48 protein-coding genes and 1 other RNA gene (1 of these 49 running past the window's edge) are annotated in these 57,671 nt (G+C 55.2%); 24 read left to right on the top strand and 25 right to left on the bottom strand.

The genetic code is table 11. From position 1 onward, the window contains the following. Positions 1–4 carry the final stretch of an Lrp/AsnC family transcriptional regulator gene (locus E9531_RS03215; RefSeq protein ID WP_136572314.1) on the top strand. Its footprint begins 479 nt before the window's first position, so only the last 4 of its 483 coding nucleotides appear in the window; the start codon falls outside the window, past its left edge; its stop codon occupies positions 2–4. 84 nt (positions 5–88) lie between these two features. Here the strand turns inward: E9531_RS03215 and argH are convergent, their stop codons facing one another. Beyond that, positions 89–1,570, bottom strand: coding sequence for an argininosuccinate lyase (argH, locus tag E9531_RS03210; protein ID WP_136572313.1), 1,482 nt, complete (start codon positions 1,568–1,570; stop codon positions 89–91). A 76-nt stretch (positions 1,571–1,646) separates the two neighbouring features. On the opposite strand from argH, the gene E9531_RS03205 reads away from it, so the two are divergent. The 3 genes from E9531_RS03205 (at position 1,647) to E9531_RS03195 (ending at position 5,087) form a co-directional block, all read left to right on the top strand. Next, positions 1,647–2,771, top strand: a complete 1,125-nt coding sequence (locus tag E9531_RS03205) for a sensor histidine kinase (RefSeq protein ID WP_136572312.1) — start codon at positions 1,647–1,649, stop codon at positions 2,769–2,771. A gap of 96 nt (positions 2,772–2,867) precedes the next feature. Further along, positions 2,868–3,701, top strand: a complete 834-nt coding sequence (locus tag E9531_RS03200; RefSeq protein WP_136572311.1) for a LytR/AlgR family response regulator transcription factor — start codon at positions 2,868–2,870, stop codon at positions 3,699–3,701. A 204-nt stretch (positions 3,702–3,905) separates the two neighbouring features. Next, positions 3,906–5,087, top strand: a complete 1,182-nt coding sequence (locus E9531_RS03195; RefSeq protein WP_136572310.1) for an acetyl-CoA C-acyltransferase — start codon at positions 3,906–3,908, stop codon at positions 5,085–5,087. 100 nt (positions 5,088–5,187) lie between these two features. Here E9531_RS03195 and E9531_RS03190 read toward each other — a convergent pair whose 3' ends face one another. The 4 genes from E9531_RS03190 to E9531_RS03175 form a co-directional block, all read right to left on the bottom strand. Beyond that, positions 5,188–5,766 (bottom strand): YceI family protein, encoded by a 579-nt coding sequence (locus E9531_RS03190; protein WP_136572309.1) that lies wholly within the window; start codon positions 5,764–5,766, stop codon positions 5,188–5,190. Between the two features lie 112 nt (positions 5,767–5,878). Beyond that, positions 5,879–6,448: a YceI family protein gene (locus E9531_RS03185; protein ID WP_136572308.1), complete on the bottom strand. Its 570-nt coding sequence runs from the start codon at positions 6,446–6,448 to the stop codon at positions 5,879–5,881. Between the two features lie 104 nt (positions 6,449–6,552). Then, positions 6,553–7,101, bottom strand: coding sequence for a cytochrome b (locus E9531_RS03180; RefSeq protein ID WP_136572307.1), 549 nt, complete (start codon positions 7,099–7,101; stop codon positions 6,553–6,555). Between the two features lie 295 nt (positions 7,102–7,396). Beyond that, the gene (locus tag E9531_RS03175; RefSeq protein ID WP_136572306.1) at positions 7,397–8,530 is read right to left on the bottom strand and encodes a PQQ-dependent sugar dehydrogenase; all 1,134 of its coding nucleotides are present in this window, start codon (positions 8,528–8,530) and stop codon (positions 7,397–7,399) included. A 351-nt stretch (positions 8,531–8,881) separates the two neighbouring features. Here E9531_RS03175 and yajC point away from each other — a divergent pair, with 351 nt between their 5' ends. The 4 genes from yajC (at position 8,882) to E9531_RS03155 (ending at position 14,981) form a co-directional block, all read left to right on the top strand. Next, positions 8,882–9,220: a preprotein translocase subunit YajC gene (gene yajC, locus E9531_RS03170; RefSeq protein ID WP_136572305.1), complete on the top strand. Its 339-nt coding sequence runs from the start codon at positions 8,882–8,884 to the stop codon at positions 9,218–9,220. A gap of 146 nt (positions 9,221–9,366) precedes the next feature. Next, complete coding sequence (gene secD / locus E9531_RS03165; RefSeq protein ID WP_136572304.1) at positions 9,367–11,292, top strand: protein translocase subunit SecD; 1,926 nt, start codon at positions 9,367–9,369, stop codon at positions 11,290–11,292. Between the two features lie 11 nt (positions 11,293–11,303). Further along, positions 11,304–12,254: a protein translocase subunit SecF gene (secF, locus tag E9531_RS03160; protein ID WP_136572303.1), complete on the top strand. Its 951-nt coding sequence runs from the start codon at positions 11,304–11,306 to the stop codon at positions 12,252–12,254. A gap of 33 nt (positions 12,255–12,287) precedes the next feature. After that, positions 12,288–14,981 carry a DUF1631 family protein gene (locus tag E9531_RS03155; RefSeq protein ID WP_136572302.1) on the top strand — a complete coding sequence of 898 codons (2,694 nt, stop codon included), beginning with the start codon at positions 12,288–12,290 and terminating at the stop codon, positions 14,979–14,981. 155 nt (positions 14,982–15,136) lie between these two features. On the opposite strand, the gene E9531_RS03150 is transcribed toward E9531_RS03155, so the two are convergent. Together E9531_RS03150 and E9531_RS03145 are read right to left on the bottom strand one after the other, a co-directional pair. Then, the gene (locus E9531_RS03150; RefSeq protein ID WP_211343356.1) at positions 15,137–16,894 is read right to left on the bottom strand and encodes a vWA domain-containing protein; all 1,758 of its coding nucleotides are present in this window, start codon (positions 16,892–16,894) and stop codon (positions 15,137–15,139) included. A 224-nt stretch (positions 16,895–17,118) separates the two neighbouring features. Continuing rightward, entirely contained in the window at positions 17,119–18,081 is a 963-nt protein-coding gene (locus E9531_RS03145) for a LysR family transcriptional regulator (protein ID WP_136572301.1), read from the bottom strand. A 306-nt stretch (positions 18,082–18,387) separates the two neighbouring features. On the opposite strand from E9531_RS03145, the gene E9531_RS03140 reads away from it, so the two are divergent. Further along, on the top strand, positions 18,388–20,589 hold the full coding sequence (locus E9531_RS03140) for a malate synthase G (protein WP_136572300.1): 2,202 nt from the start codon (positions 18,388–18,390) through the stop codon (positions 20,587–20,589). A gap of 178 nt (positions 20,590–20,767) precedes the next feature. Here E9531_RS03140 and rnpB read toward each other — a convergent pair. From rnpB to bioA, 4 genes are all read right to left on the bottom strand, one after another. Then, an RNA gene (rnpB, locus tag E9531_RS03135) (RNase P RNA component class A) lies at positions 20,768–21,107 on the bottom strand. A gap of 59 nt (positions 21,108–21,166) precedes the next feature. Continuing rightward, positions 21,167–22,405, bottom strand: coding sequence for an 8-amino-7-oxononanoate synthase (bioF, locus tag E9531_RS03130; protein ID WP_136572299.1), 1,239 nt, complete (start codon positions 22,403–22,405; stop codon positions 21,167–21,169). Beyond that, positions 22,402–23,076, bottom strand: a complete 675-nt coding sequence (bioD, locus tag E9531_RS03125) for a dethiobiotin synthase (protein WP_136572298.1) — start codon at positions 23,074–23,076, stop codon at positions 22,402–22,404. The genes bioF and bioD overlap by 4 nt, the downstream gene beginning before the upstream one ends. A gap of 18 nt (positions 23,077–23,094) precedes the next feature. Beyond that, the gene (gene bioA / locus E9531_RS03120) at positions 23,095–24,477 is read right to left on the bottom strand and encodes an adenosylmethionine--8-amino-7-oxononanoate transaminase (protein WP_425293552.1); all 1,383 of its coding nucleotides are present in this window, start codon (positions 24,475–24,477) and stop codon (positions 23,095–23,097) included. Between the two features lie 534 nt (positions 24,478–25,011). Between bioA and E9531_RS03115 the strand changes: the two genes are divergently transcribed. The 5 genes from E9531_RS03115 to ykgO all read left to right on the top strand — a co-directional run bounded on the left by E9531_RS03115 (position 25,012) and on the right by ykgO (position 30,636). Further along, positions 25,012–25,530: a Dps family protein gene (locus tag E9531_RS03115; protein ID WP_136572297.1), complete on the top strand. Its 519-nt coding sequence runs from the start codon at positions 25,012–25,014 to the stop codon at positions 25,528–25,530. Positions 25,531–25,564: 34 nt separating this feature from the next. Next, positions 25,565–26,485, top strand: coding sequence for a cysteine synthase A (gene cysK, locus E9531_RS03110; RefSeq protein ID WP_136572296.1), 921 nt, complete (start codon positions 25,565–25,567; stop codon positions 26,483–26,485). A gap of 194 nt (positions 26,486–26,679) precedes the next feature. After that, positions 26,680–28,008, top strand: coding sequence for a hypothetical protein (locus tag E9531_RS03105; protein ID WP_136572295.1), 1,329 nt, complete (start codon positions 26,680–26,682; stop codon positions 28,006–28,008). 139 nt (positions 28,009–28,147) lie between these two features. Then, entirely contained in the window at positions 28,148–30,352 is a 2,205-nt protein-coding gene (locus tag E9531_RS03100) for a TonB-dependent receptor domain-containing protein (protein ID WP_244609958.1), read from the top strand. 140 nt (positions 30,353–30,492) lie between these two features. Continuing rightward, entirely contained in the window at positions 30,493–30,636 is a 144-nt protein-coding gene (gene ykgO, locus E9531_RS03095; protein ID WP_136572294.1) for a type B 50S ribosomal protein L36, read from the top strand. 78 nt (positions 30,637–30,714) lie between these two features. On the opposite strand, the gene E9531_RS03090 is transcribed toward ykgO, so the two are convergent. Then, positions 30,715–31,452 (bottom strand): MarC family protein, encoded by a 738-nt coding sequence (locus E9531_RS03090; protein WP_136572293.1) that lies wholly within the window; start codon positions 31,450–31,452, stop codon positions 30,715–30,717. A 79-nt stretch (positions 31,453–31,531) separates the two neighbouring features. Beyond that, positions 31,532–32,467, bottom strand: a complete 936-nt coding sequence (gene argC / locus E9531_RS03085) for an N-acetyl-gamma-glutamyl-phosphate reductase (RefSeq protein ID WP_136572292.1) — start codon at positions 32,465–32,467, stop codon at positions 31,532–31,534. A gap of 338 nt (positions 32,468–32,805) precedes the next feature. On the opposite strand from argC, the gene sucC reads away from it, so the two are divergent. The 3 genes from sucC (at position 32,806) to uvrA (ending at position 38,224) form a co-directional block, all read left to right on the top strand. After that, positions 32,806–33,969: an ADP-forming succinate--CoA ligase subunit beta gene (gene sucC / locus E9531_RS03080; protein ID WP_136572291.1), complete on the top strand. Its 1,164-nt coding sequence runs from the start codon at positions 32,806–32,808 to the stop codon at positions 33,967–33,969. Positions 33,970–33,978: 9 nt separating this feature from the next. Next, a complete protein-coding gene (sucD, locus tag E9531_RS03075; protein WP_136572290.1) occupies positions 33,979–34,872 on the top strand; it encodes a succinate--CoA ligase subunit alpha in 894 nt (297 codons plus the stop codon). A gap of 274 nt (positions 34,873–35,146) precedes the next feature. Further along, positions 35,147–38,224: an excinuclease ABC subunit UvrA gene (gene uvrA, locus E9531_RS03070; protein WP_136572289.1), complete on the top strand. Its 3,078-nt coding sequence runs from the start codon at positions 35,147–35,149 to the stop codon at positions 38,222–38,224. Between the two features lie 79 nt (positions 38,225–38,303). On the opposite strand, the gene glpD is transcribed toward uvrA, so the two are convergent. From glpD to phnD, 5 genes are all read right to left on the bottom strand, one after another. Further along, positions 38,304–39,863 (bottom strand): glycerol-3-phosphate dehydrogenase, encoded by a 1,560-nt coding sequence (glpD, locus tag E9531_RS03065; RefSeq protein WP_136572288.1) that lies wholly within the window; start codon positions 39,861–39,863, stop codon positions 38,304–38,306. A gap of 19 nt (positions 39,864–39,882) precedes the next feature. After that, positions 39,883–40,716 carry a phosphonate ABC transporter, permease protein PhnE gene (phnE, locus tag E9531_RS03060; protein WP_136572287.1) on the bottom strand — a complete coding sequence of 278 codons (834 nt, stop codon included), beginning with the start codon at positions 40,714–40,716 and terminating at the stop codon, positions 39,883–39,885. Then, complete coding sequence (phnE, locus tag E9531_RS03055; RefSeq protein ID WP_136572286.1) at positions 40,709–41,503, bottom strand: phosphonate ABC transporter, permease protein PhnE; 795 nt, start codon at positions 41,501–41,503, stop codon at positions 40,709–40,711. The genes phnE (E9531_RS03060) and phnE (E9531_RS03055) overlap by 8 nt, the downstream gene beginning before the upstream one ends. Beyond that, a complete protein-coding gene (gene phnC, locus E9531_RS03050) occupies positions 41,500–42,270 on the bottom strand; it encodes a phosphonate ABC transporter ATP-binding protein (RefSeq protein WP_136572285.1) in 771 nt (256 codons plus the stop codon). Before phnC ends, phnE (E9531_RS03055) begins: the two co-directional genes overlap by 4 nt. A gap of 160 nt (positions 42,271–42,430) precedes the next feature. After that, positions 42,431–43,426 carry a phosphate/phosphite/phosphonate ABC transporter substrate-binding protein gene (gene phnD / locus E9531_RS03045; protein ID WP_136572284.1) on the bottom strand — a complete coding sequence of 332 codons (996 nt, stop codon included), beginning with the start codon at positions 43,424–43,426 and terminating at the stop codon, positions 42,431–42,433. Positions 43,427–43,751: 325 nt separating this feature from the next. On the opposite strand from phnD, the gene E9531_RS03040 reads away from it, so the two are divergent. Both E9531_RS03040 and E9531_RS03035 read left to right on the top strand, forming a co-directional pair. Further along, positions 43,752–44,435, top strand: coding sequence for a response regulator transcription factor (locus tag E9531_RS03040; protein ID WP_136572283.1), 684 nt, complete (start codon positions 43,752–43,754; stop codon positions 44,433–44,435). Positions 44,436–44,438: 3 nt separating this feature from the next. Continuing rightward, complete coding sequence (locus E9531_RS03035; RefSeq protein WP_136572282.1) at positions 44,439–45,851, top strand: sensor histidine kinase; 1,413 nt, start codon at positions 44,439–44,441, stop codon at positions 45,849–45,851. Positions 45,852–45,982: 131 nt separating this feature from the next. Here E9531_RS03035 and E9531_RS03030 read toward each other — a convergent pair whose 3' ends face one another. From E9531_RS03030 to E9531_RS03000, 7 genes are all read right to left on the bottom strand, one after another. Next, entirely contained in the window at positions 45,983–47,404 is a 1,422-nt protein-coding gene (locus tag E9531_RS03030) for a four-carbon acid sugar kinase family protein (RefSeq protein ID WP_136572281.1), read from the bottom strand. 59 nt (positions 47,405–47,463) lie between these two features. After that, positions 47,464–48,729, bottom strand: coding sequence for a ribulose-bisphosphate carboxylase large subunit family protein (locus E9531_RS03025; RefSeq protein ID WP_136572280.1), 1,266 nt, complete (start codon positions 48,727–48,729; stop codon positions 47,464–47,466). After that, a complete protein-coding gene (locus E9531_RS03020; protein WP_136572279.1) occupies positions 48,726–49,274 on the bottom strand; it encodes a VOC family protein in 549 nt (182 codons plus the stop codon). The genes E9531_RS03025 and E9531_RS03020 overlap by 4 nt, the downstream gene beginning before the upstream one ends. 153 nt (positions 49,275–49,427) lie before the next feature. Beyond that, positions 49,428–50,231, bottom strand: a complete 804-nt coding sequence (locus E9531_RS03015) for a transporter substrate-binding domain-containing protein (protein WP_136572278.1) — start codon at positions 50,229–50,231, stop codon at positions 49,428–49,430. A gap of 72 nt (positions 50,232–50,303) precedes the next feature. Beyond that, positions 50,304–51,032, bottom strand: coding sequence for an amino acid ABC transporter ATP-binding protein (locus E9531_RS03010; protein WP_136572277.1), 729 nt, complete (start codon positions 51,030–51,032; stop codon positions 50,304–50,306). Between the two features lie 27 nt (positions 51,033–51,059). After that, positions 51,060–51,734 carry an amino acid ABC transporter permease gene (locus tag E9531_RS03005; RefSeq protein WP_136572276.1) on the bottom strand — a complete coding sequence of 225 codons (675 nt, stop codon included), beginning with the start codon at positions 51,732–51,734 and terminating at the stop codon, positions 51,060–51,062. Between the two features lie 22 nt (positions 51,735–51,756). After that, complete coding sequence (locus tag E9531_RS03000; protein ID WP_136572275.1) at positions 51,757–52,449, bottom strand: amino acid ABC transporter permease; 693 nt, start codon at positions 52,447–52,449, stop codon at positions 51,757–51,759. Between the two features lie 254 nt (positions 52,450–52,703). Here E9531_RS03000 and E9531_RS02995 point away from each other — a divergent pair, with 254 nt between their 5' ends. From E9531_RS02995 to E9531_RS02975, 5 genes are all read left to right on the top strand, one after another. Further along, positions 52,704–53,741, top strand: coding sequence for a LacI family DNA-binding transcriptional regulator (locus E9531_RS02995; RefSeq protein WP_136572274.1), 1,038 nt, complete (start codon positions 52,704–52,706; stop codon positions 53,739–53,741). Positions 53,742–53,808: 67 nt separating this feature from the next. Beyond that, positions 53,809–55,188, top strand: a complete 1,380-nt coding sequence (purB, locus tag E9531_RS02990; protein WP_136572273.1) for an adenylosuccinate lyase — start codon at positions 53,809–53,811, stop codon at positions 55,186–55,188. 347 nt (positions 55,189–55,535) lie between these two features. Next, positions 55,536–56,519: a TerC family protein gene (locus E9531_RS02985; RefSeq protein WP_136572272.1), complete on the top strand. Its 984-nt coding sequence runs from the start codon at positions 55,536–55,538 to the stop codon at positions 56,517–56,519. A gap of 250 nt (positions 56,520–56,769) precedes the next feature. Continuing rightward, complete coding sequence (locus tag E9531_RS02980) at positions 56,770–57,165, top strand: hypothetical protein (RefSeq protein WP_244609957.1); 396 nt, start codon at positions 56,770–56,772, stop codon at positions 57,163–57,165. Between the two features lie 310 nt (positions 57,166–57,475). Continuing rightward, positions 57,476–57,671, top strand: a 196-nt coding sequence (locus E9531_RS02975; RefSeq protein WP_136572271.1) for a hypothetical protein, incomplete at its 3' end; no start/stop codon positions are given.

Genomic DNA, 57,671 nt, shown 5'->3' with positions numbered 1-57,671 from the left:
GTGAGCAACGAATAAAAAAAAGCCCGCACACCAATGTGCGGGCTGTGTGCTGACTAGCCTTTGGCAGGCCGCACGCTAAAAATACAGGTCAGCGGATGGCCAAGCGTGCTTGATGCGCTGCAATTTGCAAGCGAATTTGCGCAGGTGCAGTGCCACCCAAGGTATTGCGCGCATTCAGCGAACCCCGCAAGCTCAATGCCTCAAACACATCAGCCTCAATGGCACTGTTGAATTGCTGCAAGTCTTGCAGTTTCAACTCACTCAAATCCACCCCTTGCTCAATAGCGATACGCACCGCATGGGCCACCGTTTCATGGGCATCACGGAAGGGCAAACCTTTTTTCACCAAGTAGTCAGCCAAGTCAGTGGCTGTGGCGTAACCACGCAGAGCGGCTTGTTCCATGGCTGCAGCGTTGACGGTGATACCACCGCTGCGCACACCGGTTTGCGCATCCAACTGGCCGCCAATCATCTCCGCAAAAATACGCAAGGTGTCGCGCAGCGTATCCACAGTGTCAAACAGCGGCTCTTTGTCTTCTTGGTTGTCTTTGTTGTAGGCCAAAGGCTGGCCTTTCATCAAGGTGATCAAGCCCATCAAGTGGCCCACGACACGGCCGGTTTTACCACGCGCCAATTCGGGCACGTCTGGGTTTTTCTTCTGCGGCATGATGGAGCTGCCAGTGGTAAAGCGGTCCGCAATGCGGATAAAACCAAAGTTCTGGCTCATCCACACAATAAGCTCTTCTGACAAGCGGCTGATGTGCACCATCACCAAGGATGCAGCCGCTGTAAATTCAATCGCGAAGTCGCGGTCGCTCACTGCGTCCAAACTGTTCTGGCAAATCTGCGGATGACCTTGCGCATCCACCATGCCCAGGGTCTTGGCCACCAACGCACGGTCTAGCGGATAGCTGGTGCCTGCCAATGCAGCCGCACCTAAAGGCAAAGTGTTGGTGCGGCGACGCACATCTTGCAAGCGTTCTGCATCGCGTTTGAACATTTCAACGTAGGCCAGCAAGTGGTGCGCAAAGCTGACGGGCTGTGCCACTTGCAAGTGGGTGAAGCCGGGCAATATCACCTCGATATTGCGCGAGGCCACATCAACCAATGCAGCCTGCACATCCAGCAACAAAGCGTGAATACCATCGATTTCGTCGCGCAACCACAGGCGCACATCGGTCGCCACTTGGTCGTTGCGACTGCGTCCTGTATGCAAACGCTTGCCCGCATCGCCCACGAGTGCCGTCAAACGCGCCTCAATATTCAAATGCACATCTTCCAAGTCAAGCTGCCATTCAAACTGATCTGCCTCAATTTCTTGGCTAATCTGATCCAGCCCACGTTGAATGGAAGCCTCGTCTTGCGCAGACAAAATGCCCACCGCATGCAGCATGTTCGCGTGTGCACGGCTGCCCGCAATATCTGCGCGCCAGAGCCGTTTGTCGAAAAAAACACTGGCCGTATAACGTTTAACCAGATCGCTCATGGGCTCTGTAAACAAAGCTGACCAACCCTGCTCTTTGGCAGCGAGTTGATTGGCAGAAGGTTTTGGGGTGTGGTTTTCAGACATGGAACTCGGGATAATGACGCAATAATGGGCAAAAACGCGGGAGCAAACCGCCCCGATCACACACATTAACCATGCCATGAACGGGACCAAACGGAATATTCTATCTGCGCGAGCACCCCGCGCAGCACCTGCAGCCCTGGTTCTGTCAGACAAACCCTCCCTGCTGCTATTTGATGCCTGCCATTTAGGTGTAGTGCTGCGTGCCCTGCTCTTGGTAGAAACACCCCTGGCTTTGATCGTGTTGTTCCAAGCCTCCACGCTGCAAGAGTGGCTCGGACAGTTCGCTATCCTCACTGGTGTGAGCATGCCAGCCGTGCTGCTCTGGCTGTTGTTGAGTTGCCTCTGCAAACATTGGCTGAATCAACAAGTGGCCAGTGTTCAATGGGGCTTTGCGCTGTTACTGGGCTTGATGGGTGGGCTGCTTGGCATGGGCTTGTTCGATGCATTCAATATCCACACCACCACCAAAGCCGCCTGGTTGGCCGCTTGCTTGAGTGGCACAGGTTTAGCGGCTTTGCTCACCTCCATGTTGGTCATGCGCCAGCGCGCGCGGCAACCAGCACAAACAGTGGCGAAATTAGCGGAGTTGCAATCACGCATTCGACCGCACTTTCTCTTCAACACCCTCAATAGCGCCATTGCATTGGTACGGCAAAACCCACGCTTGGCAGAAGGCATGCTGGAAGACCTCAGCGATCTCTTTCACCACGCCCTTAAAGATGCACGCAGCACTTCATCACTGGAGAAAGAGGTCGAGATTGCACGCCAGTATCTGCGTATCGAAGGCATTCGCTTTGAAGCTCGCCTGCGTACCAGTTGGACTATCGAACAGGAGGCGCTGCAAGCCAGCGTCCCCCCATTGCTGCTGCAGCCACTGGTTGAAAACGCCATCAAACATGGCATTGAACCCAGTGTGGATGGAGGCGAAATCCACATTCTGGTGCGGCGCAAAGGCGATCGGGTTTTGGTTCGCATCAGCAATACAGTGCCTAACAAGCGCTCGGACTGCGCCGTATCGGATGCCAGCCCTAAGACCGCAGGCAATGGCATCGCGCTGCGCAATGTGCGCGCACGCTTACGCCTGATGCATGATGTGCATGCAGACTTCAGCGCCCGCACACGCGGTGACCGCTATGAAGTCGCCATCAGTTTACCCGCCGCCCCTTTGATGGGACGCGATGATATGGGCTGCGCCCGATGAAACCAATAACGGCATGGTGCCTATGCCATTACCCCAAAGATACTGCACGCAACTCATTATCCAAACTAGGATACAAATACCCTGCCTCATACCACCATGAATGTTTTAATCGTTGACGACGAATCACTGGCACGCAGCAGACTTCGCACGCTTCTCGAAGAGTTGCCTGAATTTCCCTGCCGCATCATGGAAGCCTCAGCAGTCAACTTAGCCGAAGATATTCTGCAAAAAACCCAAGGCAACGCTGCCATCGACTTGGTTTTACTGGATATCCATATGCCAGAGACCGATGGTGTTTCTTTTGCTGAAACCCTGCGCAAGCGGCCCCAACCACCAGCCATTGTGTTCGTCACGGCACATACCGAATATGCCACTGCGGCATTTGATGTGGAGGCCATAGATTACCTGACCAAACCTGTACGGTTGGACCGGCTGCGTCAAGCACTCAAGCGTGTACAGATACACCTCAATGCCACCAGAAACAGCGCACTGAGCTCCCCCCACCACACAGGGACTGCCGCGCCAGGCGCTCTCCCAGCACACGATTTGCCTGATGCAAATGCACCTTTTGTCGTTATCAATGAGCGTAACCGCGCAGAGCGAGTGCTCATTGCCAATATCGTGTATTGCCGCGCAGAGCTGAAATACGTGACGCTGATGACCCCTCTGCGTGAGTATGTGTATGACGGATCTCTCGCTGAGCTTGAACGCGACTTTCCTGGAGCATTCCTGCGCATCCATCGCAACGCACTGATCGCCCACAAAGCGCTCAAAGGGCTACTCAAACAATCCTCCAAAGAAGAGGGTGAGCAGTGGGTCGTGCAACTGCACGGATCGCAGCATCTCTTGCCCATCTCACGCCGATTGCTGCCCACTGTGAGAGCCATGCTACATGCCCGCCACAGTGAATACACACCTGCGCCAGACTGAGCTCCACATGCGACACGAAAAGCGGCGTTATCCGCAAGAGCAGTTAAAGCCGGCAGCGAAAGGGCCAACCGCATGCCAAGCGGCCCATGGATTGGCACACTATGTGTGCCAGAGTGGGGCAAAATAGGCACGTTCAATTTTTCAAAAGGCTTATAAGCCTGGTAACAGCCATCAAAACGCTGGCATCAAACGTAGGAGATACACATGAGCAATGAGTCCATTGTCATCATTGGTGCGGTTCGCACCCCCATGGGCGGCTTTCAAGGCGACTTCAGTCCACTGCAGGCATGGGAATTGGGCGCTGCAGCCATCAAAGGCGCTTTGGCGCAAGCCGGTGTTGTGCCAGAAAAAGTCGATGAGGTTTTCTTTGGCAATGTGCTGGTCGCAGGCCAAGGCCAAGCCCCAGCCCGCCAGGCAACACTGGCAGCGGGCCTGCCCAAAGGCGTAGCGGCCACTACAGTGGGCAAAGTGTGTGGATCGGCGATGAAGGCAGCCATGCTCGGCCATGATGCACTCAAAGCGGGCTCCGCAGATGTGGTGGTCTCAGGCGGCATGGAAAGCATGACCAACGCGCCATATCTTCTGAAAAAAGGCCGTGGCGGCTACCGTTTAGGCCATGACAAAATCTTTGACCACATGATGCTCGATGGCCTGGAAGACGCCTATACAGGTGGCTCCATGGGCACATTCGGCGAACTGTGCGCTGAGAAATACAACTTCACACGCGAACAGCAAGACGCTTTTGCCACTGCCAGCGTCACGCGTGCGCAAAAGGCTATCGCCGAAGGCGCCTTTGCCAATGAAATCGTGCCCGTTACCGTCAAAACACGCAAAGGCGATGTGGTGATTGATAAAGACGAAGGGCCAGGCAAGATCAACGTCGAAAAGATCCCAACCCTGAAACCGGCTTTCAAAAAAGACGGCACGATCACTGCGGCAGCCAGCTCCAGCATCAACGATGGCGCAGCGGCACTGGTATTGGTGCGTGAATCGACCGCCAAAGCCTTGGGCGCCCAACCATTGGCACGCATCGTTTCCACAGCCCAACACTCTCAGGAGCCGGAATGGTTTACCACAGCGCCTGTGGATGCCGCCAAGAAAGCTTTGGACAAAGCTGGCTGGAAAGTTGAGGACGTAGACCTGTGGGAAGTCAACGAAGCCTTCGCAGTCGTCACCATGGCACTGATGGAAGAACTCAAAGTGCCGCACGACAAAGTCAATGTCAATGGGGGCGCATGTGCCTTGGGCCACCCCATTGGTGCCAGTGGTGCCCGTATCGTGGTTACCTTGCTGCACGCATTGAAGGCCCGTGGACTCAAAAAAGGCTTGGCTACATTGTGCATTGGCGGCGGTGAGGCCACGGCCATCACCGTTGAGCTCCTGTAAAAGCCCAAGCACATTACCCAATAGAAAAGGCGGTCTGTTGACCGCCTTTTCTATGCTTGGCGCACCAAGTAAACATCACCTGGCCTGACACCAATGCCCATCAATCTGCCTTGATGGCTTCAATCTGAATAATCACCTTCACTTCTTTGGCTGCGCCCCAATCCAAGCCAAAGTTTGAACCCCATTTGGTACGGTCAATCTTGACTTCAAAATCACCACCGCACACCTCACGCCCTTGCAGCATCTGGTTTGCATAGCAGTTGAACTTTTCGGCATCCAGCGTGACAGGATGGGTTTGACCCAACAGCGTCAATTGGCCTTTGATTTCATCGACCTTGTCGCCTTTGAAATCGAACTTTTCGCTCACAAAGCGTGCAGTCGGAAATTGCGCAGCATTGAGCAATTGTTCTGACTGCAAGTGCTTATCAAAACCAGCAGTGCCTGTGCTGACAGAAGCGATGCCGACAGTCACATCCACCTTGCCTGTTTTGGCTGCACGGTCAAATTCGATAGTGCCTTCCACATTATCAAAGCGACCACGGTTGGTAGAAGTGCCATTGTGATCGATTTCAAAAGTCACAAACGTATGCGTAGGGTCAATGGTGTAGTTGGCAGCCATTGCAGAGCCTGCGCCCAAAGCAAGGGCTGCAGCGGCGGTAAGTAAAAATGGAATACGCATCAGGTTCTCCTGTTGAAGGTTAAATGGAAATAAATACAGTACAGGCATATGCGGGCTCTGACTTGATGCGTTACGCACCCCACCAGTTGTGCAACCAGCAGCGCCTCAAAAATTACAGTGGATCGACGCCGTTAATCGCCAGCTTGAATGTCACCTTGACCTCATCAGCCACCATAGAAGTGTCACTCCACTCGCCTTCACCGATTTTGAAGTTCAAGCGCTGCAAAGGAATCTCACCCGTTGCAATCGTGGCACCGTTGGTTTGTTGCAGCTTGACTGGCACCGTCACATCCGTACTAACGCCTTTGATATTGAGCTTGCCTTGGGCCTCATATTGGCCATCCCCAACGGCTTTGATGGATGAAGAGCTGAAGCTTGCTTGAGGAAATTGCGCCGTATCGAACCAAGGTTTTTTAGCCAGTTCAGACTCCGTCTCTGGCACGCCAATCGTGGCGCTACCAGTATCTACCTTGACATTCACGCTGCTGCCAGCCAGATCTTTAGGATTGAGTTTGACATCGGCCCCAAAAGTCTTGAAATGGCCAGTCACAGGCACACCCAGCTGTTTGAACGTGAACTTGATTTCGCTTTGGTCAGCAGCCAGACTTTGTTCTGCCCATGCTGCAGCCGTCAAGTTCAAAACAGAAAGGGCTGCGACGGCAATCAGTGAAGATGTTTTCATAACAATCAGTATTTAAAGTTTGAAGAGGGTGCGAGCGTGTCCACCCCATCAGGAGCAGTTTTGAAAGGATTGGTTCCCCAAAGGCGCATCCAACAGGATGGAGATCAAGGCAGCATGCGCCCAATCAATCCATCACGATCAATGAATTGATGCTTAACCACGGCCAGCACGTGTAAAACAATCAGTCCCATCAATGCAAATGCGGCCAACTTGTGCCAAGGCTTGATCAGCTGTGCTAACTCTGGACTGGCCGGAACAAAATCTGGCAAGGGGAGCTGCCCGAACAAAACAATCGGAAACCCAGCTGCAGAGCTGTATGCCCACCCCAGCAGCGGAACGGCAAAAAACAGCAGATACATCAGATGGTGCGTACCATGGTGTGCCACATGCTGCCAGCGAGGCATGGCTTCAGCCATACGCTGTGGCAATGGCGGCGGACGCTTGATCAAACGTGTTGCCAAGCGCACGATAGACAATACCAGCACCAATACCCCTGCCCATTTATGCCAGTTCATGTATTTGAGTTTTTGCATTGAAAAAGGCAAATCCACCATATACAGGCCGAAAAAGAACAAGAACAAGATCGCAGCCGCCAAAAGCCAGTGCAGCAAAATGGCCGTAAGGCTGTAGCGTGAGGGAGGTTGTGGGTGCATAGTTAGGCCAATTGTGGGCAATATAGTGGTCTTATAGAGACGAGATGATGCCCAATAGCATGCGTTGCATAAAGGCATTCAAGCGGAATGGACTGTTTCGCAAAACGAGATGGCCAACAACATGAAAAATTGAGCCCTCGTTTTTTGCGCAGGATTGGTGTCCAAGTCCGCACAAGAGTTCATTCTTGAACGCCATAAAACCACCTTTTTATCTTGAAAGGCCAGGCTCTAACTCCCCATTTGTCGTGCCAACGCACAACAAACACGGCGAATGCCACAAAAAAAGGTTGAACACTCAACTTGGTGTCAATCGTAAGAGACGCCCTTTCTTGCCATCCTCTAGCACCCATAGCGCACCATCGGGAGCTTGCGCCACCGCACGAATCCTCCGCCCCATATCAAAACGCTCCACTTCCCTAGCTGTTGTTGCCTTCAACTCAACGCGAACCAGCGATTGTGAGGACAACCCCGAAATCAAAGCATTGCCTCTCCAATCGGGAAAGTCATCGCCTTGGTACACCACCATGCTAGAAGGCGAGATAACCGGAGTCCACGTGATAAGCGGAGCCTTGAACTCAGGACGGGTGTCATGGTCAGGAATCGTGCGACCACTGTAATGGTCACCATTGGAGACAATCGGGTAGCCATAGTTGCTGCCGCGCTCGATACGGTTGAGCTCATCGCCACCACGCGGCCCCATTTCAACTTCCCACAGCTGGCCTTGTGCATCAAAGGCAATTCCCAGGGGATTGCGATGCCCTAATGACCATACTTGGGCAGCGACACCTCCTTGTTTGAAAAAAGGATTGCCTTCAACGGCAGCGCCCTCATCTGTAAGACGCAACACTTTTCCCAAGTTTGATTGCAAATCTTGCGCTGGATCGAATTGCTGGCGATCACCACTGCTCACCCACAGCAAATCGTCCCGGTCAAACAGTAGGCGATGCGCATAGTGGCCCCGCCCCGAAACCTTGGGAACTTGGCGCCAAATCACACTTACATCATGCAAGGAAGGGCCTTTTTCGGTCACTTCCAGTCTTCCACGTGCAATTGCAGCGCCAGCACTACTGCGTTCACCAACCTCCGCATAACTCCAATAAACCCAACGATTCTGCGCAAATTGTGGGTGCAAGACCACATCACCCAATCCACCTTGACCGCCATATTCAACCTCAGGCACTCCTGCAACCGCCTGACTGTTGCCAGTGGCAAGGTCTACCCATTTCAGGCGCCCAGAGCGCTCAGTCACCAACGCTTGGTTTTCGGGCAAGAAAGCAACGGCCCACGGCTGGTCAAAGCTCGCCACGGCTTGAGACACAAAAGGCAGGGATGAAGTTGATGTGCTTTGTGCATAGGCGCTCACAGTGCCTGTCAACAACAAAATGCGAACTACAGCGGCCGAACAAACGGCAGCAAAACGATTTTTCATAGCACCCCCAAGACAAGAAACCCGAACAGCATGTGCCATCGAGCACGCATGTACAGCCGTTACCTGCGCGCATAATGGGGCAATGCTTTGCTCCGAGGAGGATATAACCTGCCAACTCGCCGGAAAACATAGCATCGACTGACTAGACGCATACAATGGCATGTTCACCGTTTTAAATCAGTATGCAAAAGCAGGCGTAGTCAAGGAGTTATCCTGATCTGCTTGATTGAGAGTGCTTCTAGTGATTCAAAAAGCAAAGGTATTGACAAGATGCCTCTTTGATTCAGACAAAAAGCCCCCAGATGCCACGCTTGTGCATACGATGAGACTATTTTCTGGAGCTTTGATTCGATGATTTCTACTGCCTTTGCCCAAACTGCCCCTGCTGCCGAAGCCGCTGGTGGCGCATCCATGCTGACTGGGATGCTGCCGCTGATTTTGATGTTCGTGGTGCTTTACTTCATCATGATTCGCCCTCAAATGAAACGTCAAAAAGAGCATCGCGCAATGATTGACGCTTTGGCCAAGGGTGATGAAGTCACTACAGCGGGCGGTATTGTTGGCCGAGTCAGCAAATTGAGCGAACAGTGGATCCATCTGGAAATCTCCCCTGGCGTGGAAGTTCAAGTGCAGCGCTCTGCTGTTGGTCAAGTTCTGCCAAAAGGGACGTTTGATAAAAACGCTGCTTGATGGTCCAAGCCGATCCTGTGGGAAGAGACATACCGCGTGCCTAATGCCATTGCGTTACGCACACAGGCTGTACCTCCACAGGATTTTTGTTTTACGCACCTGTCCCCTGTCGTTTGCCACACGAACGACTCAGTAAAGAAACGATCATGAACCGCTATCCGGTATGGAAATACGCAATCATGGTGATTGCGTTGATTGTTGGGTTCCTCTACACGCTTCCCAATATCTACGGCGAAGACTACGCTGTACAGGTAGCATCTCTGCGCGCAGATGCACCAATTGACGATGGCCTTCAAGCACGCGTACTGAACGCATTGCAAAGCCATCAAATTGAAGCCAAAAGCGTTGAACGAGAAGAAGGATCGTTGCGCGTTCGCCTCAACAAACAAGACGACCAAGCCCCTGCACGCGATGCCATCGCCGCCTTGCTGGTGCCCGATGAAAACAACCCTTCATACTCCGTCGCGTTGAACCTTCTCTCCCGCACCCCTGCTTGGTTGCGCTCAATCAATGCCAAACCTATGTATTTGGGTCTGGACTTGCGCGGTGGTGTGCACTTCACACTGCAAGTGGACATGGACGGTGCAATGCTTCAACGCAGCGAAGCCATTTTGAGCGGCTTGCGTGGTGTACTACGTGAGAAAGATATTCGCCATGGTGGGCTGCGCCGCGATGGCCAAGCCATTGAAGTTACGCTGCGTAACGCTGCTGATGCCACGCAAGTACGCAATGTGGTGCAAGACAACTACGCTGACATGATGCCCGATCCGAATACGTCATCGGACGAGCGTATCCGTTTTGTATTCACGCCTGAAGCCGTCAAACGCGTGCAAGAGCAGGCGATCAAGCAAAACATTGGCACCCTGCACAATCGTATCAATGAGTTGGGCGTTGCCGAACCAGTGATTCAACAAGCGGGGCCCAACCGGATTGTGGTGCAATTGCCTGGCGTTCAAGATGTGGCGCAAGCCAAGCGCATGATTGGGCGCACCGCTACATTGCAAGTGCGATTGGTGGATGAATCTTCTGAAGGCCGTGCGGCTGAACGCGGTGCAGGCCCTGTTCCTTTTGGCTCAGAAGTGTTTGAAGATGCCAGTGGTCAAAAAGTCGTTGTGCAACGGCCTGTAATTCTGACTGGTGAAAATTTGTTGGATGCCCAACCGGGCTTTGACACACAACAAGGCAATATGCCTGTCGTGAATTTGGAGTTTGATGCCCCTGGTTCACGCATCTTCCGTGATGTCACCCGTGCCAACGTCAACAAACGCATGGCCATTGTGCTGTTTGAACGTGGTCATGGCATGGTGGTGACTGCTCCCGTGATCCGCCAGGAAATTGGCGGTGGCCGGGTCCAGATTTCTGGCTCCATGACCTCGCGTGAAGCGACTGAAACAGCAGTGTTGCTGCGCTCTGGTGCGCTGGCTGCCCCCATGGAGATCATTGAGGAATACACCATTGGGCCAAGCTTGGGTCAGGAAAACATTGAGCGCGGCCAAAACAGCGTGATCTGGGGCATGGTCCTGATCATGGTGTTCATGTGCATTTACTACATGGTCTTTGGCGTGATTTCGTCGCTGGGCCTTTTTGTGAACGTGCTGCTGCTGCTGGCAGTGTTGTCTATGTTGCAGGCGACGCTGACGCTCCCTGGCATTGCCGCGATGGCTTTGGCGTTGGGTGTTGCGATTGACTCGAACGTACTGATCAATGAACGTATTCGAGAAGAACTGCGCGCAGGCGCCTCACCACAAGCGGCCATTCATGCTGGTTACGAACGGGCATGGGCCACCATCTTGGACTCTAACGTCACCACCTTGATTGCCGGTTTTGCATTGCTCGCATTTGGCCATGGCCCGGTGCGCGGCTTCGCTGTAGTGCACTGTATTGGTGTGTTGACCAGTATGTTCTCTGCCGTGTTTTTCTCGCGCGGCTTGGTGAATCTCTGGTATGGCCGTCGTAAGCGCCTCAAAGCCGTCTCGATCGGCCAAGTCTGGCGCCCGGCAAACAGTGCTGCCCCCTCTTCTGCTGTCGCTACCACCGACTATGCAGACCAAGAACCCGCAGGTAAAGCATAAGGAGCGCCACCATGGAATTTTTCAGAATCCAGAAGGACATTCCTTTCATGAAGCACGTGTTGGTCTTCAACATTGTGTCGATTGTCCTGTTTGTCCTCTCCGTCTTTTTCTTGGCTACCAAAGGCTTGAATCTCTCTGTGGAATTCACAGGGGGAACGGTGATGCAAGTGCAGTATGCCCAAGCGCCTGATTTAGAAAAGGTGCGCAATACCATCTCGGGCATGGGCTACAAAGAAGTGCAGGTTCAAAATATCGGCACGGCACGAGACATCTTGATTCGCCTGCCTGTACAAGAAGGCGCTACCTCTGACCAACAGAGCGCGCAGGTGCTTGCCCAACTGCATAAAGAAACTGCTGATGTGCAATTGCTACGCACTGAATTCGTGGGGCCACAAGTCGGCGATGAGCTGACCCACCAAGGTTTGCTGGCTTTGGCTTTCGTGGCTTTGGGGATTACGATTTACCTCGCGTTCCGGTTTGAATGGAAATTTGGTGTTGCTGCCATTGTTGCCAACTTGCACGACGTGGTGATCATTTTGGGCTGCTTCTCGCTCTTCCAGTGGGAGTTCTCTCTGGCAGTGCTCGCTGGCGTCTTGGCCGTGTTTGGCTATTCTGTCAACGAGGTGGTGGTGATTTTTGACCGCGTGCGTGAAATGTTCCGCAAGAACCGCAAAATGAGCACACGCCAAGTACTCGACCATGCCATCACCAGCACCATGAGCCGTACGGTAATTACCCATGCATCGACAGAAGCGATGGTGCTGTGCATGCTGTTCTTTGGCGGCCCAAGCTTGCACTACTTTGCTTTGGCACTAACGATCGGGATTGTGTTCGGGGTTTACTCTTCCATTTTTGTGGGCTCTGGTTTGGTATTGTGGATGGGCGTCAAACGTGAAGATCTGATCAAACCAGCCAAAAACACCATTGATCCCAATGACCCCAATTCGGGAGCTGTGGTGTAATTTTCTCCCGCTTGGCTTCGCAGATAGGTAACCATGGACCATTCAAATTCCAATGAAAACGAACATGAAGTCCTGATCCGCTTGGCCAGGCAGCACTTCTTACAAAGTTTGTGCTCCAGCATTCCAGAGCTGGATCGCTTGGTAGTTAAACGTTTTGAAATGGCAGGGGACAGCAACTTCCAGGAATTGGAAGGAGGTGCACTGCCCATCACAACGTGGTTTCAAGACTACATGCAGCATCGCCGGTCTTGGGCACAGAAGCTCTTGGCCATATGGCGCGCCGCACTGGTAGAGGACGTCAATGCCAGCAAAACCCAAACACTGGCGGCCGCAACCAGCATCGAAGAACTCAGCCTTGTTAGTGATGATGTCATCGAGGGCATGATTGCCTCATCGCGCATCAGCATGAATGTGGCAGAAAAGGTTGAGCCGAGCTTTGCAGAATTGCGCAAGCGTCTATTAGCGCTCCAGCAATCCACTCTGCGTTCTAAAGACGCCTTCCAACCGTTGGTAGTAGCCGAGAACTTGGTGGAGGCATGGACTGAAGCACGCTTGCAAAAGCGCGCATTCATGTGGGTCATGCAAGGCATCGCCAAAGATTGGGCTGCGATACTGCTCAACGCATACCAAACCAGTAATGACTTTCTTGAAGAAAAAGGGATAAAACCCCTCAAGGTGCAACCAGCCTCGGCTGCACGCACGGCTGAAAATCCAATGTTTAGCCACCCATCCTCGGCAATGCCTAGCTATATGAGCGCAGGGCATCAAGAGGCACAAATAGCAGCCAGCGCAGCAGCAATTTCAGGCATGGCGGGGGCTCAACACCCCAATAGCCCGACGCACACTCTGGCTGGCGCATATCCCATCGGGGCGGCAGGCATACCTGGAGGCATGGTCAGTGCTACTGGCTCACCAGCCCATGCCGCCGCACCAGGTTTTCTGGCCCCACAGATGCTTATTCCTGGTACGGTAGCCCCAGTTGCTCACCATGTTGAAGCAGCAGCATTGGTTGCCCCTGTTGCGCAATTTGGACAACCAGCCATTCAGCAGACCTCGGCCCTTTGGAATGGAATCCAAGCACGTCTGGTGCAGGTCATTGGCCCTGCACCTTCAGCAGATACCAGCATCACGTCGCTAGCCCCCTCTCCAGCACTGGTGGAAGCCATGGGGGAGCAGCAGATTTATGTGCAAAAACTCGCGCAAGCTGCTAGTCCATCGGCTTTGATGAAAGCCCCTGCACAAGTGAGTCAAGAAGTTGCCCAGCTGGCACGAGAGCAGTCTGAGGCACTAAAAGAAGAGGCGGATAAACCAAACGAGAAAGCCATCATCGAGATGGTCGCGTTAATGTTCCAAAGTGTGATCTCGGAAGGACGTGTGCCAGCCTCTGTGCGTGTTCTTTTCGCCAGACTTCAAGTTCCCGTCTTACGCATTGCCTTGTCTGAACCAACCTTCTTCACTGACCAGGCACATCCTGTTCGTCGCCTCATTGATCGCATGGGCAGCGCAGCCATGGGGTTTGATGGTGCTAACTTTCAAGGCAGCGCACTAGAGGTTGAACTTTCTCGGATCGTGCAAATGATTGAGCAATACCCAGATACAGGCTCCAAAGTCTTCCAGCTTGCGCTCAATGAGTTTGAAAAATTTCTACAGAAATTTCTAGCCGAGAATCGCCAGGCTGGTCAAGCCATGTCAGTAGCACAGCAGGTCGAGGAAAAAGAAACGCTGTTGGTCAAATTCACCATTGAACTGCGCAAAATGCTGCAGGATGTCCCAATTAAAGACGAATTGCGGGCCTTCTTGTTCAAAACATGGGCCGAAGTGCTGGCTGTCTCAGCCGTGCGATCTGGCGCGCAAAGCACTGAAACGAAAAAATTCAAACAAACCGCTGCCTTGCTGGTCTGGGCTGTTGGCTCTAAAACAGACGTTGTCACGCGCAAGCGCGTGATCCAGGCGCTACCTGGCCTGTTGGCCCGATTGCGTCATGGACTCTCGATGATTGGCGTGACAGAAGTTGCTCAAGAAGCAATACAGAATCAAATCACTCAGTCCATTCAAACGGCCTTTATTTCTCAAGCTGAAGGACTCTCGCTCGCAAAGATAAAGCAACTGTCCACGCGTTTGGAAGGGCTGGAAAAACTCGTCTCGCAAGAAGATGTCGAAGACATTGCCTTGAGTCCTGAAAATATTGAGATGATGACCGGATTGGAATTAGCAGGTTTGGTGGTCATTGAAGAACCTGCCAATACAGGTGTGAGCGCAGAAGTATTGCAATGGGCCCGCAATCGCTCAGTGGGCGAATGGTTCTACCTTATCCCTGGAGGAGGTAAAAATACCTCACCAACACACACGACCAACAGCAAGCAAGGCACCCGCGTACAGTACGCATGGCACAGCGCACATCGCCACCTGCACCTGCTGCTCATGCCCGATGGACGCAGCCTATTGATGAAACTCAAAACACTTGCGGTCTGTTTTGACCAGGGCCAACTGATTCCTGTCGACCAAGAAGGTCTGATGCTACGTGCTACCCGTGTCGCACTCAACCAGTATCAACCTCTAACGCATGAGTTAGCCAATGCCTTGGAACGCTCCGAAGAGTCTGTCCTCACGACCTTGGCAGCAGACAATGCTGTGACTAACGTACTGACCCTTCCTGAAGGAATCGACTTCGCCACACCATCACCAGCACCACATACCAAAAGCCAAGGCTCCGCATCGCTGCAATAAGCAGTGCCTACTCAGAGCACGAACACACTCCTGAAAACCGGAGGCTTGAGATTGAAACTAGGCACAAAACAGAAGGCATTACAAGCAGCACGACAAGGTCTTGCTGCGACGCGGCGTATCAATGGTTGTGTTAATAGCTCTTCAGGGCACGGTCTTTATCGCTGCTGCGCGGCTGTAGGACTCAACGATTGCGCCAACTCGACCAATTGCACAAATCCATGGCGGTACCCTTGAGCGTCCTCTCCCAGTGAAGCCTTGGCCAGACGCAAAGTGTCAGCATATGTCCATTGGTTCAAATAAGTGCCCCCACGCAGTTGCTGACCAAATGCAGCCACAGCCGCGGAAAAACCCCATTCTGAGCTAGGCTGAACATCGTCAGATGTGCGACGAACTACCTGCGCCACTTCTATACTGGTCTTCTGGCCCGGTTTCTTGTAACGAATGCGCAGCGCTCCCCATTCATCACTTTCATACGTGCTCTGCATCACAGGTGCTGCTGCGCCATAACGGCGCTGAGAATACAGCCCCTCTTGGCCCGCTGGGGTTATTTCATACAAAGCCGTCACGCTTTTACCCGCGCCGATTTCTACCGCATCGACTTGGTCATTGCGAAAATCAGCTTCATTCAGCAATCGGTTTTCATAGCCAATCAAGCGCCACTCAGCCACTGTCTGCGGGTTGAACTCGAGTTGCAATTTCACATCCGCTGCCACACTGTTGAACGTTGAGGACAGCTCATCAACCAAGACTTTGCGTGCCTCTTGTAGCGAATCGATGTAACTGTAGTTGCCGTTTCCCACTTGCGCGATTTGCTGCATCAACGCTTCGTTGTAGTTCCCCTGCCCATATCCGAGTGTGGTCAATGAAATTCCTGTGGCACGCTGGCGTTCAACCATGTTTTTGATATGCTCCACATTTGTTTCACCGACGTTGAAATCCCCGTCTGTGGCCAGTAATACACGGTTGATTCCACCTGGAATGAAACCTGCACGCGCTTGCTGGTACGCCAGTTCCAGCGCAGAGGCCCCCGCCGTGCTTCCACCAGCAGTCAAGCGCTCTATGGCCGCAAGAATCGTGGCCTTGTCATCGCCCTTTGTGGGGGCCAGCTCCACAGCAACTCGGCCAGCATAGACCACCAGCGACACTTTGTCCTGCGCTCGCAACTGCTGTACCAACTGCCTCAGCGAAGCTTGTACAAGCGGTAATTTATCCCGCGTACTCATCGAACCTGAAACGTCCACTAGGAACACCAAATTCGCCGGAGGCATGGAGGCGACATTTTGTTCAACGGCCTTCACACTGACGCGTAACAGCAAATTCTCAGAATTCCATGGCGTAGTCGCTATTTCTGTCTGCAACGCGAACGGATGAGCGCCCTGCGCTTGGCTGACCTCATAGGGGAAGTAATTGACCATCTCCTCTACCCGCACCGCGTCCTTCGCAGGCAACTGGCCTTGATGCAAAATACGCCGCACGTTGCTGTACGAGCCTGTATCCACATCCAGGCTCAAAGTAGAAACGCTCTCTTGTACAGTCCGTTTGACTGGGTTGTCTGATAGCCGCTCATAGCGTTCCCGCGTCTCCAATAGGGAGGGTCTGGCGCCATGATGTGACTCATGCAATGGCGCGGCCACCACAGTACGCTGCGAAGAGCTTGGAAGACGCTCCATGGTTGAAGCCTCTTCCAACATCGCTGGGCTACCATAAAGCGTCACTGTAGGTGCTGCTGGTGATGGATGAGCAGGGGCCACTGCCAAAGCAACCGGCTCAACAACCTCATCAGCCATCGGTTTCGCAACAGATGATGGATCAGCGACAGGACCCACATCCACAGCCTGTGGCACACGAGGCCCACAGCCACTAACCGACAGCGCCAGCGACATGACGGCGACCCAATAAACGTTCTTCTGCATCATTTTCTCCTGCTGATTGTAAAAATGCACAACGGCAAGGAGTGAAACGCTGCCAACAGTCAAACCGGGTTAATCAGTGCAGAAAAACATCAAGAACAAGTCACCAAACACTGTTCCCCCTTTTGTTTCGCAACGAGCGACGGTGGAAAACCAATAGCTATGCAGGGTGTTTGATGCAGTAATTACTAGACTATGTGTAAATCCCCTCATGCACCCAAACATAGTCAAGGCACTACTGTTTGGCGCTGCCAAAAACCTGGCTGCTCGTAGTGCTCACGCAAAAAGTCAATCCACAGGCGCACGCGCAACGGCATGTGTTTGCGCTCAGGCACCACCGCAAAGATCCCATTGGGTGCCGCGGCATAGGCCTCAAGCAATTGCTCCAAACGGCCATTGGCAATGTCAGCCTCTACCTCCCACGTACTGCGCCATGCAATGCCGTAACCAGCCAAGCACCAATCGTGTAAAACTTGGCCATCCGTGCAATCCAACGTCCCTCTCGGTTTGACATACATGTGTTGCCGATGGGGCGGCGCGCCAGATGGCACTTCCAGCGTTTCTGGCTGCGCAATAGAAAAGGCCCAGCCTTTGCTTTGTGAAGCCTCGCTCGAAAGGCCCAGACAATTGTGCTGCGCCAAATCCGAAGGATGCTGCGGCCTGCCATAACGCTGCAAATACACAGGGGCTGCAACACACAACCGGCGGTTGTCCGCCAAACGAATGCTGACCAGGCTCGAATCGGGCAAATCCCCTACGCGAACGGCACAGTCATATCCCTCACCAGCCAGATCCACCAAACGATCACTGAGATTGAGAGAGACGCGCACATCAGGGTGGCGTTCTTGAAACAGCGGCACCAGGGGTGCCACATGGCGTCTACCAAAACCTGCAGGCGCGGTCAAACGCAAGTGGCCACGCGCCTTTACACTCCCCGCAGAAACACTGGCCTCTGCATCAGACCAGTCAGCCAGAAGTCGCTGGCAACTCTCCAGAAACGCCACACCTTCATGGGTGAGAGAAACACGGCGCGTGGTCCGCACCAACAGCTTCACCCCCAAAAGAGATTCCAACGCATCCAAGCGGCGACTCACAATCGCGGGCACTACATCCTCGACCTTGGCAGCAGCCGTCAAACTGCCTTGCGCAGCAACACGAACAAAGGTTTCGATAGCCTTGAATTTGTCCATAACAGTCCAGAGTGAGACAACCTGCGAATGGCACGCATAGCCAGTCGATCATTTTTTACTTAAACGCAATAGTAATTGTATTTTTGTATTGTTTATTGTCTTTGAAATATTTAATAAAGTCATCTCATTGCAAGTTGCCTACAGTTAACTTGCTGCAATAGGAACAACGCCAAAACGCACTCTACTCTTGCTATGCCACCAGCTTGCTCTCCATGCACGCTATCATGGCCCGAATGGAAAGCACAGCGCAAGCTATTTTCACACCGTAAGGCGGCCCCATTTTTATTGATTTTTTGGAGCAATTTCATGAGCACAGCACGCACCAGCATTCACAGCCTTCAAGTGGCTTCACCACTCAAATCTTTTATCGATACGCAAGTGCTGCCAGGCACCGGAGTCTCCAGCGACACTTTCTGGCAAGGTTTCGATTCTCTGGTAAACGAATTTGCACCTAAAAACGCCGCCTTGCTGGCCGAACGTGATCGCCTGCAAACCGAGCTGGACACCTGGCACAAAGCCCACCCTGGCCCAGTCAAAGACATCGCTGCCTACCGCAGCTTCCTCGAAGGCATTGGCTACATCGTGCCAAGTCCAGCAGAAGCGCAAGCCACCACCACCAATGTCGACGACGAGCTGGCCTTGCTGGCTGGCCCGCAATTGGTCGTGCCGATTCTGAACGCCCGCTACGCGCTGAACGCCGCCAATGCACGCTGGGGCTCGCTCTATGACGCTTTGTACGGCACCGATGCCATTCCAAGCGACGGCGGCGCTGAAGCCGGCAAAGGCTACAACCCGGTGCGCGGCGCCAAAGTGATTGCGTTTGCACGCCAATTCCTCGATGACTCTGCGCCACTGGCCAATGGTTCGTACAAAGATGCCACCGGTCTGGCGATCGAAGGCGGTCAACTGGTCGTCAGCCTGAACAACGGCCTGAGCACTGGCCTTAAAGACAGCGCCCAATTCATTGGCTACCGTGGCGATGCAAGCCAGCCTAACTCTGTTTTGCTGAGCAACAACGGCCTGCACATCGACATTCAAATCGACCGCAGCACCGCGATTGGCAAAGACGATGCCGCTGGCATCAGTGACGTGGTGCTGGAAGCCGCGCTGTCGACCATTTTGGACTTGGAAGACTCGGTCGCAGCCGTCGACGCCGAAGACAAGATTGCCGGCTACGCCAACTGGCTGGGCATTCTCAAAGGCACGCTGACTGAAGAAGTCGCCAAAGGCGGAAAAACCTTCACACGCACGCTGAATGCCGACCGCGTCTACACCGGCGCCAATGGCCAGGAAGTCAAACTGCACGGCCGCTCGCTGATGTTCCTGCGCAATGTCGGTCATTTGATGACCAACCCCGCCATTCTGTGGGGCGCTGACGGCAAAGAGATTCCTGAAGGCATCATGGATGCCGTGGTCACCACCGCGATTGCAATCCACGACATCAAAGGCCTGGGCGCCAACGGCATTCGCAACTCGCGCAAAGGCTCGGTCTACATCGTCAAACCCAAAATGCACGGCCCTGCCGAGGTCGCCTTCGCCAACGCCTTGTTTGGCGCGGTTGAGAAGTTGCTGGGCTTGCCAGAAAACACCGTCAAGCTGGGCATCATGGACGAAGAGCGCCGCACCTCGGTCAACCTCAAAGCCGCGATTGCCCAAGCGCCAGCGCGCGTGGCCTTCATCAACACCGGCTTCCTGGACCGCACCGGCGATGAAATCCACACCATCATGCAAGCGGGCCCCGTGTTCCGCAAAGGCGATATGAAGTCCAGCGCCTGGATTGCCGCTTACGAGAAAAACAACGTGCTGGTGGGCCTGTCCTGCGGCCTGCGTGGTCGCGCCCAAATCGGCAAAGGCATGTGGGCCATGCCTGATTTGATGGCCGAAATGCTCAAGCAAAAAATTGGCCACCCCAAAGCCGGTGCCAACACTGCTTGGGTGCCTTCACCAACGGCGGCCACCTTGCACGCCCTGCACTACCACCAAGTCAATGTGGGCGACGTGCAGCAAGAGTTGGCCAAAACCAACTACGAAAGCGTGCGCGACAGCCTGCTGGCCGATTTGCTGACCATCCCGGTCGTGCAAGAAGCCAAATGGAGCGAGGCCGAGAAACAGCAAGAGCTGGACAACAACATCCAAGGCATTCTGGGCTATGTGGTGCGCTGGATTGACCAGGGCGTGGGCTGCTCCAAAGTGCCCGATATCAACAACATCGGCCTGATGGAAGACCGCGCGACCCTGCGCATCTCCAGCCAGCACATTGCCAACTGGTTGGTGCATGGCGTGGTGACCGAGCAGCAAGTGCGCGAAACCTTTGAACGCATGGCCGCTGTGGTCGACCAGCAAAACGCAGGCGATGCGCTCTACCAAAAAATGGCCGGTAACTTTGAGACGTCTTACGCCTACCGCGCGGCCACCGACCTGGTGTTCAAAGGCGTGGAGCAGCCAAGCGGCTACACCGAGCCTTTGCTGCACGCATGGCGCTTGAAATTCAAAGCGGCCCAAGCTTAAATTCCACTGCCTTTTAAGCGGCCTGCGGGTCGCTTAAAGGAGGTTAGGAAAAGCACAAAAAAGCGCCCATTCTCACGAATGGGCGCTTTTTGCATGCTGGGATAAGTACGCGCTGCTTGCTTATGAAAGCCGATGCTTGTGCTTGTATCGCTATGTCTGCAGCCATCAAAAAAAGAGATTGTGAAGTGAACCGATACGCCGGATTCTGTGCACGGTTGCAAGCAACCATGTGACCGCCATTAATCTGGGCTGAGGGTCACCCACTCAGCTCGGTGCTACCTACCCGCATGCTCGCCGGAGCCAGTTCAACACATGCCTATTTGGTATTGCTGCGCGTAGAGATTGCCCGTTTCACCCCGGCTGGTCTATCTTTCGACACTCCCGCCAGACTCGTCTCTGTTGCTCTGATCCTCACCTCACGGTGGACAGGTGTTACCTGCTACGCTGTCCTATGCAGTCCGGACGTTCCTCCAGTGCCGTGTTACCACGATTGCACCAGCGACGGCCTAGCCCACTTCACAACCGGCCATTATAACCAACTGCATGGCCCGTCTCACGGCCTGCCAAGGCATCGCCATTAAGGCTTGGCTGGCTCAGGACGAAGATCCTGCTGCATGGCCAAAACCCCAGCATGCAAGGCAGCAATGAGCTGCGCCACATCGGCATCGGTATGGTTGGCCGACAAAGCGATGCGTAAACGCGCAGTGCCCTCGGGCACGGTCGGCGGGCGGATGGCTGGCACCCAGATACCGCGTTGGCGCAACACCTCCATCAGCTGCAATGCCTGGGCATTGTCGCCAATGACCAAAGCCTGAATCGGCGTATCTGAAGGCAGCAGCTGCCAGCCTGTGGCGGCCAGCAGTGGTTCAAGCCCTTGGCGCAGCCTGACAATCTGCGCCTGCAAGTGCGCGCGCAAACCATCGCCTTGCTCCAGCACCGACAAGCCAACGAGCAAGGCACGCGCCAGCATGCCTGGAGCGGCCGTGGCAAAGGTATAGCTGCGTGTGCGTTGCAGCAGCCATTCAATCAGTGACTCGCTGCCGGCCACAAAGCCGCCGGCCACCCCAGCGGCTTTGCTCAATGTGCCCATGTAAAGAATGCGTGCACTGGCATTGGCACCACTCAAGCCCACAGCAGCTAGGCTGCCGCGCCCCTGAGGGCCGCGCATGCCAAAACCATGGGCATCGTCGAGCATCAACAGGGCATCGTACTGTTCACACAACGCAAGCAAGCCTGTCATGTCAGCCACATCGCCATCCATACTGAAGACCGCATCGCTCACGACCAGTTTGCGCTGTTGGGGGTTGCTGGCAAGCAAGCGCTCCAACTCGCGCAGATCTGCATGCGCATAGCGGTGAATGCGCGCACGCGAGAGTCGGCAGCCATCGATCAGACTGGCATGGTTGAGCGCGTCTGAAAAAATCGCATCTTCTGCCCCGACCAGCGCAGCAATCACGCTGGCATTGGTGGCAAAGCCGGCGTAAAAATACAAGGCCCTGGGCAGTTGCACGTAGCGGGCCAAGGCTTCTTCCAACTCCGCATTGGCCGCCGTATGGCCATTGACCATTGGCGAGCCACCAGCGCCTACGCCGCATTCCAGCGCCCCTTGGCGCGCCGCCTCGACCAGCGCGGGGTGTTGGCTCAAGCCCAGATAGTCATTGCTGCAAAACTGCAGCATGCGCTGGCCATCGACGGTGATGTGCGCGCCCTGCGCTGGCGCGACTTGCCTGCGGGTGCGTAGCAAATGCTGCTCAGACAGTTGCTGCAAGCCCTTTGGCAGGGCTTGCAGCCAAGATGAAGTCGCCAATGGGGTCATTGCCACTCCTTGGGCAACTGCACGCGCACCGTGCGCGCATCAGGCTGGGCTTGCCAGGCGATGTCGGCCAGCAAAGGCGCGCCGATGGATTGGCGCAAATACGCCAGATTCGCCTCTGGCTCCAGCATAGTGGGATCGACCCGGCTGCAAATCCAGCCCGCCAAGGTCAAACCGCTGGCACGAATGGCATCGGCGCTCAACAACGCGTGGTTCAGGCAGCCCAAACGCAAACCCACCACCAGCACCACCGGCAATTGCAGTGCCACGGCCAAATCAGCGATACGCAGATCTTCCGAAAGCGGCGCCTGCCAGCCACCCGCGCCTTCGACCACGATGGCATCGGCTTGCTCACGCAGTGTCTGGTAGGCCTGCAAGATGGGCGCCAGCGTCACGGGCATCCGCGCGCGCTCAGCGGCAATATGGGGCGAGACGGGATCAGGCAACAAAATCGGATTGTCGAGGCTGGGACTGACGGTGATCGTACTGGCGGCGCGTAACGCCAGCGTGTCTTCATTGGCCCAAGCCCCCTGCCCGTCCGGCTCAGCCCCGGAGGCCACCGGCTTCATCCCTACGACACGGGGGTGGTGTCGCGCCAATGCATGGAGCAAAGCGCAACTGGAGAGTGTTTTGCCAACCCCGGTATCGGTGCCGGTCACAAAGCAAGCAATCATGGAAAACCTTTTAAAAAACTAAACAGCGGTGGATGGCGGCGTTTCTTGCCGCAAGCAGTCTTCGAGAGCGGCCACCATCTGGCTTGCCAAATGCTTGATATCCTCGGATTGCAATATGTACGGCGGCATGCAATACAAGGTCTTGCCAATGGGGCGCAGCAGCAATCCGCGGGCTTTGGCAGCGGCGTGGTAGCGCTGGGGGAAATCGTCCAATCCCGTTTCAATGTCCCAGGCCCAGACCATGCCCAGATGGCGTGCATGGCGCACGCGCGGGTGGTGATTCAGCGGCGCCAAGGCTGAGCTGATCTGCTGCGCCAAGCGCTGGTTCACCTGCAGGGTGTCGAGTTGTTCAAACAATTCCAGAGTGGCCAATGCGGCGCGGCACGCCAGTGGATTGCCAGTGTAGGAATGCGAATGCAGGAATGCGCGCGCTGCATCCGTGCCATAAAAAGCCTGGTAGACCTCGTCGGTGGTCAACACCGCAGACAAGGGCAATGTGCCGCCCGTCAGTCCTTTGGATAAGCAGACAAAATCCGGTCGAATGCCTGCTTGCTGGTAGGCAAACAAACTGCCCGTGCGGCCAAAGCCAGTGGCGATTTCATCCACGATCAAATGCACCCGGTAGCTCTCGCACAGCGCTCGCGCCAAGCGCAAGTACAGCGGGTCATACACCACCATGCCAGCAGCACATTGCAGCAAAGGCTCAAGCACCAAAGCTGCCGTTTGTGCATGGTGTTGTTGCAACCATGCGGCCAACTCAGCGGCGGCGCGAGAGGCTACTTCTGCAGCCGATTCGCCAGAGAGCGCCTGCCGCGCATCAGGGCTGGCGACCGTGGCGCTGACACGCAGCATCGGCGCATACGCACTGCGAAAAATGGGCACATCGGTGACTGACAGCGCGCCCACGGTTTCGCCGTGGTAGCCGCCGGCCAGACCGACAAAACGATTTTTCTCAGGCAGTCCAACATTGCACCAGTAATGCACGCTCATCTTCAGCGCCATTTCTGTCGCACTGGCCCCATCGCTGCCGTAACTGGCATGGCCCAGCCCCGTCAAGGCCGCGAGCTTCTCGGACAGCTCCACCACCGCGGTATGCGTGCAGCCCGCCAACATCACATGGTCAAGCTCTGCCAACTGCTCTGCCAATGCCGCCTGGATATGGGGATGGCTGTGGCCAAACAGGTTGACCCACCACGAACTTATGGCATCGAGGTAGCGCTGGCCCTGCGTGTCATACAGCCAAGGACCTTGCGCCCGCGCCACCGCCAGCAGCGGCTCGGTTTCGTGTCGCTTCATCGGCGTGCATGGGTGCCATACGGCAGCCAAGCTGCGTTCAGCCAGTGTGGGCAAGGGCAAATTCTTCTCCTGTGCAGCAGCAAGCTGCGCGCTGTGTGGGGGCAAAACGGCTCACCAGCCTTGCGTGCAGTCGGATGGAAAGCGGTCTCTGTGCTCATTGGCATGGCGGGGGCTCTTGTTGAAAAACGCCCCAATCCATCGCGGCAAGCTATGGAAAACACACCTCATACCAAGGCAGGTCGCGACCATTGTCGGAATAAAACGCCGTGCAAAGAAGCAGACGAATTGGGCCACTTCCACCAGAAAATGCGAAACCACGAAAAGCACTCTTGATGCCTTTTAGAAGAATTTCCAACAGCAATCGACACCATTCAAGGAAGATGAAACAACGCCCCCCAAAATGCACCATCTACCAAGCAGCACAAGCCAAAGAACTCGGCGCAATCTACAAACTTCCTGAAAGTTATGCGCAGTTAGCAGCAGCGTCGCGGCTTCAATGACAACAAACATCCAAAGCGACGCGATTGCATTGCCCTATCAACGCGATAAAAAGACTCAACTGGCCTTTAGCCCGGCCCGTCCCCACAATAGAGTCATCGCAACTTGGAGTGCCCCGGCACTCATTGACAGGAGAACTCGATGGCTAAAACCACCAAAAATGTAAGCACCCGCAGCCCCTCTCCCCGCATCAATATTGGCATCAACGACAGCGACCGCGCCGCGATTGCCAAGGGCTTGTCGCGCCTGTTGGCCGACACTTCGACGCTGTACATGACCACCCACAGCTTCCACTGGAACGTCACCGGCCCGATGTTCAACACCTTGCACACCATGTTTGAAGGCCAGTACACCGAGCTGTGGAATGCAATTGACCCGATTGCCGAGCGCATCCGCTCACTGGGGCATTTCGCGCCTGGCTCCTATGCCGAGCTGGCCGCTTTGACCACCTTGGACGATGTGCCCCAAGAGCCACCAGCTGCACTGGAGATGGTGCGCATTCTGGTTGAAGGCCATGAAGCCGTGGCCCGCACCGCCCGCGAACTGTTCCCGTTGGCCGACAAAGCCAGCGATGAACCGACTGCCGACTTGCTGACCCAGCGTTTGGCCGTGCACGAGCAGACCGCGTGGATGCTCAGGTCTCTGCTAGTGGAGCAATAATGGCATTTTCAACCGTTCATTGAGGAGCGCACACATGCCATTTCAAAATGTCTTGGAGACCATCGGCAAAACGCCACACATTCGCATCAACCGTTTGTTCGGCCCTGAGGCGAGCGTGTGGGTGAAATCCGAGCGCAGTAACCCCGGTGGTTCGATCAAAGACCGTATTGCCTTGGCCATGGTCGAAGATGCAGAGAAAAGTGGCGCGCTCAAACCCGGCAGCACCATCATTGAGCCCACATCGGGCAACACCGGTGTTGGTTTGGCGATGGTTGCTGCGGTCAAAGGCTACAAGCTGGTGCTGGTGATGCCCGAGAGCATGTCGATCGAGCGCCGCCGGCTGTTTCTGGCTTATGGCGCCAGCTTTGATCTGACCCCCAAAGAAAAAGGCATGAAAGGCGCAATTGCCCGCGCAGAAGAGCTGCAAGCCCAAACCCCAGGCGCCTGGATTGCCCAGCAGTTTGAAAACCCGGCCAATATCGATGTGCATGTGCGCACCACGGCCGAAGAAATTGCCTCCGACTTTCCAGATGGCCTGGACGCCATCATAACTGGCGTCGGCACAGGCGGGCATTTGACAGGCGTCGCACGCACGCTCAAAGCACGCTGGCCCAATCTGAAAGTGTTTGCCGTTGAGCCTGCAGCGTCGCCTGTGATTTCCGGTGGCCAGCCCTCGCCCCACCCGATCCAGGGCATTGGCGCAGGCTTTGTGCCCAAAAACCTTGATACCAGCTTGCTTGATGGGATCATCCAAGTTGAAGGAGATACTGCCAAGGATTTTGCCCGTCGCAGTGCCACGCAAGAGGGTCTGCTGGTTGGGATTTCCTCTGGCGCAACCTTGGCCGCCATTGCGCAAAAACTACCCGAATTGCCCAAGGGTGCACGCGTTCTGGGCTTTAACTACGACACGGGTGAACGCTACCTTTCTGTGGACGGTTTCCTTCCTGCAGCCTGATCCAAGCCACCTGCATTGAGCGCAATCCAGTTGCGCTCACCCTCCATCAACGCCGCTTGCGCTTGTCGCAACGGCGTTTTTTCTTGCGTAAACGAACCCTTATTGAAATTTAATTCTCAATTTATTTATTGATACTGATTTATCGTTATAATTTTTTACAAGCAAATTCATTTATCTTTTTTAAGGAGAGTCATGTGGCGAAAACATCCATCCAACATTGGCGTAACCGTACATTGATCTTGGCCTGTGCGGCCGCTCTTGCTGCTTGTGGTGGTGGAAGCAATGGCGTCATTGAGGTCACCCCCCCAGATGATGGGGAAGAACCGCATGAACACGAGCCTGTTGCCAGCGCAGGCCGTTTGATTGCCCTGGATGCAAACAGCGCCCAAGTGCATGCGATTGATTTGGAGAACAGCAGCGTCTTGCAAAGCTTCACCGCTGACTACGCGCCATCGGCCTTGTACGCCAGCCCTGGCCAGCGTTACGCCGTACTGCTGCAACGCAACCAAAACCAGGCCCAGTTCATTGATGGCGGGATTTGGCAAGAAGACCATGGCGACCACCTGCACGACTACGAGCAAGCGCCAGCGCTTTTGAATCTGCGTTTGAGCGGCGTGCGCCCGACCCATTACGAAACGCACGAGGACAAGGCCGCGCTGTTTTTTGACGGTGATGCCAGCATCGGCGACAAAGCCTCGATTGCACTGTTCAGCGACGCCAGCATTGGCAGTGGCCAATCGGCCGTGGTTGAGGCCAGCCACACACTGGACAGCGCGATGCACGGCACGGCCGAGCCGCGCGGCGATTGGTTGCTGACGACCTGGAAACCGGTCGATGCTACCTCCACCTCGCCCACCCATGTCGAACTGCACCACCGCCACGGCGACCATTTCCACATGGAAAAACGCTTTGAGCAGGAATGCCCAGGCCTGCACGGCAGTTACTCGAATGTGCGCTACAGCGTGTTTGGCTGCACCGACGGCGTTTTGGTGATTGAGCAAAACGGCGACACCTTCACAGCCCGCAAAGTCGCCAACCCGGCCACCATGCCGTCTGGCGTGCGCATTGGCACCATCATCGGCAATACCCACTACGACAAGTTTGTCGGCATTGCCAGTCCAGGCTGGTTGTATGAGATCGATCCCGAGGCCGGCACCATCACCACCATCGACTGGGCCGAAGGACGAACCCGCCGCGCCCATGTGCTCGATGCCCAAGGCGAAAACCTGCTGGTACTCGACGACTTAGGCAGCCTGCACATTCTGGACGTGCACACCTGGGCCAAACGCGCCGAGATCGCCTCGGCCGTCGCCCAAATGCCCAGCGCCGCTCCCTTCCCCAGCCTCGCCGTCAGCCAGGCCGCTGAAACTGCGTGGCTGAGCGACCCCAATGGCCAACGCCTGACAGCCATTGACCTGCACGACGCCAAGCTGGGCGACAGCATCGCGCTGAACTTCAGCCCGACCTCGATTGTGTGGCTGGGCGTGGCAGAAGCCAGCACCGACCACGGCCACAACCATTAATGGCCTCTGCCATGGGCAGGCAACATTCCCTTGCCCTTGCCCATGGCTTGTTTTGATTTTTGTATGACGCGCCCAGCCAAGCTGCACCAGTCACCACCGTGGCTTGTGCGAAGAACTGGCGCCTTTTGTTGATTGCCTCATGAAGCCCATCGCCCCCACCCAGTGGATGGCCCGCGCGCCCGCCCGCGCAGGCATTGCCACTACTGCCCGTTTTCGCCCCCACGCACTGGCCATTGCCTGCTTGGGGCTCAGTGCCTTGTGCAGCACCGTCTTGCAAGCCCAAACGCCAGCGACGCAGCCAGACGCCAGCAGTACCGCAGCCAGCACTGACACGACAGCCCAATTGCCAGAAGTGCGCGTCAGCGCCAGTGCGCTGGATTTGCCGCTGGAAGAGTCCTCGACACCAGTGGAAGTGCTGGATGGCCAAGCGCTGCAATTGCGCAGCGCAGCGACCTTGGGCGAAACCCTGGAAGGCCTGCCCGGCGTGCGCAACAACAACTACGGCGCAGGCGCAGGCCGGCCAGTGATTCGCGGCGCGGATGCGGCGCGTGTTCGCATCCTATCGGATGGCAGTGAAATTCAAGATGCCTCGACCTCCAGCCCCGACCACGCAGTCGCTTTCGAGCCGCTACTGGCCAGCCAGATTGAAGTATTGCGCGGCCCATCGAGCTTGCTGTATGGCGGCGGCATCACTGGCGGCGTGGTGAATGTGCGTGACAACCGCATTCCTACCGCAGTGCCAGAAAAAGGTTACGAAGGCAAGATTGAGCTGCGCAAATCCAGCAATGCCCGTGAAGGCATTGGCCTGTTTTCCGTCACCGGCGGCCAAGGCCCGTTTGCACTGCATGTTGAGGGCTTGAAGCGCTCCGCAGGCGAGTACGAAGCCGGTAAAAACTGGAGCGATAAATACGTCACCGGCTCCAACAACAACACCTGGTATGGCAGCGTCGGCGGCTCCTTCGTGCATGAGCGCGGCTATATCGGCTTGGCCTACAGCAGCTTGCGCAGCCGCTACGGCTTGCCAGGCCACAGCCACGAATACGAAGACTGCCACCTGCACGGCGACGCGCTGCACTGCGCCAGCCACGGCGGCGAAGAAGAAGCACCTGACGGCTGCCACTGGCACGGCACGGAGCTGCATTGCACAGGCGAAGGTGAGCACGAAGACGAGTTTGCGCTGGTCAGCATGACCAGCCACCGCTGGGACTTGCGCGGAGAGTTGCAAGACCCGCTGCCCGGCTTCTCCCGTGCGCGTTTGCGCGCCTCGCGCACCGAGTACGCGCACGACGAGATTGAACACGGCGAAATTGGCACCAGCTTCAAAAACAATGCCCACGACGCCCGTCTGGAGCTGGAGCACCAGCGCATTGCCGTGGGCGCAGGCGAGCTGCGCGGCATGATTGGCGTGCAGCACAGCCGCCGTGACTTCAGCGCCCAAGGCACAGAAGCCTATGTCGAGCCGACGCTGACCACCAACCGGGCCGTGTTTGGCCTGCAGGAATACCGCCGGGGCGACTGGCGTTTTGAGCTGAGCGGGCGCTATGAATGGCAGTCAGCACGACTCGATGGTCTGGCACGGCGCGGCACGGTCAAGCACGACATGGGCTCGGTCTCTGGCGGTGTGAACTGGAACTTCCAGCCCGGCTATGTGCTGTCTACCAGCCTGTCGCGCTCTGAACGCGCGCCGACAGCCGAAGAATTGTTTGCCGGTGGCATTCACCTAGCGACCAACACCTGGGAGCGTGGCAATGCCAATCTGAAGTCCGAAAAATCCAGCAACTTTGACATCGGCCTGCGCAAAACCAGTGGCGCGACGCGCTTTAACGTCTCGGCCTTCTACAACCGCATCAGTGACTACATTTATGCGAGCACGACCGACCGCTACGAAGGCTTTCGCCTGATTGACTACACGCAGCGCGATGCGACTTTCAAAGGCCTGGAAGCCAGCGCCAGCCACCATCTGAACACGCAATGGCGTGTGGGCGTGTTTGGTGACTGGGTGCATGCCAGCTTCAAAGGCGGTGATGCCGTGCCGCGCATTCCGGCGCGCCGCCTGGGCGTCAATGCCCGCTGGGAACGCGGTCCTTGGTATGCGGGCGGCGAGTTCTACCGCAATGCCGCGCAAAACCGCATTGCCGCCTACGAAACCCGCACCGCCGGCTACAACATGCTGAACCTGCACATGGGCTGGAGCGGCAAGCTGGGCCAGAACCAAAGCTACGAATTGTTTGCCAAGCTCGACAACGTGCTGGACAAGCTGGCCTTTAACAACACCTCCTTCGTCAAAGACGCCTCGCCACTGCGCGGGCGCAATCTGGTCGTGGGCATGAAGGTCAATTTCTAAGCCAATCCCCCTGAACGGTCTCTGCACGCGCCCTGCTTCGGCTGGCGCGACGGCAGAAATCCGCCCCTCGCGCTGCCAGCTTTTTGCGCCAGCCAAGCGCTTTTCAATGCTCCGCACTCTTTACGCAAAGGAAGCCTCTCATGCAAGTTCTGTCCTCCCTCAAAGAAGCCAAAAACCGCAGCCGCGACTGTCAGGTCGTGCGCCGCCGTGGACGCATTTATGTCATCTGCAAATCCAACCCACGCTTCAAAGCCCGCCAAGGAGGAGCCAAGAAAAAGCGCTGACACAAAGAAACCACATGACTCCGCAAAACAAAAGCCCCTACTCGGGGCTTTTGTATACATATACACAGATTAATAACACTAGGGAGTGGCCGACGGCTTAGCCACAGCAGGCAAATCTGGCAAAGCGGCAACACCATCGCGAATGGCAGTAGCAAGCAAATTGCCTGCACCATCCCAGAAAATTTGAATACCCAAACACAGCAAAATAAAGGCCGAAAGACGCAGGAACACGACTGTTCCGGTATCGCCCAGCAGACGCAATAGGTATTCGGCATAGCGGTAACTGAGGAAAATCAGCAGCGCGATGATGGCCAAGCCCACAATAGCGCCAGCAGTACGCACGGCTGACAGCGCGATCGAGGAAGAAGCCAAACTCACTCCAACAGTGATGGCTGCTGAAATCGTGCCAGGCCCGCAGGTAATCGGAAAAGACAATGGGAAGAAGGCCTGTGAGCGCACCATTTCAGGGGTGTAGTTTTGCGCAATCTTGGCCGCTCTGGGTGACTCCGCACTGTTGGTGGTCAACAGCCGCCAGCCAATATTGATCACGATCAGCCCGCCCGCTGCACGCACGATGTCCAGCGAGATACCAAAAACGTCGAGCAAAAAAGAGCCCAGCAGCGTAGCGCCCACCATCAGCAAAAAAACATTGCGCGCCACACGGCGTGCCAGTTCTTGCCGCATTTTTTCTGAGGCCCCTTCGGTCAGGGACAAGAAAATGGGCGCAGTGCTGGTTGGATTGGCAATCGGAAGCAGCGTAGCCAGTGCCACCAAAGCACTGGTTCCAAAGGCCGCTAAATAGGAATAAAAATCCATCGCCCTACCACTCTATAAAAAAACGCATAGCCTCCTCTGCGCATGGGGTGCTTGCCCCGCTCGGCGGCCATCAATGCGTTTATGCCAGATTGAGCATCAATTTCAGGTTTTGCACGGCAGCGCCACTTGCACCCTTGCCCAAATTGTCCAAGCGAGCCACTACCACAGCATGGCGGTAAGTCTCATTGCCATACACCCGGATTTCCAGATTATTGGTGTCGTTGAGGGCTTGTGGCTCCAGTTTGCCACTGTCGTCAGGCGTGATGACCTGGACAAATTGTTCAGGTGTATTGGTACGGGCATAGTGCGCTGCCAGCACCTGTTGCAAATCTGCGGACGTGGGACGACCGGGGAGCGCGTCCAACTGCAAAGGCAACTGCACCAACATCCCTTGGCGGAAATTACCGACTGATGGCACAAACAATGGGCGGGCAGTCAACCCTGTGCAAGCCATGATTTCTGGAATGTGTTTGTGCGCCAACCCTAATGCGTACAACTCAAACGCTGGCGCCTGGCCTGCCTCGTAGGCCTCAATCATGGTGCGACCACCGCCCGAGTAGCCACTCACCGCTGGCAAGTTGACCGGAAAATCCACAGGAATCAGGCCTGCATCAACCAATGGCCGGAGCATGGCAATAGCACCTGTTGCATAGCACCCTGGATTGGCCACGCGGGAAGCGGCTTGGATTTTGCTCATCTGGCCTTGGGCCAATTCCGCAAAACCATACACCCAACCAGGAGCGACCCGGTGCGCCGTGGATGCATCAACCACACGAATGGTTTTGCCACTCTCTTGCTCGATCGCATCGACCATGGCCACCGTTTCACGGGCGGCATCGTCATGCAGGCACAGCACCACCAAATCCACACCAGCAATCAATTGCTTTTTAGCCGCAGGGTCCTTGCGCAACTCAGGAGCAATGCTGACCAACTCAATCGCAGAAATCTGCGCCAAACGCTCGCGAATCTGCAGTCCTGTTGTGCCTGCTTCGCCATCAATAAAGACTTTTGCCATGGGGCTTCCTATAGTGGTTTACCCTGATCACACAGGGGCCAATCAACATTTTCACGCGCAACGCCTTGGGAGAAACCTCTCGGTTTGCTCCACATCCATCCAATGCAACGACTTGCAACCAAATTGTGCATTGCACACCAAGCAAAGGGAACGTTACAATGCGCCCGCTTGGCTTTGCCATCTAGGGGTGCATCGCTTGGCGATGCGCAAGCTGGGCATGATACATGAGCGGCCTGATTCCATAGCCAACAGCCATTGACTCAGACGTAACCCATGGTCAACGCTGACGTTTGAGACGCAGCATTTCTTCAATCCATCCCCTCCCAAAGAGATCCCTCATGAAGATTCACGAGTACCAAGGCAAGGAAATCTTGCGTAAGTTTGGGGTGCCTGTGCCCCGTGGAATCCCTGCATTCACCGTGCAAGAAGCCGTTGAAGCAGCACAGAAGCTGGGCGGCCCCGTGTGGGTGGTCAAGGCACAAATTCACGCTGGTGGCCGCGGCAAAGGCGGTGGCGTGAAGGTGGCCAAGTCAATTGACGACGTCAAGACACTGGCTGAGCAAATTCTGGGCATGCAATTGGTGACACACCAAACGGGTCCTGAAGGCCAAAAAGTACGTCGCCTCTACATTGAAGACGGTGCCGACATCCAGAAGGAATACTACATTTCCGTAGTGACCGACCGCGCAACGCAAAAAGTAGCGTTCATTGCTTCCAGCGAAGGTGGTATGGACATTGAAGAAGTGGCCCACAGCACGCCTGAAAAAATCGTCAAAGTGTTTGTTGACCCACTGGTCGGTCTGACTGACGAACAAGCCAAAGAAATCGCCAAAGGCATCCAACTGCCAGCCGATTCCGAAGCCCAATTCATTGACGTGGCTAAAAAACTCTACCAGTGCTACATGGACACCGATGCTTCGCTGGTGGAAATCAACCCACTGAACCGCGACAGCAAAGGCAACATCATTGCGCTGGATGCCAAGTTCAACTTCGACTCCAACGCCCTGTTCCGTCTGCCAGAAATCGTGGCACTGCGTGACCTGGACGAAGAAGATCCTGCTGAAGTCGAGGCTTCCAAGTTCGATCTGGCCTACATCAGCCTGGACGGCAACATCGGTTGCTTGGTCAACGGCGCTGGCTTGGCCATGGCCACCATGGACACCATCAAGCTGTTCGGCGGCGAGCCTGCCAACTTCTTGGACGTGGGCGGCGGTGCGACTCCAGAGAAAGTCACCGAAGCCTTCAAAATCATGTTGCAAAACCCGAAAGTGGAAGCCATTTTGGTCAACATCTTCGGTGGCATCATGAAGTGCGACACCATCGCCACTGGCGTGATCACTGCCAGCCGTGCAGTGGACTTGAAAGTGCCACTGGTTGTGCGCATGAAAGGCACCAACGAAGAGCTGGGCAAACAAATGCTCAAAGACTCTGGCCTGCCAATCATCAGTGCAGACACCATGGCCGAAGCCGCTGAAAAAGTGGTGGCTGCCCTCAAGAAGTAAGGAATTGCCATGTCCATCTATATCAACAAAGACACCCGAGTCATCACCCAAGGTATTACTGGTAAAACTGGCCAGTTTCACACTGAGAAGTGCATTGAATACGCGAACGGCAAGAACTGTTTCGTTGCTGGCGTGAACCCGAAAAAAGCCGGCGAAAAGATTTTTGACGTGCCAATTTTCGCAACAGTCAAAGACGCAGCCAAAGAAACTGGCGCGACTGTTTCCGTGATCTACGTGCCACCAGCAGGTGCCGCCGCTGCGATCTGGGAAGCTGTCGAGGCCGATCTGGACTTGGCCATCTGCATTACAGAAGGCATCCCAGTGCGCGATATGCTGGAAGTGCGTAACCGCATGAAGCAAAAAGAAGCCGCTGGCGGCAAAAAGACTTTGTTGCTTGGCCCTAACTGCCCCGGCTTGATCACGCCAGACGAGATCAAAATCGGCATCATGCCCGGCCACATCCACAAAAAAGGCCGCGTTGGCGTGGTGTCCCGCTCCGGTACGCTGACTTACGAAGCCGTGGCACAGTTGACTGAACTGGGCATTGGCCAGTCATCTGCCGTCGGTATCGGTGGTGACCCGATCAACGGCCTGAAGCACATCGACGTGATGAAGGCGTTCAACGACGATCCAGAAACCGACGCCGTGATCATGATCGGTGAAATCGGTGGTCCAGACGAGGCAGAAGCTGCTCGTTGGTGCAAAGACAACATGAAAAAGCCAATCGTGGGCTTCATTGCTGGTGTGACTGCTCCTGCAGGCAAACGCATGGGCCACGCTGGTGCTTTGATCTCCGGTGGCGAAGACACCGCAGAAGCGAAACTGGCTGTGATGGAAGAGTGCGGCTTCACCGTGACTCGCAACCCATCTGAAATGGGCCGTCTGCTCAAAGGCTTGCTGTAAACGGCATAAGCCACTTTGTATCGCACTGCGCATAGCGTGCGAAGCAAACCAAACCGCTCTTCGGAGCGGTTTTTTCATGGGTACTTAACACACCAATCGCACTAATGCCATCTCCTTATGCATGGCTTGGCTGCGTAAGGAGGCTTGAGGCAGTATCATTTCCGGTTGCTTTTTTGTCGATGCGCCTTCGTACAGGTTCCTACAAAACGGCTTAGAAATTGCTTTACTCTTTATGAATAGCCGCGCTGCTCTAGCGAAGGCAATGGCCTTTTTGATGACTGACCCAACCAAAGCCACAGCTGCCCAATTGAACGCATCTGCCGATACAGCAGGCGCTTACCTGCCGCAACGCCTGGACAGTGGCGTCATCAGTATTCGAGGTGCGCGCACGCACAACCTCAAGAACATCGATTTGGATTTGCCGCGCCACCAATTGGTGGTCATTACCGGCATGTCTGGTTCTGGCAAATCCTCTCTGGCTTTTGACACTTTGTATGCTGAAGGCCAGCGCCGCTATGTCGAAAGCCTCTCGGCCTATGCCCGGCAGTTTCTGGGGCGCCTGGACAAGCCCGACGTCGACTTGATCGAAGGCCTATCGCCAGCGATCAGCATTGAACAAAAGGCCACCAGCCACAATCCGCGCTCAACCGTAGGCACCGTCACCGAAATCAACGACTACCTGCGCTTGCTCTATGCCCGTGCAGGCACACCTTACTGCCCAGAGCACAAAGTGCCGCTGTCCTCACAAACGGTCAGTCAAATGGTGGACGCGGTATTGGCGCTACCGGAAGAAACCAAGCTGATGATTCTGGCCCCCGTTGCACGCGGTAAAAAAGGTGAGTTCAACGACCTGTTTGAGGCCATGCAAGCGCGTGGCTACATGCGTTTTCGGGTGGATGGGCGTATCGTCATGGAAGATGAATTGCCCGAACTGAAAAAGAACGAGCGGCACGATATTGACGTGGTGGTTGATCGCCTTAAAGTGCGGCCTGACATGCGCCAACGCTTGGCCGAGAGTTTTGAGGCCGCCTTGGCCATTGGCGGCACCAACGCCAGTGGCCGTGTCATAGCACTGGAGATGGACACCGACATCGAACATGGCTACAGCGCCAAATTCGCCTGCCCGCACTGCGACTACACCCTGCCCGAACTGGAGCCACGCTTATTCTCTTTCAACGCCCCCATGGGGGCCTGCCCGGCTTGCGATGGTTTAGGCCAGCAAGAGGTGTTTGATCCTGCCCGCATCGTGGCATTTCCCACGCTCAGCTTAGGTTCAGGTGCCATCAAGGGCTGGGACAGACGCAACGGCTACTTCTTCAGCCTACTGCAAAGCCTGGCTGCCCATTACAGCTTCAACGCAGAAGACACTCCGTTCGAAGAATTGCCCGAACGCATACGTCACATCATTCTCTACGGCTCGGGTGACGAAGAAATTGCGTTCACTTATGTTATGGAAAGTGGCCCAAACAAAGGCAAACCGGTCGTGCGCACCCATCCATTTGAAGGCGTGGTGCCTAATATCGAGCGGCGCTACCGCGAAACCGAATCAAACGTAGTGCGTGATGAACTGGCCAAATACCGGGCCACCCAACTCTGCCCCATGTGCGAAGGCGCTCGCCTGCGGCGAGAAGCGCTTAACGTGATGATCGGCGATGGCGCACAAGCACGCCCGATCCACCATGTCAGTCACGACACCCTGGCTGACGCCCAAGCATGGTTTGAAGGACTGCAATTACAAGGCGCAAAAGCCGATATCGCTGCCAAAGTGGTACGCGAGATTGCCACACGGCTGCGGTTCCTCAACGACGTGGGTTTGAACTACTTGAGTCTGGACCGAAGCGCCGACACGCTCTCGGGTGGTGAGGCCCAGCGCATTCGCCTAGCCAGCCAGATTGGCTCCGGCTTAACGGGCGTCATGTATGTGCTCGATGAGCCCAGTATTGGATTACATCAACGAGACAATGACCGCCTGATTGCCACGCTGCAGCATTTACGCAATATTGGCAACAGCGTGATTGTGGTGGAGCACGATGAGGACATGATGCGCGCGGCCGACCAAATCATTGACATGGGCCCCGGTGCAGGCGTGCATGGTGGTCAAGTGGTGGCACAAGGCGATTACGCCGCGATTTGTGCCCATGCAGACTCGCTCACCGGGCAATACCTTAGCGGACGCTTGCGCATTGAAGTGCCGTCGCGCCGCACTCCTTGGATTCCCCTGCAAACAGGCACCACAACCACCAGCCAAGACCCCCAAGCCGCTGCCAGCGGTTTTCCACGCGCGGGCAAGCCAAAGGCAAGCGCCAACACAACAATCAGCGCGCCACGCACCACACACTCTAGCGATGGCCTGCAAAAACTCACCATCGTCGGCGCGCGCGGCAACAACCTGCGTAACGTCACAGTCGACTTTCCGGTCGGCCTGCTCACCTGCGTAACAGGCGTATCAGGCTCGGGCAAAAGCACACTGGTCAACGACACTTTGTATGCTGCCGTGGCGCAGCGCCTGTACCGCTCGCATACCGAGCCTGAGGCGCATGAGGACATCGACGGCATCGACCAATTCGACAAAGTCATCAATGTCGACCAAGCTCCGATTGGCCGCACCCCACGCAGTAACCCGGCCACCTACACCGGCCTGATGACGCCAATTCGCGAATTGCTCGCTGAAGTCAACATGGCCAAGGAGCGCGGCTATGGACCAGGCCGCTTTTCCTTCAACGTCGCTGGTGGGCGCTGCGAAGCGTGCCAGGGCGATGGCGTGGTGAAAGTGGAAATGCATTTTTTGCCCGACGTGTACGTACCTTGCGACGTATGCCATGGCCGGCGCTACAACCGAGAAACACTCGAAGTACTCTGGAAAGGCAAGAACATTGCCGACGTCCTGGAGATGACCGTAGAGGATGCCTTGAGCTTCTTCCAAGACGTGCCCGGTATTGCGCGCAAGCTGCAAACGCTCATGGACGTCGGGCTGTCCTACATCCGTCTTGGGCAAAGTGCCACCACCCTATCCGGCGGTGAAGCACAACGCGTCAAGCTGGCGCTGGAACTCTCCAAACGCGACACCGGCCGCACGCTCTACATTCTGGATGAGCCCACGACCGGCTTGCACTTTGCCGACATCGCCTTGCTCATCAAGGTGTTGCAACAACTGCGAGATGCAGGCAACACGATTGTCATCATTGAGCACAACCTGGATGTCATCAAAACGGCCGACTGGGTCATAGATATGGGCCCCGAAGGCGGCAAAGGAGGCGGGCAAGTTGTCGCTATGGGCACGCCTGAAACCATCGCAGCCGACCCAGCCAGCCACACGGGGCATTACCTCAAAACCTACCTCACGCCGCCGTGAACAGATGTGCGCTATAGCCCAACGCAGCGGCTATTGCGCACTCCTTACCGTATCAGGTTGCAATCGCTCACCGACACTCTCACTGGGTTGTTGCGCTTAAGCGGTGCTCGGCCAACCAAGCATTAAGCAGCGCCTCACTCCCACTAGGCATGTGCAGACCAAGTTTGGAGCGGCGCCACAAGATATCTGCCGCGCAGGTCGCCCATTCATTGCGCAACAGGTAGTCCACTTCCGCAGCATAGAGCCCTGCGAGAATTTCCTCACCCATGTCTTGCTGATTGTTTCGTCCATCCAACAGCTTATGCGTGCGGCTTCCATACGCTCTCGCATAGCGGTGCAACAGTTGCGGGGCCAACCAGTCGTATTGCCGCTGCAGCCCCTGCACGAAACCATCAAACTCACGTACAGCGCGATTTTCAGGGTACGGCGCAAACAGATCTCCACCAGGCAGACAGGCCCCTGCTGTCCAGGCGCCTCGATCGTTGCCCAACAAGGGGGCAATCACATCTACCGCATCTTGCGCTAGCTTGCGAAACGTGGTGATCTTTCCACCAAAGACAGATAGAAGTGGGGCGCCATCAGCATTCAAGTCCAACTGGTAGTCCCGCGTCACAGCCGAAGCATCCGCGGCCGCATCTTCCAATAATGGACGCACACCCGCATACGACCAAACCACATCAGTCGGTGTAATAAATTTGCTGAAATAGCGATTGGACAAATCGCACAGATAACGGATCTCAGCATCAGAAATGGCTACATGCTCTGTAGCACCTTGGTACTCAACGTCAGTGGTACCAATCAGAGTGAAATCTTTCTCGTAGGGAATCGCAAAGACGATTCTGCCATCAGGACTCTGAAAAATATAAGCATGGTCGTGTTCAAAAAGCCGCTTGACGACGATATGACTTCCCTTGACCAAACGCACTGCTTTGCTAGAGCGAACATGGCCAACTTGGCCCAAAAACTGCGCCACCCACGGGCCTGCCGCGTTGACCACGGCACGCGCACGCACTTGTAAAGCGCGGCCATTCTCGTGCATCAAAGAAGCATCCCAATATCCATTCTCTCGTGTGACTGAGTCGCACCGTGTACGGGTATAAATCTGCGCACCACGTTCGGCAGCATCCATCGCATTGAGTACGACCAACCGGGCATCGTCAACCCATCCATCCGAGTACACGAAACCACGGGTGAATTCGGACTTGAGTGGACCACCCGAGACATGCTTGCGCAGGTTCAATCCATGCGATCCGGGCAGCAGCTCTCGCCGCGCCAAATGGTCGTAGAGAAACATCCCCAAACGAATCAACCATGCCGGACGCTGGCCACGATCGTGCGGCATCACAAAACGCAATGGCCACATGATGTGGGGCGCACTGCGCAGCAATACTTCACGCTCAATCAATGCCTTGCGCACCAAGCCAAATTCGTAATGCTCTAAATAGCGAAGCCCACCATGAATCAGCTTGCTGGAGGACGATGACGTGTGGGCAGCCAAGTCATGTTGCTCACACAGCACAACGGATAGGCCGCGACCTGCTGCATCGCGCGCAATACCGGCACCATTGATACCGCCCCCAACCACCAACACATCGCACTCAAGGGAGTTCGAGACTGCTTGCTTATTCTGTGCCTGCATGCCTTCAACCTTTAGTGATTCACAAGATACGCTTGCGAATTTGTGTCACCACAACTTCGGTCACAATCACGATCGCAAAGATCGACACCAGCACCGTCGCCACCCGTGGCCATTGGAACAGATTCATCGCCGTATCAAGAACCATCCCGACACCGCCAGCGCCAACAATCCCCAAAACGGCAGACTCGCGCACATTGATATCCCAACGCAGCAACACGATAGACATGAAAGCGGGCTTAAGTTGTGGCCAGTAGCCATACCAAATTTCGGAAAACTTACTCGCGCCTGCCGCCTGCAAAGCCTCAATGGGGCCGCGTGGCATTTGCTCAATTGTTTCGCCAGTCATTTTTCCAACAAAACCAATAGAGCGAAATGCAATGGCTAAAGTGCCTGCCAACGGGCCTGGCCCAAAGATCGCAAGAAACAGCAATGCCCACACCAATGAGTTCACCGAGCGACTGGCGACCAGCACAATCCGCGCCAAAAGATTCAAACCACGATGGCGAGTCAAATTAGATGCAACCAATAAGCCAAATGGAATGGCGAGCACGATAGACAACAGCGTCCCAAGGGTTGCAATATGCAAGGTCTCCACCAAGCCTGCCTTCACATCAGTTGCAAAATAGCCCCAGTCGATGGGCCACATGCGACTGAGCATGTCTCCCATCTGCTCAGGGGCGTCATACAGGAACTCAGGAATGATTTCAATGTAGCGCAGCGACTGCACAACAGCCAGTGCAATAGCAAGCCAAACTGCGAAACGCAGTACCCGCTGCAATGGCGTATAGCGTTTCCATTCACGCTCCACTGGGCTGAGCCCAGCCTGCGGGTTACGAAGTGCGTTATCAGACATTGAACACCTTCTTCACCGAATTTGCCAGCAACTCGCCAACGACAATGATGGTAATGATCGTGACCAAAATGGTGAACACAAAGTCATAGTCAAACCGTTGAAAAGCAGAGAACAAAACCCCGCCTACTCCACCTGCGCCCACAATCCCCACCATGGTTGAGTTGCGCAAATTCGAGTCCAATTGGTAAGTCGAGAAACCTACAAAGCGCGATAACACTTGCGGCAAAACACCAAACAAAATCACGTTCATGAATGATGCACCCGTGGCACGAATCGCTTCAACCTGCTTAATTGAAATCTCTTCAATCGCCTCGGCAAACAATTTGCCAATAAATCCAATGGAAGCCACGATCAACGCCAACACACCGGCCAACGCACCAAAGCCGACAGCCTTGACGAACAAGATCGCAACAATGACCGGATGCAGTGAACGACATATAGACACCAACGCGCGGGCAGGCCATGAAACCCATGCTGGCATCAGATTGCGCGCCCCTAACAAGCCAATGGGCAAAGACAAAAGAATGCCAAACAATGAAGCAAGCACCGCAATTTGCAGCGTTTCTTTAATACCGTCCCAAAGAATGTCGCCTTTACTCAAATCGGGAGGAAACATACGACCAATAAACTTGGCGCCATTGGCTAAACCCGATGAAAATCGCTCCCATGAGAAACCCAACTGGGTCGCTGCATATATCGCATACAGCACAAGCAGCCAACCGACAATGCGCGTCAAAAGCTGTGGCTGGAAAGCAAGGCTGACGCGGCTGTTATCAGATGCATTCATACCAACCAGTCCTCGCCACCGTATATCTGTTTGAGGAAATCATCGGACAGGTTTTCAGCATTGCCGTCATAAATCACATGACCACCAGACATGCCAATGATGCGATCTGCATAACGCTTGGCCAGCTCGACATCGTGGATATTGACGATCACTGGAATTTGTTGCGCACGCCCTTGCTCCTTGAGCAGCGAAATTATTTCAAAAGAGGTCTTCGGATCCAGCGAAGACGTGGGCTCATCGGCCAACAACAGACGTGGCCGCTGCATCAATGCTCGCGCAATACCAACACGCTGGCGCTGACCACCAGACAAAGCATCCGCACGCTGGTTGGCAAAGTTTCCCAAACCCACCGTATCGAGCAACTCAAAAGCATGCGCAACATCTTCTTTGGAGAACTTACGGCGCCAAGCAGTCCACGCATTGGTGTAACCCAAACGCCCGCATAGCAAGTTCTCCATCACGGTGAGTCGCTCCACCAGGTTGTACTCTTGAAACACCATGCCAATATGGCGACGCGCTTGACGCAAAGCACGGCCGCGCAGTTCTGCCAGATTGACGCGCTTGCCTTCACTCTCAAACCAGATCTCCCCACGGCTCGGATCGACCAGTCGGTTGATGCAACGAATCAGCGTTGACTTACCTGTTCCTGAAGGGCCAATGATGGCAATCAAGCCAGTATTGCCGAACTTCAAGTCAATGCCTTTGAGGATAGGGTGGCCGGGCTTGTATTCCTTGACCAGCCCCTGAATTTCGATAGCGTGTGACATACGCGGAGCGTTCTTTCTTCGGTGTATGCGGCGCTAACTGCAAGCTGCAGTCAACCGCAGCCCAAGCGTTATGCCGGGCTGTTTTGCTAGGGTATGTAGCGTATGGATGGGGAAAGCCGAGCGCACTAGAGGCAAACGGCTCTCATGTGAAAAACGCAGGTTATTTTTTGCCGGCGTTTTGCTTGTCGTAAGCTGCGCGATTGAAGGACTCACCTGCAGAGCGGGCCACAAAACGCACCATCTCAAAATCCTTTTTGTAATTGATCGGATAGAAACGGTCGGCGCCAGCAAACGCCTTCTTCAACTCATCGGTAAAGCGATAGTCGTAGAAGCATTGGAGCATCTTGTCACGGAAGTTGGGCTCCAGGTCATGCGCGTAGGCAAAGTCCTGCGTTGGAAACTTCTCGCTACTCCAGATCACGCGAAAATTGTCAGCACTGATAACGCCACGCTCGACCATGCGGTCAAACACATCAGATGCTACTGCGGCAGCGTCGTAATCGCCAGAATTCACCCCCAAAATGGATTGGTCATGCTTGCCTGAGAAAAGAACTTTGTAGTCTTTATCAGGCGTCACACCAAGCGCAGGGAACAACGCGACAGGAGCCATGTGCCCCGAATTCGACGAAGGGGCCGTATGTGCAACTTTCTTGCCTTTAAGGTCTTCCATCGTTTGGATCGCGCTGTCCTTGCGCACGATCACATTGAGCGTGTAGCCTTGGTAACCATTGGCATCGCCAATCACCGCAAATGGAACTGCCCCGGCAATGTTCACGGCAAAGTTAGTCGGGCCAGGCGAGAAGCCACCCACGTGCAAACGACCTGAACGCATGGCTTCAATCTCGGCGGCATTCGACTGCACTTGGAAGAACACCACTTTCTTGGCTGTGCACTGTGACAAATAGTCGGTGAAAGGTTTGAAAATCTTGTCGTAAACAGCAGGATCTTCCACCGGAGTGAAAGTGAACACCAACGTATTGGGCGTTTTGAGCTTTTTCGGATCGGTTGGCGTATCCGCAGTCAAGTCGTGGTTATCGTCGCAGTACTGCTCGTCCAGGTCGCCGCGATTGCTACAGGTATCCTGTGCGAAAGAAACTGCAGGCATAGCGAAAGCTACTGCCAGTGCAAGCAAGGTCTTGGTCAGCCGGTTTGTCATGCTGTCTCCTGATGGATGGTTTGTAATAGTGGCCATATCCCGATCCGCAGCACAAACTGGTTGTGCATCAATTCCTATTGCGAACAGGTGGATGTAGCAAAGTGTAGGCGAGCAACGCCATTTTTCACATGCCCCCCCACTCTCAAAAACCGAGTTTCCTTTCAGAATGCTTTCCAAAAGCTTTCAATTTACTGTCCATCAACCATTCATCTGACACTCGCATGCAAGTTGCACGTAGCGCCTGTTCAAAGAAAACTGGCGAGTTTGACGCCATCAGTTTGTCGGTATAAAGTCAGCCGGTTAACGATAAAACATTCCGTAGATCATGCACATTCTGCTGGTGGAGGACGACATCGATATGTCGCGCGCCCTGTTTCGCGCGCTTGAGCGACGCGGCTTTGAAGTCACGCATTGCGCTGATGGCATCAGCGCGCTATCGCACATTAAGGACGGGATAGGCGATTTGGTGGTGTTGGATCTCAACATCCCCGGATTGGATGGCTTGCATCTTCTACAGCGCATCCGCTCACAAGAAATCCATACGCCAGTCATCGTGCTGACCGCACGTGGTGCGGTGGGCGATCGCGTGGTCGGGCTCAACGCTGGGGCCGACGACTACTTGGCAAAGCCATTCGACCTTGACGAGTTGGATGCCCGCATACGGGCGCTGCTACGCCGCAAAAACAATGTCATGGAGCGTTATGTGTGCTGCGGTCGCCTCCAATTTGAGCGCGAATCTGGCGCCTTCTATTGCGACAATCAACCACTGGAGTTCACCCCCCGTGAACACGCTTTGTTAAAAGCACTGATCGCCAAGCCCGGCCACGCAGTCACAAAGGAACGGTTATTCCGACTTGTGTTTCCACTGGAAGAGAACACTCAGATTGAAGCCGTTGAGGTCGTGGTTCACCGTCTTCGTAAAAAACTCCTGCATACCGACACGGAAATCATGACGCTGCGCGGACTCGGCTATCTTCTGCGCGCACGCGCAGACGTCGACGGAGATTAAAGAGTGCATCTGTTCTCACGCCGCCGGTCGGTACGGGCTTACTTGCTGGCGTGGATCATCCTTCCAATCACATTACTGATTGTTGTTGATTCTTTCTGGCTGTATCGCAATACGCTCAAGTCGGTAAACGCTGCCTACGACCGCATGCTCATTGCATCGGTCCACTCCATCGGGGACTTGCTGCGTATTGAAAATGGTGAGCTCAAGGCATCGCTGCCCTACGCCGCACTCGAAATCTACGAAGCGTCCTACTCCAGTCGAATGATCTACCGCATCACAGATCTTGATGGCCAGTTCCTCGACGGAGATCGCGATCTGCCTATCTATTCAGGCAAGGCAAACAAATCAGCGTTGTACCCTTTACTAGCGCACATCTATGAGGACTCCTATAACGGCGAGCCCGTCAGAGTTGCAGCACTTTTTCAGCCAGTGGTCAGCAACAGCCCCCGCGGCACTGCATTGGTTCAAGTAGCCGAAACCCAAGGTTACCGTGCATTGCTCGCACGTTCCATTTTTATAGAGACATTGATGCGTCAAGCACTACTTTTGGTTGTGATCGTATCGATCACGCTGTATGTCGTCTCACGTGCACTTCAGCCCATCGATGCGTTGCGTCGACAGCTCGACCAACGTGCAGCCGATGACCTCTCACCAGTGGCCCCTCCCATGGCGCCACGCGAGCTGCAGCCATTCATTCGTGCATTGAACGGCCTGATGACCAGACTGCAACGGCAGCTCAACCACCAACAACGCTTCGTAGCGAATGCTTCGCACCAATTGCGCACACCATTGGCTGTACTCAAAACACAAGTTCAATCAGGGCTTAAAGGCGATGCGCCAGCCAGAGAAATCCTTGGCGAAATGTCTACGACCGTTGACCGCGCCACTGGCTTAGCGAACCAACTGCTGTCACTAGCCAAAGTAGAGCAACTTCGCGTCAGTGGTCCTCAAGAAGTATGCGACCTCAGCATGCTGGCTCGCGAAGCGGCTGTCGATTTGTCTCCGCTGATTGCAGAAAAAAACCTAGACTTCGAACTTGACGCCGAAAAGGCCTATGTGAATGGCCACCCCTGGATGCTGGGAGAGCTCATCTCCAATCTGCTTCACAACGCCATACGGCATACACCCAAGAACGGCGCGCTTGGCATCCGTGTGCACCCACGCCCCAGGGAAGTCGAACTGCAGGTGTGGGACAGTGGCACTGGCATTGCACCTGACGCAATACATAGCGTATTCACGGCATTCTCTTCCGTGGGCACGTCCTCCGGTGGATTAGGCCTTACCATCTGCCATGAAATCGTAGACTCAATGCAGGCTGATATCAGCCTACACAATCGGCTTGACAGTACAGGTGCATGCATTGGCTTGAATGCCCGTGTCGTATTCACCCCCAGTGAGATGCCAAACGCAAGTTAACACCAACCGTTTTTTTTGAATAAACAAGGTGCTGATGCGAACTCGGCTCAAATCTGCCAGCGCCACCCCATTCACCCCTTGTGCACCCCCAGCGATGAGATGAACTACACCGAAGGCGTTCGTTCGTTTGCTTACTCTTGTGCAAAACGCTGCAGTAAATCCACATCACCAACTTGCCCGCCTTTGAGCATGATTTCCGCACCATCGAAAGCTGGCTGGTTGCTGTGGATCGTGCACAGTGTCACCCCCTCAGCCAGGCGTGAAGCGTATGACAGGGCCCACATATCCAGTGCGCGCGTGATATGGCTGGACGTATCACCACCAGCAATACCAATACGCCGCACCGCAAACGCTGGTTGCAACTGCGCCTTGCGTTGCAACACCTGCGCAACCAATAGCGCACTCTGACGGGCAAGGTCTGCCGCCTGCGCTTGAGGTAAACGATCTGCCACGTCGCAGCTTTGCGGGCGGGTGTAGACCAAGGTGTGATGGCCTTGTGCCAGTGCCTCGCTGGCCTCAACCACCACCGCTTGTGCATAAGCATGGTCGTGCAACAAGCGCGCGGCATCGACATGAATTCTCCGATAGCTGTGTGCGGCCTCAATTTGCTGCGCCGTAACAGGTGAGAGGCTGCCTGCAAACACGAATGCAGGGCCGGGCTGCCGCGGCTTGACGACAGCATCGCCAGTAGCTGCCACAGCCACCGGTTGCTGTGCGGATGGCAGCGTTTGCCAATAAGCAATCAAAGCTTGCGCTACGCTGCTGGAGCCCAGTGCCAATACCCGCTGCGACAGGGCACGCTGCCACAGCACTTTCCCCAGCATGTGCAGTTGTGCTGGCTCGGTTGCATCAAAGAGCACAGGCATCGCATCCGCATCTTGCGGCAACTGCTCAAGCCATTGAGTCTGTATCGCATCAACATCCTGCGGCCCCAAGGCATAACAGGGAAGATGGACATGGCGCATGTGCATGAACCCCTGAGTGGCAAGATGCAGGCGTAAATCAGACTCGCGCATGGGCGTAACCGGATGTTCAGCCATAGTCGGGTGGCGATCGATGCGCTGCACGGCCCCCCCTGCACCAGCCTGCGCAAACAAGTGGCTGAACGCACAATAGCGCCCTAAGCTGGGTTGCCCACCAACCATCGGAACCCACTTGGATTGGACGGCTGGTAACAATGCATGCATTGCTACATGGAGATTGCCCACATGCGCAGCGCTATCCCACGTTGAACACAGTTTGTAGTGCACCACGCGTGGCCGCAACTGCGCAAAAAATTGCTGAACAGGCAGCAACTCTTGTCGCATGGCCTCTGGCGTCAATGAGCGTGCGGTGCCTGCGATTCCAACTGCGTCCAAGGCGCCCACAGCGTGCTGTTGCGCTGGGGTCGGTACACGCAGAAACAGCACTGTGCGCAACCCTGCGCGCGCAACGACAGACAAGGTATCGGTTGCACCCGTGAAGTCATCGCCATACCAAGCCAGAGGAATAGAAGCTAAAACCAAATCGGCTACGCCCTGCCCGACAGCCCCAGAAATGCATGAAGAATTCATTGTGCAAACACCCGTTGTCTCAAAGACACTACCCTAAAACCCGCCTCAGCCGTCTATGCTCAATGGCCAAAGAAAGCCAATGCGCGCGCCAGCTCAGATGGCTGGGGGCCATCAGCAAAAATATCTTGCCCCGCCATCGTTGCCGCCCACGCTTGCCGAATACTGGCGACACCAGCAGCAGCGCCATCGGGATGCGCCAGCACACCACCACCGGACATGAACACCACGTCATCGCTTTGCGCAGCAGCAAAAGTGGCAGGCACCGTACCAGCCCATTGACCTGAAGAAACAATCGGCATGCTCACATCAGAGGCATCGCCCGCCAAGGGTTGGTAGCAATCGTGGATGCCTTCAATCACCTCCGCATCGGGTTGCGCAAATTTGCCTTGCACTCCATGCACATGCAAGTGGTCAACCCCTGCCAAACGCCACAAAGTTTGGTAGGCAGGAATCGACATGCCCAACAGCGGATGGCGTGACCATGCGCCATAGCCATTGCGGTGCCCATGAATAGCCAAGGGCGTATGCCGACGCAATGTTTGCATGCCCGCATGCCCAACCCAATTGAGGCTAGCCATCACGCAACTGCCACCTTCAGCAACGACCAAATCCGCATGACGACGCATCGGATCAATTTCATCGCTGATGTTGAATGCCACCATCACGTGCTTGCCTGTGCGTTCAGCGTGTTCACGCACTACCCGCATCACAGCCGGTACGCGTGCGGCCAAAGGGGCATGCGCGGGGTTGGCGCATACTTCATCGTCCTTAATGAAATCCACCCCTGCCGCGCACAGTTGCGCCACCAGCTCTGCCGTCTGCTCGGCCGTGAACCCAACATTGGGTTTGATGATGGTGCCAACCAACGCACCTTGTGCCACACCAGTGGCTTGGCGAGTACCTGCAATACCAACGCGAGGCTTGTCGAATTGATCACGGTAGGCAGCAGGCAAGCTCAGCGATTCAAGCCGCAGCCCAGTCACCTCACCCAAATCGTACAAATTGCCGGAAACCGTAGCCACCAAGGTAGGCAAATTGGCGCCCACGTTGTCTGCCGGAAAAGACAACCGCACCCTCGCGCGCTGCCATGGCCCTTGCACGCCCTTGCGCTCTAAAAATGCGTTAGACAGCGATGGTGTGCTGACCTGCTCCAGCAACTCAATCGACAACACATCAGCACGGGCACGGGCGCGCAAATCGTCAGTCTCACCAGGAACGCGGGTAAAAGTCCCACTGGATTGCTCTCCGGCAATGACTTCAGCCACTTTGGCCGGCTCAAATGGCGTCTCAATCAGATACGTGGCTTCGTAGCGCAGATCACTCATGGCTTCACCAATGTTGAAAGGTCAGGGAACGGGCGCACAGGGTCTTTACCATCCCAATTTTCTGAAGCTTCGCGAATCAGGCGGAACATCTCTCCTTTGGGTCCAGCCACTTCGGACAGCTCGACCACCGCGCCCGGGTGAAACTCCGTATCGAAATAGCAGAAGCGACCATTAGCGCCCACCTCCCCGCTCATCACGTTCTTGAGCCCATGCGCGGTCGCATTGGCCAAATCGCGGTCGTAGTCCTCGGTCCAGTAGGCCACATGCTGCAAGCCGGTGCGGCCTGCCTGCAAAAAGTCCCGGTACATCGAAGGCACATCATTGCGGCATTGAATCAATTCCACCTGCACAAAACCCGAATTGGCCAGCGCCACAGAATTGTGCGGCTGATAGCTGTGGCCACGGTACTGGTAGTTCTCAATTGGCACTTTCGGGTTGTAAAACCAGGGGCCAACGCCCAGTTCGCGGCTCCAAAATTGCATCGCCGCTTCAATATCGTGCACTACATAACCGAGCTGGCGAATCTCGCCAAACAACTTGCTCATACAACCGCTCCTGAGGGTTTGAGGCCATTTTGGGCAACACTCGCCCCCGCAGGCCACACTGCGTATCTAGCTGGTTCTTCAAAATGATTCGCACACTTTTGCGCAGCCTGCCTTCAACCAGTGACGACAGGCTGCTTCGTGCGCCAAGGACACTTACTGAGCGGCGTTGGCCTTTTGCACGATTTCGTCAGGGATTGGCACACCGGCGTATTTCACATGGATGTCATTGAGCTTGCCGTTGTTGAGGTTGGTCTTAACCCAACCATCCACCCAAGCCTTCAGCGCCGGTTCGTTCTGGCGCATGGCAATGCCCAGTTCATAAGAATGGATCACAAACTTGACTTCAAACTCGCGCTGTGGATTGCGCTTGGCGATCGCAGCAATGATGGGGGGCGTGATCGCCACGATATCGGCCTGGCCTGAAGCAGCCGCAGTAATCGAGGCCGCCTCGTCATCAAAACGGACCACCTTGGCTTTTGGCGCGCCTTCAGTGACCAACTTGTCTTGCGGGCCACCACGCGTGACTGCAACGGCTTTGCCTGCCAAATCATCCATGCCTTTGATGTCCAATGATTTTGGCGCCCCTACAGCAGCCTGAATAGCGCCATAAGGGATGGAAAAGTCAACGGCTTTGGCACGCTCAGGCGTAATCGACAGCGATGAAATAATCAAATCGGCCTTGTTCGAGAGCAAATTAGGAATACGTGCTGCGTTGGTGGTTTGCACAATCTCCAACTCAACCCCCAAGTCTTTGGCCAAGAGCCGGGCGGCCTCTACGTCAGAGCCAACGGGTTGCATCTTGTCATCGATAAAACCATAAAACGGCGCGCCCAAATCAATGCCAACGCGGATCTTTCCTGCCGCCTTAATATCTGCCAATGCATCCGCAAAAGCCGCTGCAGACATGCTCGACAAGCCCACAGCAACTGCTGTCAACAACCATTTTTTTAACATCATTTTTGTCTCCTTGAATAAAAAATAAAACGAAGCACACCCATCACAGAAAGCATTGCGGGCGCATAGCAAACCTCACAAACCGCCAGAGAGGAACGCTTGCAACTCAGCCGTTTGCGGCTTGCGCAGCATCTCCCCAGGGCCGGTTTCCCATACCTTGCCCTGGTGCATGAACACCACGGTATCGGCCACACGCGCAGCAAACTCCATCTCGTGCGTAACCAACACCATGGTCATGCCATCGGCAGCAAGCATCTCAATCACTTTGAGCACCTCGCCGGTCAGTTGCGGGTCTAGCGCGGAGGTGACCTCATCAAACAGCATGACCTGCGGCTCCATAGCCAACGAACGGGCAATGGCCACGCGCTGCTGCTGCCCGCCAGAGAGTTGCTCTGGATAAAAACTCGCCTTGTCCAACAACCCCACATGGGTGAGCGTACGGATCGCTATGTCCTTAGCTTGTGCTTTGGAAAGCCCTTTGACTGCACAAGGCGCCAAGGTGATGTTTTGCTCTACCGTCAAATGCGGGAACAGGTTGTAGCTTTGAAACACGATACCCACGTCCTTGCGCAAAGCACGCAGATCAATATCGGGGGCATGCACTTGGTGCCCACAGACCTGAATCTCACCACTGTCGATCACCTCTAAGCGGTCAATGCAGCGCAATGCAGTGCTTTTGCCTGATCCACTGCGCCCAATAATGGCTGTCACATGGCCCTTTGGAATAGCCAGCGAAACCCCATTCAATACTTGGTTGCTGCCAAAACTTTTGTAGACGTTCTTGAGTTCGACGATGCTGGACATTTGCGTCTCCTGAAATCTCGGTTGTAGTTATGTATTGGCCGCTTGAGCGCGCATGCCAAATTGCTGACGCCGCTCCAAGCTGCGGCTCCAGAGCGACAGCGGATAGCACATGGCAAAGTAGATTAAGGCGATGATCATGTAGATCAAAAACGGCTGGAAGATAGAGTTATTGATGAGCTGGCCTGCCCGCACAAGCTCCACAAAACCGACAATGGACGCCAAAGAGGTGTTCTTCACAATCTGCACCATAAACCCCACCGTAGGTGGCACTGCAATACGCAAGGCCTGCGGCAAGATCACCAAACGCATGCGCTGCGTGCGGGTCAACGCCAGGCATTCTGCGGCTTCCCACTGTGTTGCAGGAACAGACTCGATACAGCCACGCCAAATTTCCCCTAAATACGCGCTGACATAAATAACCAACCCAATACTGGCAGCAACCAGGGCAGGCAAAGACAAACCGAAGATGGACAAGCCAAAGAAAATAATGAACAACAACACCAACAAGGGCGTGCCTTGAATCAACTGCACATAGGCATAGGACGCCCAACGTATCCAACGATTGGCACTGACGCGGCACAACGCCACAAGTGCCCCAACAACAGAGCCCCCCGCAAACGCAATCAACGACAAGATGATGGTCCACACCGCACCTTGCAGCAAAAACGCCAGATGCGCGCTATTGAAACCTGAGGAAAACATGGTTCAAGTTCCTTACTGCAAGTTAACGGGCCACGCCTGCGCGGCTGAGCTGGCGTTTGCGGGTGAACACCAGCATGCCAAAACCCCAGATGCACAACCGCATCAAGAATGACAGCGCCAAATAGCCCAGCGCCACCATGATGTATGCCTCAAAAGGCCGGAAGGTATCGGCTTGCACCGAATTAGCCATGGCCGTGAGCTCTTCAACCGATATTTGCGAAGTGATGGACGAGGCCAACATCAACAACACAAACTGGCTGGTCAAGGCCGGATAGACCTTTTCCATGGCAGGGCGAATCACCACATGCCAATAAATCTGCGCCCGCGTTAAGCCCAAGCATTCAGCTGCTTCAATCTGCCCACGGTGGATCGAATCCATCCCTGCACGCATGATTTCACTGCTGTATGCGGCCACATTGATGATTAAAGAGATCAACGCTGCAGAAAAAGCCGTGACCTTCCATCCCAGCGTGGCCAAGCCAAAAAAGACCACGAACACTTGCACCAGCAGCGGCGTGTTACGCACTGCTTCTACATAGGCGCCGCATGCCAGGCGCAGCCACTTGCGCTGACCACGCCGACCAATTGCCAGCAAAGTGCCCAGCACAAAGCCCACAATGGTGGCAGGAAATGACAGCTTGATGGTCATCCACGCACCCGCAAGAAATTGCGGCCAATAAGCCAACACACTGGCAAAGTCGAACTGGTAATTCATACGTCCAACCAGCCCAATACGGCAGCCTTTGTAGCCACCTGACCATGCTGTGCGACAGTCGCATGCATCATGGATGTCTCCTTACTTTTTATCTATATCCTGCCGATTCAACTTGGTGTCAAGCCAACCCGCAAGCCTAGCGCGAAAAACCTGCGCCGCAGCGCTCGCATCGCGTTGAATGTTCTTGTTAGTGCCTGCATCGTATCTTTGATACATTGCAACCGTCCAGCCCCAAAAATGATGGTTTTTGATGTATGAGCAAAGCCCCAAAAATCACTGATGTAGCCCGCAAGGCGGGAGTTTCCACTGCCACGGTTGACCGTGTTCTCAATGCGCGTCCAGGCGTTCGCGCCACCACCATTGCACGGGTACTCAAAGCCGCCAAAGCCTTGGGGTACCTCGTGCCCGCACAAGTGGCACGCACGCCTAAACAACACGCCATGCGCATTGCGTTTGTCCTGCCATCGGGCAGCAACCGCGTGATCCACATGTTCCGTGATGCCATTGAATATTCGAACGAGCAATTAGCGCCTTTCAATGTGGCATGCCGCATTGAGCTCACGCAAGAGTTCGACCCCTATGCACTTGTTGACAGCCTGCTGGCACAACGCGGCCGGGCCGATGGCGTGGTCTTCATGGCCATTGACCACCCTGCCGTGCGCGACGCCATCAAAACACTGGCAGAAGCTGGCATTGCGGCTGTCACCTTGATTTCTGACCTTGCAAAGTCCCGCAGAGTGGCCTACGTCGGGCTCGACAACATCGCCGCAGGGCGCACCGCAGGCTATTTACTGGCACGCCTGGCAGGCAATAGTCCAGGGCAATTTGGCTTGATTGCAGGAAGCTTGAGCTACCAAGCCCACCGGGACCGAGAGCTCGGGTTTGCCCAAGTGCTGCAAGAGCAATTCCCGCACAAGCAACTCATTGGCGTGCGCGAAGGGTTTGATGACCCCCAGCGCAACCACAAGCTCATGCGCGAATTGCTCAAGCAACACCCACAATTGCAAGGTGTCTACAACATTGGAGGCGCATCCGTAGGGATTGCCCATGCGTTGAAAGAGGCTGGTCTGGAGAGAAAAGTCGTCTTCATTGGGCACGGGCTGATTTCTGACACGCGAACGCTGTTAACCGAAGGCACGATGGATGCTGTGCTGCTGCAAGACCCGCAGGCCTCGATATTCCAATGTGTGCAAGTGCTCACACGCCTGCGCCAACAGCACAGCAGCGCCAACAAGGTTCTGCGAATCAAGCCTATTCAGGTCACGATCATGTGCAAAGAAAATCTGCCTTGAAAGTCCCTACAGCCATCAAGCGGCAAGTTCCCACTTGGCCCGCACCACCCGTTTTACAATCACGCCTATGAACCTCTCTGCCCTTACCGCCCTCTCGCCCCTGGATGGGCGCTATGAAAAAAAACTCGCTGCACTGCGCCCCATCGCCAGTGAATATGGTTACATGCACCGCCGCGTACAAGTCGAAATCACTTGGTTTATCGCGCTCTCGCAAGCCGGTTTCACCGAGTTCCCAGCGCTGTCGCAAGACGACCAGGCGTATCTGCTGGAGCTGGTAGCCCAGTTCTCCGAAGCCGATGCCCAAGCCATCAAAGACATTGAAAAAGTCACCAACCACGACGTCAAGGCCGTGGAATACTGGATCAAAGACAAGCTCAAAGGCCGCCCAGCACTTGAAGCCGCTTCCGAGTTTGTGCACTTTGCCTGCACCAGCGAAGACATCAACAACACCAGCCACGCCCTGCAACTGCAAGCTGCCCGTGACCAAGTGGTGCTGCCAGGCTTGCAGCAAGTCATCGCCCGCCTGCGCGAGTTGGCCCACCAGCATGCCAACGTGTCCATGCTCAGCCGCACCCACGGCCAAACTGCCAGCCCCACCACCGTGGGCAAAGAACTGGCCAACGTAGTCGCGCGCCTGCAACACGCCGTGCGCAATATTGAGGCCGTGCCCATGCGCGCCAAAATGAACGGTGCCGTGGGCAACTACAACGCCCACTTGTCCGCCTGGCCAGAATTTGACTGGGAAGCCTTTAGCCGCCAAGTCATTGAAACGCCAGCGCCCAAAGGGCTGGGCCTGACATTCCAGCCTTACAGCATCCAGATCGAGCCGCACGACTACATGGCCGAGTTGTTCGATGCCGTGGCACGCGCCAACACCATCCTGATCGACATCAGCCGCGACATCTGGGGCTACATCAGCCTGGGCTTTTTCAAGCAAAAGCTCAAGGATGGCGAAATTGGTTCGTCCACCATGCCGCACAAAGTCAACCCGATCGACTTTGAAAACGCCGAAGGCAATCTGGGCCTGGCCAACGCCTTGCTGCGCCACCTGTCCGAGAAACTGCCAGTCAGCCGCTGGCAGCGCGACTTGACCGATAGCACAGTATTGCGCAACCTGGGCGTGGCCCTGGGTTACTCGACCCTTGCCTACAACTCGCTGATGGTAGGTCTGAACAAGCTGGAATTGAACGCCGAGAACATCTCCGCAGATTTGGACAATGCATGGGAAGTGCTGGCCGAGCCCATCCAGACCGTGATGCGCCGCTACGGCGTCTCCGGCGCCTACGAAGCACTCAAGGCCGTCACCCGCGGCAAAACCGTGGCCGCCGCCGATTTGCATGGCTTGATCCAGAATCTGGATATCCCTGCTGAGGCCAAAACCCAGTTGCTGGCCTTGACCCCAGCGAGCTACATCGGCAAAGCAGTCGAGCTGGCCAAGCGTATTTGACCCCCATTGGCCTGCCCACATAAAGTACAGGCGAAGCACAAGCCTGCTTTTGTGCGCAGGCCTTTTTGCTATCATTTTGCAGCCGTTCCTGCCATTTCGATGGGATGAACTGGCTACGCAGACGCGGTTGTGGTCTAATCTCGTCTCGAAAAAATTCGAAGGGGAGTATCCCGAAACCATGCGCTTGGCCATAGGCTATGGCCAACATGGTGATATCCAGTCCGTCAATACGGGCACTGCAGTAGCGGTGCTCCGGGTTGGATGCCGACAGCGTGGTTGCGCATGCAGCACACGCGTTGGGGGAGAGACTTTCGAGCTGTTGTAACCGCACACCCTAAAGGTATTGCATGGAACTCGCTCTCCCCTGGAAGTTCGAGGTCGGCTCATTCATCGTGCTGACCCTCATCCTGATCGCAGATTTGCTGCTGGTCGTCAAACGTCCCCACATCCCCTCAATGCGTGAATCGTCCCTATGGGTCGCGTTCTACGTGTCGTTGGCGTTGATTTTTGCTGCATTGATGTGGCAATTCGCGGGCAAAGAATATGCAGGCCAATTCGTCGCTGGCTGGCTGACCGAGTACTCGCTGTCAATCGACAACCTGTTCGTCTTTGTGCTGTTGATGGCGCAATTCAAGGTTCCGCGCCAATACCAGCAGCAAGTGCTGATGGTGGGGATCATCTTGGCACTGGTGCTGCGCGGCATTTTCATTGTGCTGGGCGCCACTTTGATCCAACACTTCAGCTGGATTTTCTATATCTTCGGCGCATTCTTGGTCTACACCGCTTACAAACAAGCATTTCCAGGTGGAGATGACGAAGAAGAAGACTTGGAGCCGGGCATCGTTCGCTGGGTTCGCAAGCACATCGACATTGCCCCCAACTACGATGGCGCCAAAGTACGCACCGTATTTGAAGGCCGTAACGTCTGGACGCCCATGTTGATCGTGTTCATCGCGATTGGTTTTACCGATTTGATTTTCGCGATTGACTCTATCCCCGCTATTTTCGGTATTACACAAAGCCCATTCATTGTGTTCACCGCCAATATTTTTGCGTTGATGGGCCTGCGCCAGTTGTACTTCCTGTTGGGTGGTTTGCTCGATCGCCTGAAGTACCTGCATTACGGTATCGCATTCATTCTGGCATTCATTGGCGTGAAGCTGGTATTGCACGCTATGGCCCAAAATGAGTTGCCATTCATCAATGGCGGCCAACCGCTGGAATGGGTGCCACACATCTCCACCTGGGCTTCGTTGGCTGTGATTGTGGCCTCCATGGTGGTTGCAACAGTCGTCAGTCTGGCAGTCAAGGACAAGCCTGAAACCGCTTAAGGCTTAAGCCAGCCCCTCAAAAAGCCACGCAAATGCGTGGCTTTTTGCATTTTGCAACGCACCTGCTGCGTCAACCACGCAATCGGCCTCACGTTGATTGAAACATAGGAATGAGCAGTGCAGACCTCTGTGCTTTACATCGCGACATACAAGCTTACGCACACGACACACCCTGTTGTTCTTTCCCTCTCAACATGACCGTAGTGGCTTTCTCCCCAGAAAGCTTTCTTGCAAGCACTAGGAGACGCACATGCACCACTTTCTTCAACGCACCGCCGCCCTTCAACGCCAAGCTTTATTGGTGTGCTGCGCAGGCCTGGCGGCCATGGGGCTGGCAGGTGCGGCACATGCCGACCGCGTCCAATGGTCTGTAGGCGTCAACTCAGGTGGGTATTACCCGCCCCAGCCAAATGTGTCGGTTCAAATCGGCAATGGTGGCGGGTATTTCCGGCCACCACCAGTCGTCGTCGTGCAACCACCGGCGCCGGTATACGTTGCGCCCGCCCCCATTTATGTAGCACCACCACCTCCGATTTATGGTGCACCAGTGCCTATGTATGCACCACCTCCGCGAGGTTATTACCATCGTCCACCCCCTCCCCGGCATGGCTATCGTGGACACCACCCAAGGCATGGTTATCGGTAATAAAACCTGTTCGACGTTCTTTTGCAGTCGCGCAAGACACAAAAAAAGAGGCCATGCAAGCTGCCTGTTGCCGTGCCTCCCATCCTTTTGAATTCCAGCGCTCTAAGCGTCAACATCGGGAACACTTTCTGACGCTTTGTGCCTTCCCCGCCCAGCCTGCATACCCCATGCAGGTTTTTTTTATGGTTTTCACCCCAAAACGGCGCAAATTACCTGATTTCAGGGATAGACAACCCCCAATGCTGCGGTGCAATGAGTGTGTATAAATGTTAATCATCGTGGATTTCTGCATGCTTTACTGCTCACCACCATGCCTATATCCCATTCATTGCCCCTTGCCCCGCTGGGGCGCCCATGGTCTGCTGTGTTGCTCGCTGCCAGTCTGTGCGCCGTGCTGGGCAACGCTCAAGCCCAAACCCAAACCCAAACCGAACCCCAGCGCTTGTATGTCAACGCCAATGCCCATGCAGACGGCAATGACGATGGCAGCAGTTGGGACAATGCCT

The sequence above is a fragment of the Lampropedia puyangensis genome, from assembly GCF_004833285.1.
Taxonomy (GTDB): domain Bacteria; phylum Pseudomonadota; class Gammaproteobacteria; order Burkholderiales; family Burkholderiaceae_C; genus Lampropedia; species Lampropedia puyangensis.
This window is presented reverse-complemented; position numbering and strand designations above follow the sequence as displayed.

What these genes read in the sequence shown, in the direction of transcription:
- sucD (WP_136572290.1), top strand. Translation starts at nt 33,979, where the DNA reads ATGTCCATCTATATCAACAAAGACACCCGAGTCATCACCCAAGGTATT.
- cysK (WP_136572296.1), top strand. Translation starts at nt 25,565, where the DNA reads ATGCCATTTCAAAATGTCTTGGAGACCATCGGCAAAACGCCACACATT.
- argC (WP_136572292.1), bottom strand. Translation starts at nt 32,467, where the DNA reads ATGGCAAAAGTCTTTATTGATGGCGAAGCAGGCACAACAGGACTGCAG.
- E9531_RS03185 (WP_136572308.1), bottom strand. Translation starts at nt 6,448, where the DNA reads ATGAAAACATCTTCACTGATTGCCGTCGCAGCCCTTTCTGTTTTGAAC.
- E9531_RS03205 (WP_136572312.1), top strand. Translation starts at nt 1,647, where the DNA reads ATGAACGGGACCAAACGGAATATTCTATCTGCGCGAGCACCCCGCGCA.
- E9531_RS03040 (WP_136572283.1), top strand. Translation starts at nt 43,752, where the DNA reads ATGCACATTCTGCTGGTGGAGGACGACATCGATATGTCGCGCGCCCTG.
- E9531_RS03190 (WP_136572309.1), bottom strand. Translation starts at nt 5,766, where the DNA reads ATGCGTATTCCATTTTTACTTACCGCCGCTGCAGCCCTTGCTTTGGGC.
- ykgO (WP_136572294.1), top strand. Translation starts at nt 30,493, where the DNA reads ATGCAAGTTCTGTCCTCCCTCAAAGAAGCCAAAAACCGCAGCCGCGAC.
- argH (WP_136572313.1), bottom strand. Translation starts at nt 1,570, where the DNA reads ATGTCTGAAAACCACACCCCAAAACCTTCTGCCAATCAACTCGCTGCC.
- yajC (WP_136572305.1), top strand. Translation starts at nt 8,882, where the DNA reads ATGATTTCTACTGCCTTTGCCCAAACTGCCCCTGCTGCCGAAGCCGCT.
- secD (WP_136572304.1), top strand. Translation starts at nt 9,367, where the DNA reads ATGAACCGCTATCCGGTATGGAAATACGCAATCATGGTGATTGCGTTG.
- E9531_RS02985 (WP_136572272.1), top strand. Translation starts at nt 55,536, where the DNA reads ATGGAACTCGCTCTCCCCTGGAAGTTCGAGGTCGGCTCATTCATCGTG.
- phnC (WP_136572285.1), bottom strand. Translation starts at nt 42,270, where the DNA reads ATGTCACACGCTATCGAAATTCAGGGGCTGGTCAAGGAATACAAGCCC.
- E9531_RS03180 (WP_136572307.1), bottom strand. Translation starts at nt 7,101, where the DNA reads ATGCACCCACAACCTCCCTCACGCTACAGCCTTACGGCCATTTTGCTG.
- E9531_RS03200 (WP_136572311.1), top strand. Translation starts at nt 2,868, where the DNA reads ATGAATGTTTTAATCGTTGACGACGAATCACTGGCACGCAGCAGACTT.
- glpD (WP_136572288.1), bottom strand. Translation starts at nt 39,863, where the DNA reads ATGCAGGCACAGAATAAGCAAGCAGTCTCGAACTCCCTTGAGTGCGAT.
- E9531_RS03015 (WP_136572278.1), bottom strand. Translation starts at nt 50,231, where the DNA reads ATGATGTTAAAAAAATGGTTGTTGACAGCAGTTGCTGTGGGCTTGTCG.
- phnE (WP_136572286.1), bottom strand. Translation starts at nt 41,503, where the DNA reads ATGAATGCATCTGATAACAGCCGCGTCAGCCTTGCTTTCCAGCCACAG.
- purB (WP_136572273.1), top strand. Translation starts at nt 53,809, where the DNA reads ATGAACCTCTCTGCCCTTACCGCCCTCTCGCCCCTGGATGGGCGCTAT.
- E9531_RS03005 (WP_136572276.1), bottom strand. Translation starts at nt 51,734, where the DNA reads ATGTTTTCCTCAGGTTTCAATAGCGCGCATCTGGCGTTTTTGCTGCAA.
- E9531_RS03020 (WP_136572279.1), bottom strand. Translation starts at nt 49,274, where the DNA reads ATGAGCAAGTTGTTTGGCGAGATTCGCCAGCTCGGTTATGTAGTGCAC.
- E9531_RS03115 (WP_136572297.1), top strand. Translation starts at nt 25,012, where the DNA reads ATGGCTAAAACCACCAAAAATGTAAGCACCCGCAGCCCCTCTCCCCGC.
- bioF (WP_136572299.1), bottom strand. Translation starts at nt 22,405, where the DNA reads ATGACCCCATTGGCGACTTCATCTTGGCTGCAAGCCCTGCCAAAGGGC.
- bioD (WP_136572298.1), bottom strand. Translation starts at nt 23,076, where the DNA reads ATGATTGCTTGCTTTGTGACCGGCACCGATACCGGGGTTGGCAAAACA.
- sucC (WP_136572291.1), top strand. Translation starts at nt 32,806, where the DNA reads ATGAAGATTCACGAGTACCAAGGCAAGGAAATCTTGCGTAAGTTTGGG.
- E9531_RS03030 (WP_136572281.1), bottom strand. Translation starts at nt 47,404, where the DNA reads ATGAATTCTTCATGCATTTCTGGGGCTGTCGGGCAGGGCGTAGCCGAT.
- E9531_RS03010 (WP_136572277.1), bottom strand. Translation starts at nt 51,032, where the DNA reads ATGTCCAGCATCGTCGAACTCAAGAACGTCTACAAAAGTTTTGGCAGC.
- phnD (WP_136572284.1), bottom strand. Translation starts at nt 43,426, where the DNA reads ATGACAAACCGGCTGACCAAGACCTTGCTTGCACTGGCAGTAGCTTTC.
- E9531_RS03000 (WP_136572275.1), bottom strand. Translation starts at nt 52,449, where the DNA reads ATGAATTACCAGTTCGACTTTGCCAGTGTGTTGGCTTATTGGCCGCAA.
- E9531_RS02995 (WP_136572274.1), top strand. Translation starts at nt 52,704, where the DNA reads ATGAGCAAAGCCCCAAAAATCACTGATGTAGCCCGCAAGGCGGGAGTT.
- E9531_RS03195 (WP_136572310.1), top strand. Translation starts at nt 3,906, where the DNA reads ATGAGCAATGAGTCCATTGTCATCATTGGTGCGGTTCGCACCCCCATG.
- E9531_RS03175 (WP_136572306.1), bottom strand. Translation starts at nt 8,530, where the DNA reads ATGAAAAATCGTTTTGCTGCCGTTTGTTCGGCCGCTGTAGTTCGCATT.
- E9531_RS03100 (WP_244609958.1), top strand. Translation starts at nt 28,148, where the DNA reads ATGAAGCCCATCGCCCCCACCCAGTGGATGGCCCGCGCGCCCGCCCGC.
- E9531_RS03150 (WP_211343356.1), bottom strand. Translation starts at nt 16,894, where the DNA reads ATGCAGAAGAACGTTTATTGGGTCGCCGTCATGTCGCTGGCGCTGTCG.
- phnE (WP_136572287.1), bottom strand. Translation starts at nt 40,716, where the DNA reads ATGTCTGATAACGCACTTCGTAACCCGCAGGCTGGGCTCAGCCCAGTG.
- E9531_RS03140 (WP_136572300.1), top strand. Translation starts at nt 18,388, where the DNA reads ATGAGCACAGCACGCACCAGCATTCACAGCCTTCAAGTGGCTTCACCA.
- E9531_RS03155 (WP_136572302.1), top strand. Translation starts at nt 12,288, where the DNA reads ATGGACCATTCAAATTCCAATGAAAACGAACATGAAGTCCTGATCCGC.
- E9531_RS03145 (WP_136572301.1), bottom strand. Translation starts at nt 18,081, where the DNA reads ATGGACAAATTCAAGGCTATCGAAACCTTTGTTCGTGTTGCTGCGCAA.
- secF (WP_136572303.1), top strand. Translation starts at nt 11,304, where the DNA reads ATGGAATTTTTCAGAATCCAGAAGGACATTCCTTTCATGAAGCACGTG.
- E9531_RS03025 (WP_136572280.1), bottom strand. Translation starts at nt 48,729, where the DNA reads ATGAGTGATCTGCGCTACGAAGCCACGTATCTGATTGAGACGCCATTT.
- E9531_RS02980 (WP_244609957.1), top strand. Translation starts at nt 56,770, where the DNA reads ATGCACCACTTTCTTCAACGCACCGCCGCCCTTCAACGCCAAGCTTTA.
- uvrA (WP_136572289.1), top strand. Translation starts at nt 35,147, where the DNA reads ATGACTGACCCAACCAAAGCCACAGCTGCCCAATTGAACGCATCTGCC.
- E9531_RS03090 (WP_136572293.1), bottom strand. Translation starts at nt 31,452, where the DNA reads ATGGATTTTTATTCCTATTTAGCGGCCTTTGGAACCAGTGCTTTGGTG.